The sequence below is a fragment of the Curtobacterium sp. Csp2 genome (genome assembly GCF_013347165.1).
Genome location: NZ_CP054593.1, coordinates 3242589 through 3298847 on the forward strand (window position 1 = coordinate 3242589; position 56259 = coordinate 3298847).

General features: G+C 73.4%; 53 protein-coding genes and 3 pseudogenes (1 of these 56 cut by a window edge). 33 read left to right on the forward strand and 23 right to left on the reverse strand.

Going from position 1 to position 56259, the window contains the following annotated elements; all coding sequences use genetic code 11:
- Positions 1-86: 86 nt before the first annotated feature.
- Positions 87-347, reverse strand: coding sequence for a GNAT family N-acetyltransferase (locus HUN59_RS19800; protein ID WP_368076229.1), 261 nt, complete (start codon positions 345-347; stop codon positions 87-89).
- Between HUN59_RS19800 and HUN59_RS19805 the strand changes: the two genes are divergently transcribed.
- Positions 312-530 carry a GNAT family N-acetyltransferase gene (locus tag HUN59_RS19805; protein WP_254629912.1) on the forward strand — a complete coding sequence of 73 codons (219 nt, stop codon included), beginning with the start codon at positions 312-314 and terminating at the stop codon, positions 528-530. The two genes, HUN59_RS19800 and HUN59_RS19805, sit on opposite strands and share 36 nt — an antisense overlap.
- A 49-nt stretch (positions 531-579) precedes the next feature.
- Here the strand turns inward: HUN59_RS19805 and HUN59_RS15765 are convergent, their stop codons facing one another.
- The gene (locus tag HUN59_RS15765) at positions 580-1539 is read right to left on the reverse strand and encodes an EamA family transporter (RefSeq protein WP_174778887.1); all 960 of its coding nucleotides are present in this window, start codon (positions 1537-1539) and stop codon (positions 580-582) included.
- A gap of 36 nt (positions 1540-1575) precedes the next feature.
- Here HUN59_RS15765 and HUN59_RS15770 point away from each other — a divergent pair, with 36 nt between their 5' ends.
- From HUN59_RS15770 to HUN59_RS15780, 3 genes and pseudogenes are all read left to right on the forward strand, one after another.
- A complete protein-coding gene (locus tag HUN59_RS15770) occupies positions 1576-2700 on the forward strand; it encodes a CPBP family intramembrane glutamic endopeptidase (RefSeq protein ID WP_174778886.1) in 1125 nt (374 codons plus the stop codon).
- Between the two features lie 9 nt (positions 2701-2709).
- Positions 2710-3480: pseudogene (locus tag HUN59_RS15775) on the forward strand (RecQ family ATP-dependent DNA helicase); the annotation flags it as partial.
- A gap of 8 nt (positions 3481-3488) precedes the next feature.
- Positions 3489-4226, forward strand: coding sequence for an EamA family transporter (locus HUN59_RS15780; RefSeq protein WP_174778889.1), 738 nt, complete (start codon positions 3489-3491; stop codon positions 4224-4226).
- A 49-nt stretch (positions 4227-4275) separates the two neighbouring features.
- Here HUN59_RS15780 and HUN59_RS15785 read toward each other — a convergent pair whose 3' ends face one another.
- The gene (locus HUN59_RS15785; RefSeq protein ID WP_174778890.1) at positions 4276-4740 is read right to left on the reverse strand and encodes a GNAT family acetyltransferase; all 465 of its coding nucleotides are present in this window, start codon (positions 4738-4740) and stop codon (positions 4276-4278) included.
- A gap of 85 nt (positions 4741-4825) precedes the next feature.
- Between HUN59_RS15785 and HUN59_RS15790 the strand changes: the two genes are divergently transcribed.
- Positions 4826-5632: a class E sortase gene (locus HUN59_RS15790; protein ID WP_241490069.1), complete on the forward strand. Its 807-nt coding sequence runs from the start codon at positions 4826-4828 to the stop codon at positions 5630-5632.
- Entirely contained in the window at positions 5629-5805 is a 177-nt protein-coding gene (locus tag HUN59_RS15795; protein WP_167509945.1) for a hypothetical protein, read from the forward strand. The genes HUN59_RS15790 and HUN59_RS15795 overlap by 4 nt, the downstream gene beginning before the upstream one ends.
- Before the next feature lie 99 nt (positions 5806-5904).
- Here the strand turns inward: HUN59_RS15795 and HUN59_RS15800 are convergent, their stop codons facing one another.
- The 4 genes from HUN59_RS15800 to HUN59_RS15815 form a co-directional block, all read right to left on the reverse strand.
- The gene (locus HUN59_RS15800) at positions 5905-8925 is read right to left on the reverse strand and encodes an AAA family ATPase (RefSeq protein ID WP_174778891.1); all 3021 of its coding nucleotides are present in this window, start codon (positions 8923-8925) and stop codon (positions 5905-5907) included.
- Positions 8925-10088 carry a metallophosphoesterase family protein gene (locus tag HUN59_RS15805; protein ID WP_174778892.1) on the reverse strand — a complete coding sequence of 388 codons (1164 nt, stop codon included), beginning with the start codon at positions 10086-10088 and terminating at the stop codon, positions 8925-8927. The genes HUN59_RS15800 and HUN59_RS15805 overlap by 1 nt, the downstream gene beginning before the upstream one ends.
- 64 nt (positions 10089-10152) lie before the next feature.
- Positions 10153-11244 (reverse strand): S24/S26 family peptidase, encoded by a 1092-nt coding sequence (locus tag HUN59_RS15810; protein WP_174778893.1) that lies wholly within the window; start codon positions 11242-11244, stop codon positions 10153-10155.
- A gap of 18 nt (positions 11245-11262) precedes the next feature.
- The gene (locus HUN59_RS15815) at positions 11263-11865 is read right to left on the reverse strand and encodes a TasA family protein (RefSeq protein WP_174778894.1); all 603 of its coding nucleotides are present in this window, start codon (positions 11863-11865) and stop codon (positions 11263-11265) included.
- 188 nt (positions 11866-12053) lie between these two features.
- On the opposite strand from HUN59_RS15815, the gene HUN59_RS15820 reads away from it, so the two are divergent.
- A complete protein-coding gene (locus HUN59_RS15820) occupies positions 12054-12527 on the forward strand; it encodes a MarR family winged helix-turn-helix transcriptional regulator (protein WP_174778895.1) in 474 nt (157 codons plus the stop codon).
- Between the two features lie 50 nt (positions 12528-12577).
- Positions 12578-13087 (forward strand): mycothiol transferase, encoded by a 510-nt coding sequence (locus HUN59_RS15825; protein ID WP_058740607.1) that lies wholly within the window; start codon positions 12578-12580, stop codon positions 13085-13087.
- 344 nt (positions 13088-13431) lie between these two features.
- On the opposite strand, the gene HUN59_RS15830 is transcribed toward HUN59_RS15825, so the two are convergent.
- Positions 13432-15444 (reverse strand): DEAD/DEAH box helicase, encoded by a 2013-nt coding sequence (locus HUN59_RS15830; protein WP_174778896.1) that lies wholly within the window; start codon positions 15442-15444, stop codon positions 13432-13434.
- A 211-nt stretch (positions 15445-15655) separates the two neighbouring features.
- The gene (locus HUN59_RS15835) at positions 15656-16510 is read right to left on the reverse strand and encodes a PPK2 family polyphosphate kinase (protein ID WP_174778897.1); all 855 of its coding nucleotides are present in this window, start codon (positions 16508-16510) and stop codon (positions 15656-15658) included.
- Between the two features lie 96 nt (positions 16511-16606).
- On the opposite strand from HUN59_RS15835, the gene HUN59_RS15840 reads away from it, so the two are divergent.
- Together HUN59_RS15840 and HUN59_RS15845 are read left to right on the forward strand one after the other, a co-directional pair.
- Positions 16607-17635, forward strand: a complete 1029-nt coding sequence (locus tag HUN59_RS15840; RefSeq protein ID WP_174778898.1) for an alpha/beta hydrolase — start codon at positions 16607-16609, stop codon at positions 17633-17635.
- Positions 17636-17714: 79 nt separating this feature from the next.
- On the forward strand, positions 17715-17951 hold the full coding sequence (locus HUN59_RS15845) for a hypothetical protein (RefSeq protein ID WP_058740611.1): 237 nt from the start codon (positions 17715-17717) through the stop codon (positions 17949-17951).
- A gap of 66 nt (positions 17952-18017) precedes the next feature.
- Here the strand turns inward: HUN59_RS15845 and HUN59_RS15850 are convergent, their stop codons facing one another.
- The 3 genes from HUN59_RS15850 to yczR form a co-directional block, all read right to left on the reverse strand.
- Positions 18018-21404 (reverse strand): efflux RND transporter permease subunit, encoded by a 3387-nt coding sequence (locus HUN59_RS15850; protein WP_174778899.1) that lies wholly within the window; start codon positions 21402-21404, stop codon positions 18018-18020.
- Positions 21405-21468: 64 nt separating this feature from the next.
- Complete coding sequence (locus HUN59_RS15855; RefSeq protein WP_174778900.1) at positions 21469-22170, reverse strand: DUF6518 family protein; 702 nt, start codon at positions 22168-22170, stop codon at positions 21469-21471.
- An 89-nt stretch (positions 22171-22259) separates the two neighbouring features.
- On the reverse strand, positions 22260-23711 hold the full coding sequence (gene yczR / locus HUN59_RS15860) for a MocR-like transcription factor YczR (RefSeq protein WP_174778901.1): 1452 nt from the start codon (positions 23709-23711) through the stop codon (positions 22260-22262).
- Positions 23712-23772: 61 nt separating this feature from the next.
- Here yczR and yczE point away from each other — a divergent pair, with 61 nt between their 5' ends.
- Both yczE and HUN59_RS15870 read left to right on the forward strand, forming a co-directional pair.
- A complete protein-coding gene (gene yczE, locus HUN59_RS15865; protein WP_217483570.1) occupies positions 23773-24501 on the forward strand; it encodes a membrane protein YczE in 729 nt (242 codons plus the stop codon).
- The gene (locus tag HUN59_RS15870) at positions 24444-25313 is read left to right on the forward strand and encodes a sugar phosphate isomerase/epimerase family protein (protein ID WP_174778902.1); all 870 of its coding nucleotides are present in this window, start codon (positions 24444-24446) and stop codon (positions 25311-25313) included. Before yczE ends, HUN59_RS15870 begins: the two co-directional genes overlap by 58 nt.
- A gap of 71 nt (positions 25314-25384) precedes the next feature.
- Here the strand turns inward: HUN59_RS15870 and HUN59_RS15875 are convergent, their stop codons facing one another.
- Genes HUN59_RS15875 through HUN59_RS15890 form a run of 4 tightly spaced genes read right to left on the reverse strand, consistent with a single transcriptional unit; the run spans position 25385 to position 29803 of the window.
- Entirely contained in the window at positions 25385-26416 is a 1032-nt protein-coding gene (locus HUN59_RS15875; protein ID WP_174778903.1) for a Gfo/Idh/MocA family protein, read from the reverse strand.
- Positions 26413-27429, reverse strand: coding sequence for a Gfo/Idh/MocA family protein (locus HUN59_RS15880; RefSeq protein WP_174778904.1), 1017 nt, complete (start codon positions 27427-27429; stop codon positions 26413-26415). Before HUN59_RS15880 ends, HUN59_RS15875 begins: the two co-directional genes overlap by 4 nt.
- Positions 27426-28586, reverse strand: coding sequence for an ROK family protein (locus tag HUN59_RS15885; protein WP_174778905.1), 1161 nt, complete (start codon positions 28584-28586; stop codon positions 27426-27428). The genes HUN59_RS15880 and HUN59_RS15885 overlap by 4 nt, the downstream gene beginning before the upstream one ends.
- On the reverse strand, positions 28583-29803 hold the full coding sequence (locus HUN59_RS15890; RefSeq protein ID WP_114850204.1) for an ROK family transcriptional regulator: 1221 nt from the start codon (positions 29801-29803) through the stop codon (positions 28583-28585). The genes HUN59_RS15885 and HUN59_RS15890 overlap by 4 nt, the downstream gene beginning before the upstream one ends.
- A 139-nt stretch (positions 29804-29942) precedes the next feature.
- Here HUN59_RS15890 and HUN59_RS15895 point away from each other — a divergent pair, with 139 nt between their 5' ends.
- From HUN59_RS15895 to HUN59_RS15935, 9 genes are all read left to right on the forward strand, one after another.
- Entirely contained in the window at positions 29943-30899 is a 957-nt protein-coding gene (locus tag HUN59_RS15895; protein ID WP_083520143.1) for a carbohydrate ABC transporter permease, read from the forward strand.
- A 9-nt stretch (positions 30900-30908) separates the two neighbouring features.
- Positions 30909-31811 (forward strand): carbohydrate ABC transporter permease, encoded by a 903-nt coding sequence (locus HUN59_RS15900; RefSeq protein ID WP_058743231.1) that lies wholly within the window; start codon positions 30909-30911, stop codon positions 31809-31811.
- A gap of 89 nt (positions 31812-31900) precedes the next feature.
- Positions 31901-33208, forward strand: a complete 1308-nt coding sequence (locus tag HUN59_RS15905) for an ABC transporter substrate-binding protein (RefSeq protein WP_058743232.1) — start codon at positions 31901-31903, stop codon at positions 33206-33208.
- 155 nt (positions 33209-33363) lie between these two features.
- Positions 33364-34224, forward strand: a complete 861-nt coding sequence (locus tag HUN59_RS15910; RefSeq protein WP_174778906.1) for a DUF4097 family beta strand repeat-containing protein — start codon at positions 33364-33366, stop codon at positions 34222-34224.
- Positions 34221-34802 carry a PadR family transcriptional regulator gene (locus HUN59_RS15915; protein WP_058743234.1) on the forward strand — a complete coding sequence of 194 codons (582 nt, stop codon included), beginning with the start codon at positions 34221-34223 and terminating at the stop codon, positions 34800-34802. The genes HUN59_RS15910 and HUN59_RS15915 overlap by 4 nt, the downstream gene beginning before the upstream one ends.
- A gap of 131 nt (positions 34803-34933) precedes the next feature.
- Positions 34934-35689, forward strand: coding sequence for a hypothetical protein (locus HUN59_RS15920; RefSeq protein ID WP_174778907.1), 756 nt, complete (start codon positions 34934-34936; stop codon positions 35687-35689).
- 90 nt (positions 35690-35779) lie between these two features.
- Positions 35780-36046 (forward strand): DUF3072 domain-containing protein, encoded by a 267-nt coding sequence (locus HUN59_RS15925; RefSeq protein ID WP_114850423.1) that lies wholly within the window; start codon positions 35780-35782, stop codon positions 36044-36046.
- A 147-nt stretch (positions 36047-36193) separates the two neighbouring features.
- A complete protein-coding gene (locus HUN59_RS15930) occupies positions 36194-36634 on the forward strand; it encodes a DoxX family protein (protein ID WP_174778908.1) in 441 nt (146 codons plus the stop codon).
- Between the two features lie 157 nt (positions 36635-36791).
- Positions 36792-37004 carry a DUF3073 domain-containing protein gene (locus HUN59_RS15935; protein WP_058741523.1) on the forward strand — a complete coding sequence of 71 codons (213 nt, stop codon included), beginning with the start codon at positions 36792-36794 and terminating at the stop codon, positions 37002-37004.
- 577 nt (positions 37005-37581) lie between these two features.
- Here HUN59_RS15935 and purM read toward each other — a convergent pair.
- Entirely contained in the window at positions 37582-38682 is a 1101-nt protein-coding gene (purM, locus tag HUN59_RS15940) for a phosphoribosylformylglycinamidine cyclo-ligase (RefSeq protein WP_083519888.1), read from the reverse strand.
- A gap of 71 nt (positions 38683-38753) precedes the next feature.
- Here purM and purF point away from each other — a divergent pair, with 71 nt between their 5' ends.
- On the forward strand, positions 38754-40211 hold the full coding sequence (purF, locus tag HUN59_RS15945; protein ID WP_174778909.1) for an amidophosphoribosyltransferase: 1458 nt from the start codon (positions 38754-38756) through the stop codon (positions 40209-40211).
- Positions 40212-40332: 121 nt separating this feature from the next.
- Here the strand turns inward: purF and HUN59_RS15950 are convergent, their stop codons facing one another.
- Positions 40333-40761 (reverse strand): hypothetical protein, encoded by a 429-nt coding sequence (locus HUN59_RS15950; protein ID WP_058741526.1) that lies wholly within the window; start codon positions 40759-40761, stop codon positions 40333-40335.
- A 161-nt stretch (positions 40762-40922) separates the two neighbouring features.
- Here HUN59_RS15950 and HUN59_RS15955 point away from each other — a divergent pair, with 161 nt between their 5' ends.
- Positions 40923-43448, forward strand: coding sequence for a helix-turn-helix transcriptional regulator (locus tag HUN59_RS15955; protein ID WP_217483571.1), 2526 nt, complete (start codon positions 40923-40925; stop codon positions 43446-43448).
- 338 nt (positions 43449-43786) lie between these two features.
- On the opposite strand, the gene HUN59_RS15960 is transcribed toward HUN59_RS15955, so the two are convergent.
- Positions 43787-44149, reverse strand: coding sequence for a sterol carrier family protein (locus HUN59_RS15960; RefSeq protein WP_058741542.1), 363 nt, complete (start codon positions 44147-44149; stop codon positions 43787-43789).
- Positions 44150-44206: 57 nt separating this feature from the next.
- Here HUN59_RS15960 and purD point away from each other — a divergent pair, with 57 nt between their 5' ends.
- Together purD and HUN59_RS15970 are read left to right on the forward strand one after the other, a co-directional pair.
- Entirely contained in the window at positions 44207-45475 is a 1269-nt protein-coding gene (gene purD / locus HUN59_RS15965; RefSeq protein ID WP_174778911.1) for a phosphoribosylamine--glycine ligase, read from the forward strand.
- Positions 45472-46065 (forward strand): annotated as a pseudogene (locus HUN59_RS15970) (phosphoribosylaminoimidazolesuccinocarboxamide synthase); the annotation flags it as partial. The gene purD and the pseudogene HUN59_RS15970, both read left to right, overlap by 4 nt.
- Positions 46066-46262: 197 nt before the next feature.
- On the opposite strand, the pseudogene HUN59_RS15975 reads toward HUN59_RS15970, so the two are convergent.
- Together HUN59_RS15975 and HUN59_RS15980 are read right to left on the reverse strand one after the other, a co-directional pair.
- Positions 46263-46469, reverse strand: a pseudogene (locus HUN59_RS15975) (phosphoribosylaminoimidazolesuccinocarboxamide synthase); the annotation flags it as partial.
- A 254-nt stretch (positions 46470-46723) separates the two neighbouring features.
- A complete protein-coding gene (locus HUN59_RS15980; RefSeq protein WP_174778912.1) occupies positions 46724-47920 on the reverse strand; it encodes a PP2C family protein-serine/threonine phosphatase in 1197 nt (398 codons plus the stop codon).
- A gap of 197 nt (positions 47921-48117) precedes the next feature.
- Here HUN59_RS15980 and HUN59_RS15985 point away from each other — a divergent pair, with 197 nt between their 5' ends.
- Genes HUN59_RS15985 through HUN59_RS16005 form a run of 5 tightly spaced genes read left to right on the forward strand, consistent with a single transcriptional unit; the run spans position 48118 to position 52116 of the window.
- A complete protein-coding gene (locus HUN59_RS15985) occupies positions 48118-49059 on the forward strand; it encodes an ABC transporter ATP-binding protein (protein ID WP_174778913.1) in 942 nt (313 codons plus the stop codon).
- A complete protein-coding gene (locus HUN59_RS15990; protein ID WP_174778914.1) occupies positions 49056-49889 on the forward strand; it encodes an ABC transporter permease in 834 nt (277 codons plus the stop codon). Before HUN59_RS15985 ends, HUN59_RS15990 begins: the two co-directional genes overlap by 4 nt.
- 29 nt (positions 49890-49918) lie before the next feature.
- On the forward strand, positions 49919-51166 hold the full coding sequence (locus HUN59_RS15995; protein WP_174778915.1) for a sensor histidine kinase: 1248 nt from the start codon (positions 49919-49921) through the stop codon (positions 51164-51166).
- Positions 51163-51786 carry a response regulator transcription factor gene (locus HUN59_RS16000; RefSeq protein ID WP_058741533.1) on the forward strand — a complete coding sequence of 208 codons (624 nt, stop codon included), beginning with the start codon at positions 51163-51165 and terminating at the stop codon, positions 51784-51786. Before HUN59_RS15995 ends, HUN59_RS16000 begins: the two co-directional genes overlap by 4 nt.
- A 9-nt stretch (positions 51787-51795) precedes the next feature.
- Positions 51796-52116 (forward strand): hypothetical protein, encoded by a 321-nt coding sequence (locus HUN59_RS16005; RefSeq protein WP_058741534.1) that lies wholly within the window; start codon positions 51796-51798, stop codon positions 52114-52116.
- 30 nt (positions 52117-52146) lie between these two features.
- On the opposite strand, the gene HUN59_RS16010 is transcribed toward HUN59_RS16005, so the two are convergent.
- On the reverse strand, positions 52147-52686 hold the full coding sequence (locus HUN59_RS16010; RefSeq protein WP_174778916.1) for a hypothetical protein: 540 nt from the start codon (positions 52684-52686) through the stop codon (positions 52147-52149).
- A gap of 111 nt (positions 52687-52797) precedes the next feature.
- Between HUN59_RS16010 and HUN59_RS16015 the strand changes: the two genes are divergently transcribed.
- The 3 genes from HUN59_RS16015 (at position 52798) to HUN59_RS16025 (ending at position 55238) form a co-directional block, all read left to right on the forward strand.
- Positions 52798-53589: an SDR family oxidoreductase gene (locus HUN59_RS16015; protein ID WP_174778917.1), complete on the forward strand. Its 792-nt coding sequence runs from the start codon at positions 52798-52800 to the stop codon at positions 53587-53589.
- 53 nt (positions 53590-53642) lie between these two features.
- Complete coding sequence (locus HUN59_RS16020; RefSeq protein ID WP_217483572.1) at positions 53643-54515, forward strand: VOC family protein; 873 nt, start codon at positions 53643-53645, stop codon at positions 54513-54515.
- Positions 54516-54671: 156 nt separating this feature from the next.
- Complete coding sequence (locus HUN59_RS16025; RefSeq protein WP_174778918.1) at positions 54672-55238, forward strand: GNAT family N-acetyltransferase; 567 nt, start codon at positions 54672-54674, stop codon at positions 55236-55238.
- A gap of 81 nt (positions 55239-55319) precedes the next feature.
- On the opposite strand, the gene HUN59_RS16030 is transcribed toward HUN59_RS16025, so the two are convergent.
- Positions 55320-56259: the 3' portion of a catalase gene (locus HUN59_RS16030; protein ID WP_174778919.1), read on the reverse strand. Its footprint extends 587 nt past the window's final position; the window shows 940 of its 1527 coding nt (coding positions 588-1527); its start codon lies off the right edge, out of view — the gene reads right to left on this strand; the stop codon is at positions 55320-55322.

The window sequence follows — 56259 nt, forward strand, 5'->3', positions numbered from 1 at the left end:
CGCGTTCGCGGCGGCCGTCGGGCTCGCGCTCGCGTGAGGCGGGCGCCGTCGCGCTCGGGCTCGCGCTCGCGCTCGCGTGCGGCGGGTCAGTCGTCCGCGACGAGGCGCTTGCCGAGCGACACCGCGTGGTCCTCGGCGTACCCGAGCGAGGCGTAGAACCCGAGCACCCGCTCGTTGCCGGCCCGCACCTGGACGTTGACCTTCGGGCATCCGCGCGCGAGCAGCAGCCGTTCGAACTCGGCCATGAAGGCGCGGCCGAGCCCGGTGCCCTGGTGATCGGGATGGACGGCGAGGTAGTTCACCCAGCCGCGGTGGCCGTCGTAGCCGGCCATGCCGGCGCCGACCAGGGCACCGGGCTCGGCCGCGCCTTCATGGCCGAGTTCGAACGGCTGCTGCTCGCGCGCGGATGCCCGAAGGTCAACGTCCAGGTGCGGGCCGGCAACGAGCGGGTGCTCGGGTTCTACGCCTCGCTCGGGTACGCCGAGGACCACGCGGTGTCGCTCGGCAAGCGCCTCGTCGCGGACGACTGACCCGCCGCACGCGAGCGCGAGCGCGAGCCCGAGCGCGACGGCGCCCGCCTCACGCGAGCGCGAGCCCGACGGCCGCCGCGAACGCGAGCCCGATCCCGCTCCACTGCACGGGCGTGAGGCGCTCCCGCAGCACCACACCCGCGAGCGCCACTGTGCCGATCGGGTAGAGCGCGTTGAGCACGCTCACCACGGGTAGCGTCGACGGGTCGTCCCCGGCGCGGAGCGCCGCCTGGATGCACACGTTCGCCAACGCGTCGAGCACCCCGCAGGCGACGACCGTCGCCACGACGCGACGCGACCACGCACCCGCGCGTGCCGACCTGCCCACGCGCACCGTGCCTCCAGTCCGTGCAGCAGCACCCACCGGACGCGACGCACCGACAGCGAGCGCCGCACCCGCCGGACCCGACGCACCGGACCGCACCGCGACCACCACCGCAGCCGCCCCGAGCAGCACCGTCTGCACCCCGCGCGCCACGAGCAGCGGCGCGACCCCCGACCCGTCCGGCGCCGCGTCGTAGGCGAGCACGATCCCACCGAACCCGCACCCCGCGACGGCTGCCGTGACCAGCCCGGCCGGGGTGACCCGCGCGCCGGAGGTGTCCCGCACCGCCGCGACGAGCACGACCGCGACGACCGCCACCACGAGCGCGACCCACGCCGTCGGCGACAGCGACGTGCCCCGGACCAGCGCGACGACCACGGGCACGACGGCCGCGAAGACGGCGGTCAGCGGCGACAGGACGCTCATCGGGCCGATCGCGAGCGCGCGGTAGAGCAGCAGCACCCCGACCCCGCCGGAGAGCCCCGCGACGAGCCCCCACCCGACGGCCGGACCGGACGGATCCGCGCCGACGAACGGGATGCCGAACGTGAGCGGCACCAGCCCGACCGCCGCGGCGGCCGCGGCGACCGTGACGGCGCGCAGCCGCCGGGCCGCGACGCCGCCCAGGAAGTCGGCGGCGCCGTAGACGACAGCACCGGTCAGGCCGAGCAGCACGGTGAGCACGGCTCCCATCCTGCCCGGCCCGGTAGCCTGCGCAGCGTGAGCGTTCCGTACCACCGCCTGCCCCGCGTCGACGCCCGTTGGCGGTGGTGGCGCCCGCTCGTCGCGCTGGCGGTCCTGGCCGGGTGGTACGTCGCGACGCAGGTGGTCCTGGCGGTCGCCTACTTCGTCCCGATCGGGGCGTCACAGGGTCCCGAGGGGCTGATGCGCTTCCAGCAGGACCTGGCCAGCGGTGCGCTCGACCCGACCGATCCGCTGATCCTGTCGCTGTCGCTGGTGTCCCTCGTCGTGCTGCTCCCCGGCATCCTGCTCGCGGTCAAGCTCGCGAAGCTCGGGCCGGCGAACGTCCTGTCGTCGACGCGCTTCCGGGTGCGCTGGCGCTGGACCGCGTGGTGCCTCCTGCCGACGCTCGTCATCGCGGTGATCATGTTCTCGGTCCAGACCATCGGCATGTTCACGTTCGACGGCGGGTTCGGCTGGGACCACGCTGCGATCGGGCAGTCGACCGTCTCGGTCAGCACGCTCACGCTGACGATCGTCCTGGTCGTGCTGCTCGTCCCGTTCCAGGGCGCGGCCGAGGAGTACGTCTTCCGCGGCTTCCTCATGCAGACGATCGGCTCGTGGATCCCGGTCCGCGTCGTCGGCACGGTGGTGGCGGTCGGCGTCTCGACCGTCGTGTTCGCGCTGCTGCACATCCCGAACGGCTACAACGTCTGGGGCATCCTCGACGTCGGCTCGTTCGGCCTCGTCGCCGCGATCATCGTGCTGCGCACCGGCGGCATGGAGGCGACGGTGCTCCAGCACGCCTTCAACAACATCATGATCTTCGTGCTGCAGGCGCCCGGCTGGTCGCGGATCGACCTGACGTCGCAGGACGCGCAGGGCACCGTGGGCGGATGGCTCGTGACGCTCGGCACCTCGCTCCTGTACTGGGGGATGGTCGAGGTGCTCGCGCGGTGGCGGAAGCTGGACCGGCGGTTCGCCGGTCACGAGGCGCCCCGGTTCCGGGGGACGCCGCCGGCCTTCGCAGGTGGGTCGCGCTGGTTCCGGCCAGGAGGCACGGGGTGGGCGGGCGCACCGGCCCGCGTCGACGACGCGGCCGGGCCCGGCGACCGCACGGGTGGCGCTGTGGACAGTGCGGTGGGTGTCGCCCGTCGGCCGTAGGCTCCTGGCATGAGTTCCACGCCCGCGTTGGACGTCCTGCACCGGGTCTGGGGGTACGACGCCTTCCGGGGCGAGCAGGCCGCCATCATCGACCAGGTGGTGGGCGGCGGCGACGCGCTCGTCCTGATGCCGACCGGCGGCGGCAAGTCGCTCTGCTACCAGGTGCCCGCGCTCGTGCGCGACGGGATCGGGGTCGTCGTCTCGCCGCTCATCGCCCTCATGCAGGACCAGGTCGACGCCCTCGCGGCGAACGGCGTGCAGGCGGCGTTCCTCAACTCGACGCAGGGACCCGACGAGCGCGCCCGGGTCGAGCGCGCGGCGGTGTCCGGGCAGGTCGACATGCTCTACCTCGCGCCCGAGCGGCTGCGGCTCGAGTCCACCCGCTCCCTGCTCGACCGCGCGCGGATCGCACTGTTCGCGATCGACGAGGCGCACTGCGTCGCCCAGTGGGGGCACGACTTCCGGCCGGACTACCTCGAGCTGAGCGTCCTGCACGAGCGCTGGCCGACGGTGCCGCGGATCGCCCTGACCGCCACCGCCACCCCGCAGACCCACCGCGAGATCTCCGCCCGCCTCGGCCTCGACGACGCCGCGCACTTCGTGGCCGACTTCGACCGACCGAACATCCAGTACCGGATCGAGCCGAAGACCGGGGCGCTCCAGCAGCTCCTGACCTTCATCCGCACCGAGCACAGCGGCGACGCGGGCATCGTGTACTGCCTGTCCCGGAACTCGGTCGAGCGCACCGCCGCGGCCCTCGCCGAGCAGGGCATCCCGGCGGGGTCGGGGTGCTGCTGCTCTACCGCGCGCTCGCGATCGGCCCGATGAGCGTCCTGTCGCCGCTGACCGCCGTCTTCGCGGCCGTCGTGCCCGTGGTCGTCGCGCTGGTCCGGGGCACGTCGCTGTCGCCGACGGCGTGGGTCGCGCTCGTGGTGGCGGTCGTCGCGGTCGTGCTCGTCGCGGCGGTGCGGGACACCTCCGGCGCGCGGGTCACCCCGGCCGGGCTGGTCACGGCAGCCGTCGCGGGGTGCGGGTTCGGTGGGATCGTGCTCGCCTACGACGCGGCGCCGGACGGGTCGGGGGTCGCGCCGCTGCTCGTGGCGCGCGGGGTGCAGACGGTGCTGCTCGGGGCGGCTGCGGTGGTGGTCGCGGTGCGGTCCGGTGCGTCGGGTCCGGCGGGTGCGGCGCTCGCTGTCGGTGCGTCGCGTCCGGTGGGTGCTGCTGCACGGACTGGAGGCACGGTGCGCGTGGGCAGGTCGGCACGCGCGGGTGCGTGGTCGCGTCGCGTCGTGGCGACGGTCGTCGCCTGCGGGGTGCTCGACGCGTTGGCGAACGTGTGCATCCAGGCGGCGCTCCGCGCCGGGGACGACCCGTCGACGCTACCCGTGGTGAGCGTGCTCAACGCGCTCTACCCGATCGGCACAGTGGCGCTCGCGGGTGTGGTGCTGCGGGAGCGCCTCACGCCCGTGCAGTGGAGCGGGATCGGGCTCGCGTTCGCGGCGGCCGTCGGGCTCGCGCTCGCGTGAGGCGGGCGCCGTCGCGCTCGGGCTCGCGCTCGCGCTCGCGTGCGGCGGGTCAGTCGTCCGCGACGAGGCGCTTGCCGAGCGACACCGCGTGGTCCTCGGCGTACCCGAGCGAGGCGTAGAACCCGAGCACCCGCTCGTTGCCGGCCCGCACCTGGACGTTGACCTTCGGGCATCCGCGCGCGAGCAGCAGCCGTTCGAACTCGGCCATGAAGGCGCGGCCGAGCCCGGTGCCCTGGTGATCGGGATGGACGGCGAGGTAGTTCACCCAGCCGCGGTGGCCGTCGTAGCCGGCCATGCCGGCGCCGACCAGGGCGGCCGGGGCGGCGGTCGCGCTGGCGTCCGTCGCGGTGGCGTCCGTGGACTCGGCGACCAGGAAGAGCTCGGGCTGCTCGGCGGTCTTGCGGGCGATGTCGCGGTACGGGTCGTTCCACGGGCGGAGGAGTCCGCACGCTTCCCACAGGGCGACGACGGCGGCGGTGTCGTCCTCAGCGAAGGTTCGGAAGCGGTACGACATGTCCACAGGCTAGCGCGGCCCCCACCGGACGGACGCTCACGTCTGCTATACCTGTTCGACCACCGCACCTCGGACCAGGAGCCCCGTGACCGCACACGACACCATGCCGTCGGGGCTGTCTCCGTCCGGTGACGAGATCCCGGAGCGCCCCCGCCGGCGCCGTCCGAAGCAGACGGTCGGTGGCGCGCTCGTGTCCCTGCTCGCCGAGCTGCTCATCATCGCGGGCGCCGGCACCGGGCTCTACGTGCTCTGGACCGCGTGGTGGACCGACGTGGTCGCGGTGAACGAGCAGACCGCCCTCGTGCAGGACCTCGAGCAGACCGCGGTGCCCAAGACCGCGGGGACCGAGCACCGCGAGGCCGCTCCCGTCCTGGCCGAGCCCCCGGGACTGTCGTCGGTGTTCGGCACGATGCAGATCCCCCGGTTCGGCGCCGACTACAACCGCCCGATCGGTGAGGGCACGGACCGTGAGAAGGTCCTCAACACGATCGGCCTCGGCCACTACCAGGACACCGCGATGCCGGGCGCCGAGGGCAACTTCGCGGTCGCCGGGCACCGCGTCACCTACGGCAAGCCGCTCAACCAGATCGCGGACCTGAAGAACGGCGACTCGATCGTCGTGCGCGTGACCGACAAGGCGAAGGACTTCGACGTCTGGTACGTCTACAAGGTCACCGACTCGCAGATCGTCACGCCCGACAAGATCGAGACGATCGCCCCCGTGCCGAACCAGCCCGGCGTGCAGCCCACCGCCGAGGACCGCTGGCTCACGCTCACCGCGTGCCACCCGATGTGGTCGGCCAAGGAGCGGTACGTCACGCACGCCAAGCTCGACTACTGGATGCCCGCTTCGGAGGGCACCCCGAAGGAACTCTCGGAGACGCCGAATTGATCTTCCCGTTCGTCTGGCGCATCCTGCCGGGCCCCGTCGTCCTGAAGGTGCTCGAGCTGCTCGTGCTCATCGCCGCGGTCGTGTGGGTGCTCTTCACCTTCGTCTACCCGTGGATCGCGTCGGACATCCTGCCGCCGCCCGACGGCACGGTGGACGTGTCGCCGTCGCCCTGACGCTCCGCTGACGGTCCGCTGACGGTCCGCTGACGACCGCTCGCCGTCCGGGACGGACCGCGCCGGGCCAGGTCGGGCTGGGATGGGCCGAGCCGGGCGTCAGACGGTGACGGTGACGCGGGAACCGCCGCCGGGGGTCCGCCGGACCGCGATGCGCTCGGGGATGCGCTGCTTGAGCTCCTCGACGTGGCTCACGATGCCGACCTGCCGCCCGCCGGCCGTGAGCCGGGCGAGCTGCCCGATCACGTCGTCGAGCGTCTCCGGGTCGAGCGTCCCGAAGCCCTCGTCGACGAAGAGCGTCCCGAGCGCGACGCCGCCGGCCTCGGCCTGCACGACGTCGGCGAGCCCGAGCGCCAGGCAGAGCGACACCGTGAAGGTCTCGCCGCCGGACAGGCTGCCGGGAGCCCGGAGCGTGTCGGTCGTGTGGTCGTGCACGGCGAGGGCGAGTCCGGTCTTGCGCGCGCGTGAACCGGTCTCGCGCTCCTCGGAGGTCTCGAGGGTGAACCGGCCGCCGAGCATGCTCCGCAGGCGGTCGTTCGCCGCGGCCACGACGTCCTCGAACCGCCGCATGAGCACGTACGTGCCGAGTGTGATGCCGCTCGGGTTGACCGAGGTGGACCCGGCGGCGACGTCGGCCAGCCGCACGACCGCGCGGCTCCGGGCGGACGTGGACTCCCGTGCGCAGACGGCGCGTGCGACGTCCTCGCCGCACCGGGCTGCGGCCGCGAGCCGGTCGGCCGCCGAGACCGCGACCCGGGTGGCCGCGTCAGCGCGCTCGACCGCGGTGTCACGCGCGGCGACCGCTGCCGTCAGGTCGAGGGGTTCGTCGGCGGTCCGGGCGGCCTCGAGGACGGCCGGCTCGGCGAGGCCAGCGTCGACGACGGCCCGCTCCCGGTCCGCCGTGGCCACGACGGCACGGAGGCGCTCGCCGTCGGCCGCGGGGACGATTGCCGTGCGGGCCCGCTCGACGGTGTCGAAGCCCTGCTCGGCGCAGACTGCGGTGACCTCCGACTGCCGCTCGGCGACGGACGCGGCAGCCGTGGCGACGCGCGCGTCCGCGGCGAGCACGGCGTCGAGCTCCGCGACACGGTCGTCCAGGGCACGCACCGCGTCGGCGAGCGAGGACCCGGTGCCTGAGGCCGTTTCGGTGGCCTCCGTGTCGGTGCTCGCGCTCGTGCCGGCGTCGAGCGCCACGGTGGCGCGACGGACGGCCGCGTCGACGGCGGCGGTGTCCTGGGCGAGCCGCTCCGACTCGGCCGCGGTGGAGGACACCAGGACGGCGTGCTCGGACGCGACCGTGGTGCGCTCCTGCTCGAGCGCACGGGTCTGCTCGTCGTGGGCGGTACGCCGGCGCTCGAGGTCGAGCACCTGGACGGCAGCGTCGTGCGCTGCCCGGACCCGCTCGGCTGCGGCGGTCGCACGGGTCTCGAGGGTGTCGGCGTCGAGGTCGCCGAGCACCGTCCGGAGCCGCTCGTGTTCCTGCTGCGCGAGCGCGAGGTCGGTCGCCGCGGCGGCGAGGGCGGCCTCGGCAGCGCGGGCGGCGGACGCGGCGGACTCGACCGCGTCCGCGGAGGGGTGGTCGTCCTGCGGCACCGCGACGCTCGGGTGCTCGACCGCACCGCACACCGGGCAGGCGTCGCCCGGCTGCAGGGCGGCGCCGAGTTCCCCGGCCAGGCCGGCGATCCGTCGAGCGCGCAGGTCGGTCTCCGTGGCGAGGGCGGCCGACGCTGCGGCTCCGGCGTCCGCGACCGCTCGCTCGGCCTGCTCCTGGGCTCGGGCTGCGGTGACGCGGGTGGACAGGTCGGCCCGGAGCTGGGCGACCCGTTCGACCTCGACCCGGGCGGGCTCGGCGTCGGCGGCGAGGGCGGTGGCGGTCCGTGCGGACTCGACGATCGTCGCGCGCTCGGCCGGGCGGCGCTCGAGCGCGTCGACGAGCGCCGCCGACCGGGCCGCGAGGTCCTCGGTCCGGACGGCCGCGTCCGCAGCGGTCCGACGGCGGACAGGGAACGTGCGCTCGACCGCGACGAGGTGTCGGACGTCCGACAGACAGTCGGCGAGGGCGGTCCGGATGCCGACCACGTCGATGTCCGCGTCGAGTCCGGCACCCTGCCGTCGGGCCGTCGCCGCATCCGTCGCCTGAGCGGCACGCGCACGCGCCGCGTCGAGGGCGTCGGCGCTCGTCGCGACGCGAGCGGCGCGTTCGCCGAGTGCCAGACGGTCGCGCGCGGCGGTGACCTCGTCCGCCGCCGCGTCGAGCGCCCGACGACGATCGAGCAGTGCGGCACGACGTTCGCGGGCGGTGACGCGCTCGCGGATCGACCGCTCGTGCTCGCGGGCCCGCTCGGCGTCGGACACCGCGGCCCGGCGGTGCTCGTCGGTCTCGGCGGCGACGCTGCGGAGACCGGCGACCACATCGTCGACGGCGCGCTCGTCCGGGTCGTCGACCCCGGCGGCCTGCGCGAACCGGGACAGTGCGTCGCGGACGCGGGACTCGGCGCCCTCGACCTCGGCGAGGACCGCGCGACGACGGGCCGCGAGCTCGTCGGCCGTGCGGTCGTAGACCTGCGTGCCGAACAGGGACTGCAGGAGCTTCCGGCGTTCCTCGCCCGGAGAGCGCAGGAACCGCGCGAACTCGCCCTGGGGCAGCACGACGGTCTGCAGGAACTGGGCGCGGTCGAGTCCGACGATCCGCGTGACCTCGAGCCCGATCTCCGGGATCCGCGACGACACCGGCTCGCCAGCGGGGTCGGCGGGGTGCGCCAGACGGAAGAGCTGCGCGGACGCCTGCTGCCGGACCGTGCCGGTGCCGCGCTGCTTCGGTCGGTCGTACTGCGGAGTGCGCCGGACCCGGAACAGCCCGGCACCCGTCTCGAAGACCAGCTCGACGAAGGGCTCGGTCGCGGGGTCGGCGTGCTGGCTGTGCAGGCGGTCGGACGTCGAGGACTCCCCCGCGAGCCCGCCGTACAGGGCGAACACGACGGCATCGATGATCGTCGACTTGCCGGACCCCGTCGGCCCCTCGAGCAGGAACACCCCCGAGGCGGCGAGGGCGGCGAAGTCGATGACGACGGTGTCCGGGTACGGCCCGATCGCGCGGAGCTCGAGGCGGTGCAGGTACATCAGCGCGTCCCGTCGGCGTCGAGGGTGTGCAGCGCGGCCTCGTACGCCTCGGTCAGGACAGCCAGATCGTCGTCGTCCGGCGCCGCACCCGTCGCGAAGGTCACGAAGTCCGCCGCGACCTCGACCGGGTCGGACGTGGCGCTCACCGCGCGGGCGGCGGCGCGCTCAGGGCGTTCCGCGGGCTCGTGCGTGACGGCCAGGGCGAACGGGAAGTGGTCGCGGACGCGGGCGTACATCCGCTCGGGGTGCACGGTGTCGGTGACCGCGACCCGGACCCACGCGTCGGCGTCGGCGTGGTGCGCACCGGACTCGATCGCGTCGATCGTGGCGCGGACGTCCACCAGGCGGCGCGGCACCGGGGCCGGCAGGAGCTCGACCGCGACGCCGCCGTCCGCCGCGAGGTCGACGAGGGTCACGCTCTTGCGCTGGTGCCGCTCGCCGAACGAGAACGCGAGCGGGGAGCCCGCGTACCGGATCCGGTCGCCGTCGCCCACCCGCTGCGGCCCGTGCAGGTGGCCGAGCGCGACGTAGTCGATGCCGTCGAACACCGCGGCCGACACCTGGTCGACCCCGCCGACGCGGATGTCCTGCTCGCTGTCGCTCGGCGCGGCACCGCTGACGAAGGCGTGCGCGACGACGACGCTGCGGTGCCCGGGACGCGCGCCGAGGTCGGCGCGGATGCGGTCCACCGCGGCCCCGACGACGGCCTGGTGCGACCGGGCGAGGGACTCGTCGGGGAGCGTCGCGAGGGCGTACCGCGTCAGGTCGGGGTGCAGGTAGGGGATGCCGTAGACCGCGACCGGGCCGTGGTCGTCGGCGAGGAGCACCGGGTCGGCCAGCCGCGCGGGCTCGGCGACGATGCGGACGCGGTCGTGCATGACCCCGGCGCCGAAGCCGAGCCGTGCCGCGGAGTCGTGGTTGCCCGGCGTCAGGACGACGGTCGCCGTCTGCGCCAGGCGCTCGAGGGTGCGGGAGAGCAGTCGGACGGCGTCGACGGGCGGGATCGCGCGGTCGTAGACGTCACCGGCGATGACGACGAGGTCGACGGCGCGGTCCCGCACGGTGTCGACGAGGAAGTCGGCGAACGCCGCCTGGTGCTCGAGCAGGTCGGCTCCGAGCAGCGTGCGGCCGAGGTGCCAGTCGCCGGTGTGGAGGATCCGCATGCCGTCACGGTAGCGGCGGCCGGGGACATCGCCGGGCACCCCGCGGGGTGCTGTGGAGAGCCGGTCAGCTGCACGAGAACGAGTCGACCTCGACGAGGGGTGGCAGTCCGACTCGGATGACCGAGAGCACCTGGACGTTGCTCCGCTGCGTCCAGCCGTTCTCCGTACGTACGGTGACTTCGTACCGTGCGCCGAGCTTGAGCAGTCCGGCGCCTTGGATGACCGCCGAAGTGCTGGACGGGGTCACAGGGACGACGAGTTGGTCGCCGACGTAGACCCCGACGGTCTCCCCGGGCGGCGGAGCGACGCCGCCCCAAGTCCATCCGATCGTCGCCGAGCCGCCGCCGGTGCAACTCGTGATGGTCGCCGTGCGGACGCTCGCGGCGGTGAACGACGAGGTCGGGGTCCTGGTCGTCGTGCTCCACGACACGGCCTCTGCCCGCAGCGGGTGGAACGTCCCCGTCCCGATGATGACCCCGAGGACGACGATGAGTCCGACGACGGATCGGGGCCGCCGCGGACCCCGCGCGGACCGCCGCCCGTGGACGCGGGGAACATCGGACGGAAGATGCGGGGCGGAGGTGCCACGGGCCTCCCGTCCGGTCCGACGCAACCCCGCGTCCACCGTGCACAGCGCGAGCAGGCCCGCCAGTGCGGCGGCCGCCGCGGCGACCGCGCCCCACCGGCCCTCGTGCGCCCACAGGACGGGCGTGCCGATGAACGGGACGCGCAGGTAGCCGACCCCGTGCACCGCCGAGCGGTCGAGCGGTGTCGAGTCGGCGGCGGGGTTGGCGTCGCCCTTCGTCACGATCGTGCCGTCGGCGCCCGTCTCGACGTACCGGTGCAGCCGCAGGTGCCCGGCCTGGTCCGGGTCGTCGGCGAGCAGGACCCGGCCGGGGACGACCTCGGGCGCGGGGACCGGCCGGGAGACGACCACGTCCCCCGGCACCAGCCGCGGTGCCATCGACGCGGTCACGACCGTGGTGGGCTGCCAGCCGACCACGGCCGGGACGGCGGCCCAGAGCGCCAGGCCGAGCACGGTCGCGACGATCCCGCGTGCGAGGGTGCCGACCACGACGCGCCCCCAGTCGAGCGCGTCGAGCACGGTGTCCGGACGGGCGTGGCGGTGCTGACCGCCGACGCCGGTGGTGTCCATCACGGTGCCCGTCGCGGATCAGGTGTTCTGGGCCTCCCAGGTGAAGCCGAGCGAGGCCGAACCGCCCTGGGCGGTGTTCGGGGTGTCCGGCGACACCGTGTAGGTGAACTTGAAGACCCGGGTCTCGGGCGCGGTCCCGGTGGGCGTCCACGACCCCTTGCCGGTGGCGAAGGTCGTGGTGTTCGTACCGAGCGTCGAGAGGGTCGTCGCGGGGATCACGGAGGCGCCGGTCGCCAGGGCGGTGAAGCCGTCGCACGACCCGAAGCCGCCTCCGGTCCCCTGGTCGACGGTCATCGTGATGTTCGCCGCCAGGTCCTTCTGCGACGTCAGGGACGACGTGTAGAGCTTCACCGCGGACGGCAGGGATCCGCTGGACGTGACGGCGATGCACTTGGAGCCGGTCGACCCGGGCTTGAGGTTCGTGACCGTGAAGAGCGCGGTGTTGCTGTCGTCGTCGGACAGGGCGACGCTGCCGGCCGTCCAGTTGCTCGTCGGGTTGGACGTGACGTCGGAGAAGGCGGAGTACGAGGCCGTCGAGACGACGACCCCCGAGGCGACGAGTGCGGCCGGGACGGCGATCCAGGCTGCGAGCCGGGCAGCACGAGGAGACACACGGGACATGGTTGTCCTCCGAGAGGGGTTCTGATCGGTTTCGGTTCCGGACCCGCGGTGGTTGGTCGCGCTGCGGAACCTGGTGGTTGGGCAACACCGTACGTGCTCCCTGAGCGTTCCACAAGACTCTTCGCGCATCACTTGCTCAATCATTCACATACTTGTTGAATGAGGTACATCCTCCCGAGACGAGTCCCATGACGAACACCCTCACCGCCCCCGCCACCGCGGACCGCACCGCGTCGACCGACGACCTGGACCGCGTGCTCCGCGCCTTCCGCACGCTGCAGACCCAGCACGCGCGGGTCCTGGCGCACCAGAGCGCGCTGCGCGGGCTGCACGCGACCGACCTGCGGTTCCTGGTGTTCGTCGCCGGTGCAGATGCGGGCGTCACGCCGAAGCACGCGGGCGAGCACCTCGAGCTCACCACGGGGGCGATGACCTCGTTGATCGACCGGCTCGAGCGGCGCGGGCACATCGAACGGCGGCCCAACCCGGGCGACCGGCGGAGCATCCTCGTGCACCTGACCCCCTCCGGGGCGGCGATCGCCGGCGAGGTCGCGGCGGTCTACCGGGAGGCCTTCCGCTCGGGCGTCGACCCCGCGGACCTCGCCCGTGTGGCGGTCGCGCTCGAGGCCGTCGGAAGCGCCCTCGACCCCCGCGACCGCTGACGGCGGGCGAGCCCGTCCGGGCCGCGGGGCGGCCGCGTAGCGTCGGCGGCATGACACCGTCCGAACTCCTCACCGAAGCGTTCTCCCGCGTCCCCGAGACCGTCGCCCGGGCCCTCGACGGCCTGTCCGAGGACCAGCTCGCGACACGGCCCGCAGCCGGCGCGAACACACTCGCCTGGCTCGCGTGGCACACCGCACGCGGACAGGACGCGCAGATCGCGGACCTGGCCGGCAGCGAGCAGGTCTGGACCGCGGACGGCTGGGTCGAGCGCTTCGGCCTGCCCTTCCCCGCCGAGGCCCTCGGCTACGGCATGTCCCGGGACGACGTCGGCCGCGTCCGGGCCTCGGCCGAGCTGCTGAACGGGTACCTGCGTGCCGTGCACGAGCGCACGGTCGCCTACCTGGCGACGCTCGGCCCGGAGGACCTCGACCCCGTGGTGGACGACGCGTGGGACCCGCCCGTCACGCGCGGCGCACGGCTGGTCAGCATCCTCGACGACTGCGTCCAGCACGCGGGGCAGGCCGGGTACGTGCGCGGCCTGCTGTTCTTCTCGCGCTGACCCGCCGCGCCCCGCACCGCACCCCGCAAAACGCAACGTCGGCGGTTCCTCGCAGCGGTATGACGCTGCGCAGATCCGCTGACGTTGCGTTTCGCGGAAGGTGCGGGAAGACGGACGGGAGGCACGGTGCCACCTGGCACCGTGCCTCCCGTCCGGTCTCCGGTCGCGTCGCGATCCCGCCAGCGCGAGACGTCGCCTGGACTGCGAGACGCCGCCGTCCGCGCGAGACGCCGCCGAATGTGGCGGCGTCTCGTGTCGAAGGCGGCGTCTCGTGTCGAAGGCGGCGTCTCGTGGAGACGCCCCCGTCTCGCGCGCAGCGAGACGGGGGCGTCCCGGCGTCGCGATCAGCGAGCGGCGAGCTCCGCGACGATCCCGTCGCCCGGGCCGGCCTCGACGAGGTCCGCCTCGATCTCCGCGTTCTCGAGGATGCCCTCGATCTTGCGGCGGCGGCCACGCGGGACGAGCGTCACGACGGTGCCCTCCTTGCCGGCACGACCCGTGCGGCCCGAGCGGTGCAGGTACGCCTTGTAGTCGTCCGGTGCGTCGGCCTGCACGACGAGCGAGACGTCGTCGACGTGGATGCCGCGCGCGGCGACGTCGGTCGCGACCAGCACGTTCACCCGGCCGCTCGTCAGGAGCTGCAGGTTGCGGGTCCGACGGGACTGGTTGAGGTCGCCGTGCAGCGAGGTCGCGCGGATGCCGGCGTCCTCGAACTGGTCGGCGAGCCGCTCGGCATAGGCGCGGGTGCGGGCGAAGACGATGGTCTTGCCGTCGCCCGCGACGAGCTCCTCGAGGACCTGGTCCTTCTGGCGCTGCTCGACCACGAGCACGCGGTGGTCGATCGTCGAGGACGCCTGGTCCTCGCCGGCGACCTCGTGGACGCTCGGCTCGTGCAGGAACTCCGACACGAGCGACGCGACCTGCGCGTCCAGCGTCGCGCTGAAGAGGAGCTTCTGCGCGCGGTCGCCGTGGGGAGTGACCTCGGCCGTGGCCGAGAGGATCTCGCGCACCGGCTCGAGGAACCCGAGGTCGCACATGTGGTCGGCCTCGTCGAGCACGGAGACGACGACCTCGCTGAGGTCGAGCTTCCCCTTGTTCATGAGGTCCTGGACGCGACCGGGCGTGCCGACGATGATGTCGACGCCGCGCTCGAGGGCGCCCTCCTGGCGGCCGTAGGGCACACCGCCGTAGATCTGCGTCGTGAAGAGGCCGACCGAACGGGCGATCGGCTGCACGGTGCGGTCGATCTGCAGGGCGAGCTCGCGGGTCGGGGCGAGGATGAGCGCGCGCGGGGCACGGCCCATCCGGCGCTTCGTGCCGCCGCCGTGCTCCATGAGCTTCTCGACCAGGGGCGCACCGAACGCGATGGTCTTGCCGGAGCCGGTGCGGCCACGGCCGAGCACGTCCTTGCCGGCGAGGACGTCGGGGATGGTCGCCGCCTGGATCGGGAACGGGCTGGTGGCGCCCATCTCCGCGAGGGTGCGGGAGATGTTCCCGCCGATGCCGAGGTCGGCGAAGGTCACGCCCTCGACGTCGGCCGCGATCGTCGCCTCGGCCTGGAGCTTCTCGAGCTTGACGTCGTCCGCGGGGACGTACCCGGTGCGGGGCTCGTCGCGGGCGTCGCGGCGCTGGGGGCGCTCGTCGCGGGCGTCGCGGCGCTGGGGGCGCTCGTCGCGGTCGGAGCGGCGGGGGGCGCGGTCGTCACGGTCGTTGCGACGCTGCGGGCGCTCGTCCCGGTCGAAGCGACGCGGGGCACGGTCGTCCCGGTCGTCGCGACGGGGAGCGCGGTCGTCGCGGTCGAAGCGACGCGGGGCACGGTCGTCACGGTCGAACGAGCGCCGCTGCGGGCGCTCGTCACGGTCGAAGCGACGCGGGGCGCGGTCGTCCCGGTCGAACGAGCGCCGCTGCGGGCGCTCGTCACGGTCGAAGCGGCGCGGGGCGCGGTCGTCCCGGTCGAAGCGACGCGGGACCCGGTCGTCCCGGTCATCACGACGGGGAGCGCGGGCGTCACGGTCGAAGCGACGAGGAGCACGGTCATCCCGGTCGAAGCGACGAGGAGCACGGTCGTCACGGTCGTACCCGCGCGCACCGCGGTCGTTGCGGTCGAAGCCACGCGCGCCACGGTCGTCGCGACGCTGGCCGCCGTCGCGAGGCTCCCAGTTCGGACGCGCCGGACGCTCGCCCTGCGCCGAACGGCCGCGGCGCTCCTCGGCGTCCCAACGCTGCTTCTGTCGGGGCTGCGACGGGTCGGCGGCACGGAAGCCGCGGTGCTTGCTGCTGCGCGCGGCGGGGGTGCCGTTCGGGTGGCGGACTCGGTCGTCGGCACGCTGACGCGCGCCCTTGTCGTACGGGGCCATGGCTACTTTCCGGGGTGCGGACGTCCGCGTGCCCGGCAGCGACATCGGCGCGGAGCTTCGAGCGGAGAGGGGGTTCTTCCCGTCGCGGTTCGACGTGAATCCAGCCCTCGAGCAACACACACCCAAGCAGAATCCGTGATCACAGTGTCACGGTGTCGAAGGCCGACCGCGAGAGTCTACGCGAGATCCGCCGCCACGGCCAGCCCCCGGGTCAGGAGTCCGCGAGCCGACGCCGCTGCTCCGCCACGTCGAAGTCCGCCGGCGGCCAGGTGAGCTGCATGTCCTCGAGCGCGCGGAGCAGGAGCTGCTGCACCGCGAACCGGGCGTACCACTTGCGGTTCGCGGGGACGACGTACCACGGTGCCCGCGCCGTCGACGTGCGCTCGAGGGCGATCTGGTACGCCTGCTGGTAGTCGTCCCAGAGCAGGCGCTCGTCGATGTCGCCCGGGTTGAACTTCCAGTGCTTGTCCGGGCGGTCCAGCCGGTCACCGAGGCGCTCGCGCTGCTCGTCCTTCGAGATGTGCAGCATCACCTTGACGATCGTGGTGCCCTGCGCGACCAGGTCGTCCTCGAAGTCGACGATCGCGCCGTAGCGACGCTCGATCTCCTCCGGCGGGGCGAACGACCGCACGCGCTGGATCAGGACGTCCTCGTAGTGCGACCGGTCGAAGACGCCGAGCTGCCCGGCGCGCGGCAGCTCGCGTTCGATCCGCCACAGGAAGTCGTGCTCGCGCTCCTCGGCCGTCGGAGCCTTGAACCCGGCGTAGTGCACGCCGTTCGGGTCGACCGCACCGACGACGTGGGAGACGATGCCGCCCTTGCCCGCGGTGTCCATCGCTTGCAGGACGAGGAGCACGCGGCGCACGTCGCCGGCGGTGCTCGCCGCGTGCAGGCGCTCCTGCAGGGCGGCGAGGCGTGTGGCCCCCGCGGCGAGGGACTCGAGCCCGTCGATCTTGCGGCCGGCGAACCCCGGCGTCGAGTCCGGGTCGACGCGGTCCAGGCGGAAGCCCTCCTCGACGCGCAGCAGGGGCTCGGGGTCGGTGTTCCAGGCCTTGCGACGGCTCACGGGGTCCTCCAGCTCACGGGGTCGCCCCCATCCTGGCACCCGCTCGTGGTCCGCGTGGTGGTGGGGAAGACGCGGTGCCGGGTTAGCGTGGACGCGATGAGGTCCAGCCGTCGAACGATGCTCGCGCTCCTCGCCGCGGGCGTGGCGATCGGGGTGCTCGGAGCACTCGGCTCGTGCAGCGCGGACCCGGCCACGGACAGCAACGCGACCGTGACGACGGACCCCGTGATCTACCCGCTGTCGCTCCGCTACCCGGGCATCGACGTCGTGACGGACGTCCCCTACGGTGCGGACGCCCTGCAGCGGCTCGACGTGTGCCTACCGCCGGACAGTGCCCCGGACACGAAGACGACCCCCACAGCGGCGCCGACCCCGTCACCACGGCCGTCGGCGGCGACCGACGACGCAGCCGACCGCCGCGGTGGACGGCCCGCCGTGATGATGGTGCACGGCGGCAGCTGGTCCCACGGCGACAAGGCCACCGCGGCGTACCGGGCCGTGTGCGAGTACCTCGCCTCCGAGGGCTTCGTCACGGTGAACGTCGACTACCGCCTGGCGCCGACCGATCCATTCCCCGCGGGTCTCGACGACGTCCGACGGGCACTGGACTGGGTGTTCCGCCCGTCGACCCTCGCCACGTACGACATCGACGCCGCCCGCGTCGGGGTGTTCGGCGGCAGTGCCGGCGGGAACCTCGTCGCGCTGCTCGCCGTCACCGACCACGAGTCCGCCGCGTACGCCGCAGGTGATCGGATCCGCGCGGTCGTCGATCTGAGCGGCCCGACCGACCTGACCGAGCGGTCCACCCGCGCGGACGGCGTCTCGGCGTCGTTCCAGCGGAAGCAGCTCCTCTACCTCGGCTGCCGGACGTACACCGCATGCCCCGCTGCCGAGCGCGCGTCGCCGACGTTCCACGTCACCCGGGACACGGCACCGTTCTTCGTCGGACACTCCACCGACGAGTTCATCCCGCTCTGGGAGGCGCAGGAGTTCGTGGCGGCGCTCCGTGCCCACGACGTCCCGGTGACGTTCGTCGCGGTGGAGGGGTCGGCGCACTCGATCGCACAGCTCGACCGGGCGATGAGCGAGCGGGTCGTCGCGTTCCTGCACGCACGGCTCGGCTGACGGCGAGGCGCGTGCCCCGTGCGGGTGCCACCCGGAGGCGGGCGTGCGCGAGGGTCCCTCGCACCCCCAGACTCCTGGGGTGACCGACACGCCGACCCGCCCCGCGCGCGCCACCTCCGAGTGGCCGCGCCGCACCGCCGCACAGACCGGGACCGAGCTCCTGCTCGGCCTGTCCTTCACGGCCACGGTGGCGACGAGCGGCTACGCGGCGGCGACCGGCCACCTCGCCGTGGTCGCCCAGGGCACGGCCGTCGTGTTCCTCGTGACGCTCACGTGCGTGCTCGTCTCCTGGTTCCGGGGCAGCGAGACCCGCTGACCGAGTCCGCGACCGGGACCGGGAGCGCGACCGGGACCGGGAGCGCGACCGCGACCGCGACCGCGATCAGCGAGGGTCGCTGACCCCGTCCGGAGCCGGTTCCCCGGCACCTCCCGACCTCGCCGCCCGCCGGTCCGCCCGCCGCTCCCGCGCACCCTCGACGACGGAGTACAGCGCCGGCAGCACCACGAGGGTGAGCAGCGTCGAGGACACCAGGCCACCGATCACCACGAGCGCGAGCGGCTGCGAGATGAAGCCCGACTTGCCCGTGAGCCCCATCGCCATCGGCAGCAGCGCGAAGATCGTCGCGAGCGCGGTCATCAGGATCGGCCGGAGTCGCCGCGTCGCGCCCTCGACCAGGGCCTCGCGCACCCGGAGCCCGCGGCGCCGGTACTGGTTCACGAGGTCGATGAGCACGATCGCGTTCGTCACGACGATGCCGACGAGCATGAGCAGACCGATGATCGACGCGACGCCGAGCGGGATGCCCGTCGCGATCTGGAGCAGCACGGCGCCGGTCGCGGCGAACGGCACCGAGAACAGGAGCAGCACCGGCTGGAGCAGGCTCCGGAACGTCGCGACCATGATCACGTAGACGATGAGCACCGCGACGAGGATCGCGAGGAACAGCTGGCTGAACGCGGACGACTGGCTCGACGCGACGCCGCCGATCGAGGCCGACGCCCCCTTCGGCAGGTCGAGCTGGTCGACCGCCTTCGTGACGTTCTGCACGGCAGCACCGAGGTTCGATGCGTCCGGCGTCACCGTGATGGTGGCGGTGCGGACGGCGTTCGACGTCGTGATCGTCGTCGGGCCGTCGGACTGCTCGACCGTGGCGAGGTCGGACAGCGGCACCTCGCCGGTCGCCGTGGGGATCGACAGGTTCTTCAGCGCGTCGAGCGTGGCCGGCGGGTTCGCGTCGGCGATGTACACGTCGAGCGTCGCGTCGTCGATCTCGACGCTCCCGGTGTCCCGCGGTGACACGGCCGCGGCGACGAGCCCGCCGACCTGGGTCTCGGTCAGCCCGCGCTCGGCGGCCGCCTGCCGGTCGACCTTCACGGCCAGGTACGGCTCGGCCGCGGACAGGTTGCTCGTCGCCCCCGTCGTCCCGTCGACCGCCCGCATCTCCTCGAGGACCTGCTGCGCAGCGGTCTGCAGCTCGGTCTGGGTCGGGGCGGTGACGTCCACCTCGATGTCGCTCGACCCGCCGAACCCGCTGCTCGAGGTCAGCGACACCTCGCCGGCGCCGTCGATCCGGTCGATGCGCTTCCGCGCCTCGGACTGGATGGTCGTCTGGTCGCGCTGCGCGTCGGTCGTCACGTTGTACTGCACCGAGGCCGACGCCCCGCCGCCGAACGCCGCCTGGATCGACTGGCCGCTCGAGCCGATCGTCGTCTGGACGGTCTGCACGCCGGGGACGTCGCGGAGTGCCCGCTCGACCTTCTCGGCTTCGTCCGACTGCACGGCGAGGCTCGTCCCCGGCTTGAGGTCCTGCGTCACGGTGAACGTGTTCTGGCCGGAGTCGCCGAGGTAGTTCGTCTTCACGAACGGCACCGCCGCGGCCGTCCCGCCGAGCACGAGGACGGCGAGCACCAGCACGATCGCGGGCCGCCCGATCGCCCAGCGCAGCACCGGCTGGTAGCCACGCCGGAGCCGGTCGGGAGCGGCGGCGTCGTGCAGGTCCGCGCCGGACGACAGCGCCCCGGTCGACGACGCGGCCGACGCAGGAGACGCCGACGAGTCAGGAGACGCCGACGCACCGGCGTGCTTGTGCCCCTTCGGCGGGCGCAGGAACCAGTACGCGAGCACCGGCACGATCGTCAGCGACACGAGCAGCGACGCGACGAGCGCCATCGTCACGGTGAGCGCGAACGGCCGGAACAGCTCGCCCACGAGCTCGGCGACGAACGCCACGGGCAGGAACACCGCGACGGTGGTGAGCGTGGACGCGGTCACCGCCCCCGCCACCTCGCGCACGGCGTCGAGCACCGCGCGCCCCCGGTCGACGCCGGGTTGCAGGTGCCGCTTGATGTTCTCGATCACCACGATCGAGTCGTCCACCACGCGACCGATCGCGATGGTCAGTGCCGCGAGGGTGATGATGTTCAGCGTGTAGCCGGCCGCGCGCATGCCGATCGCCGCGAGCAGCACCGACGTCGGGATCGAGATCGCGGTGACGATCGTCGACCGCAGCGACAGCAGGAACACGAGGATCACGACGACGGCGAAGCCGAGGCCGAGCAGGCCCTCCTCGGCCAGCGAGTCGATGGACTGCTGGATGTACGGCGCCTGGTCGAACACGACGGTGAACTGCGGGCTCCCCGTCACCTTCGCCTCGATCCCGGGCAGCGCGGCCTTCACCGTCTCCGAGACGTCGACGGTGTTCGCCTCCTGCGTCTTCGTGATCGCGATGGTCAGCGCGGTCTTGCCGTCCACCCGGCTGATCGAGGTCCGCGGCGACTCCGCGATCTGCACGGTCGCCACGTCGCCGAGACGGGTCGGACTGGAGGCACTGCTCGCGCCCGCCCCGCCGGTCGCGGTGGTCCCGGTGCCGGTCTGGCCGGCGGCGGATCCCCCGGCGGTGCCGTCACCGGACGTCTGCGTCCCACCGGCCGCACCACCGGACGCGGCACCGCCCGAGGCGGCGGAGCCGCCGGCCGCGCCCGACGCGGAGCCACCGGCGGACGACGAGGACGACGTGGAAGAAGAGGAGGAGGACGACGCCGTGAGCGGCAGGTCCTCGATGTCGGCGAGCGAGGCGATGCGCTGCCCGGTCTGCACCGAGAGCGTCGCGCCGTCCTGCGTGATCGTGCCGCCCGGGATCAGCGTGCCGTTGTCGCTCAGCGCGTCCGAGATCGACTGGCTCGTCAGGCCCTTCGCCGCCAGCTCGGACTCGTTCGGCGTGATGACCACGCGGCGCCCCGGGTTGCCGAACACGCTCGCCTGCCGCACGCCGTCGAGCTTCTCGAGGTCGGGCACCGCGGTCGCGTTCAGCCGGTCGACCAGCTGCTCCTGGTTGCCGGAGGCCGTGACGGCGAGCTGCAGCACGGGCAGGTCGTCGAACGACCCGGTGACGATCTGCGTCTGCACGGTGTCCGGCAGCGACAGTGCGTTCACGGCGGTCTGGATCTTGTCCTCGGCGCTCGCCAGGTTCGAGCCGTAGTCGAACGACGCCGACACCACGCTCTGCCCGGTCGACGACGTCGAGGTCGTCGACTCCAGGTTCGGCACGACCTGGATCGCCTGCTCGATCTTCGTCGACACGTCGTTCGACACGACCTCCGGCGTGGCACCGGGGTAGGCGCTGACGATGGCGACCTGCGGGAACTCGACGCTCGGGATGAGCTCCTGCTTCAGGCTCGTGAGCGAGATGCCGCCGAACACGGCGACGACGATGGTGACGAGGGCGATGAGCGCGCGGTTCCGGATGCTGAAGACCGAGAGGAGGTGCACCCGGTGATCCTCCCAGTTCCACCTGCGAACCAGACCCCCCACGGCTGACCTGTGGGGAACTGCCTCACCCGCCGATGAGCAGCAGTGCCCCGAGCACCCCGACGGCACCGACGAATCCGGTCGCGAGCGCCGTGACGCGGCCGACCGGGCTCCCCGCCCGCACGACCGCCACGACCAGCACCACCACCCCGACGGCGAGCTGCACGGCCCAGGCGGGCGTCGTCTCGGGCGTCGCCACGCGCAGGAACGCCCGCACCGACTCCCCCACGAGCACCGCCGCCACGACCCCGAGTGCCCCGGCCGCCAGCACCGCGCCCCGGGTGCCGCGCCGGAGTCCGACCCGCAGCGCCACCGCGACCGCCCCGGCCAGCAGCCCCGCGGGGACCCCGAGCAGGACCCACGGGTTCGTGATCGACAGGACGTCGGGGTACCCGCGCAGCACCGTGGCCGCCCAGTAGCCGACGTGCATGAGCTCGAGGAGCACGACGCCGAGCAGCATCGCGAGCGGCAGGGCCACCCGGCCGGCCCGGACACCGGCGACCGCGCACAGCAGCACCGCGACGACGAACCACGGCCCGGCCGAGTTCGACACGGTCGCGAGCGCGGGGACCGCCTGCCCGAACGAGGTCAGCACCCCGGCCAGCAGGGCGCCGGTCAGAGCGATCGACACCCGCGCGACCGGCGGGACCGGACGGGCCGGAACGGCGTGGACGGGGGCAGGGTCAGGGGCGGAGACGAGGGCGTCGGTCGGGCGGGTCGGCTGCATGTCATCAGCCTCCGGCGCGGCCGCCGGCACCGCGTCCGCCGTCGGGGCGACGATGCGCCGGGCGGGTCAGCCCAGCGGATGACGTGCGCTCACACCACCGCGGCGAGCGACCCGCGGGTCCCGACCCCGTCGCCGCCGATCCGCGCCCAGGCCCGCTCGAGCACGTCGACCATGCGCTCCCGGTCCGCCGGCGCGGTCGTGAACGGCACCCGCAGGAACCGCTCGAACCCGCCGTCGGGACCGAACACCCCGCCCGAGGCGAGCACCACGCCCTCGGCCCGCGCGGCGAGCACGAGCGCGCTCGACACCGGCCGCCCGAGGCCCACCCACGTCGTCAACCCGCCCGCCGGCGACGGGACGTCCCACTCCGGGAGCCGCGTGCGCAACGCGCCCACGACGTCGTCGCGACCGGCGCGCAGGAAGGTGCGTCGCGCCTCCAGGACGGCCGCCGTCCGCGGGACGAGCTCCCGCGCGACCAACTGGTCGAGCACGGGCGTGCCGAGGTCGCCCGACGGGCGGGCGAGCAGCATCCGCTGCAGCAGGTCCGGCTCGGCGCGCACCCACCCGATGCGCAGCCCACCCCAGAACACCTTCGCCGCCGAGCCGATCATCACGACGGTGGAGGACGGCACGGCGGACGCGGCCAGCGGCGGCTCCGGCGAGCCGTCGATCCGGAGCTCGCCCATGGTCTCGTCCGCCACCACGACGGTGCCGGTCGCCGCCGCGACAGCGAGCAGGCGCTCCCGGGTCGCGGCGGGCATCGTCGCGCCGGTCGGGTTGTGCAGCTCGGGCATCACGTACGCGACCGCGGGCGCCGTCCGGCGGAGCGTCATCTCGAGCGCCGACGCGTCCCACCCGGTGTGCGCGTCGACCGGGACGCCGACGAGCCGGCCGCCGGCCTCGCGGAAGGCCTCGTGCGCGTGCGGGTAGGTCGGCGACTCGACCAGGACGGCGTCGCCGCGGCGCACGAGCACCCGGGCGAGCAGCGCGATCGCGTGCTGCGCGCCGATGGTCACGACGATCTGCGACGGGTCGGTCGGCAGCCCGCGCTCCGTGTAGCGCTCGGCGATCGCGGCCCGCAGCCCGGGGTCCCCGACCGTGTCGTACCCGATGCCGGCGAGCGCCGCGGGGACGTGCCGGACCGCGCGTTCGACGGCCTCGGCGACCTCGGGGGCGGCGTGCAGGGCGGCCTTCCGCAGGTCGAGCAGCCCGCCGTCGACGACCCCGCCGAGCCGCTCCGGGTCCGGGCGCCCGGCGAGCTCCCGCGGTAGGTGCACGACGCTGCCGGAGCCCCGCAGCGACACGAGGAACCCGTCGGACCGGAGTCGGGCGTAGGCGTTCGCGACCGTGGTCCGCGAGACGCCGAGTGCCTCGGCCAACCCGCGCTCGGCCGGAAGCCGGACGCCCAGGGGCACGCGTCCGTCGATGACGAGCACGCGCAGGGCGTCGGACAGCGCCTCGTACGCGGGGGCGTCGGTCCCGTCCCGCCAGTCGGTGAGCAGGAGGGCGGCCGATCGCGCGCTCAGGAGAACCGGGGTCACGGGTCCACCGTAGCCAGATTGGCTCTCGACCAACAGGCCAATCCAGCGCGAGCATCGACCCGTGCCCCGCTCCGTCAGCCTCTCGCTCCGCTCCGTCCAGCTCCTCGTCGGCCTGTTCCTCTACGGCGCCTCGACCGCACTGCAGGTCCGCGCCGTGGTCGGCGTCGGCTCGTGGACGGTGCTCACGCAGGGCCTGGAGAACGTGCTGCCCTGGTCGTTCGGCGTCATCACCGTGGTGTCGAGCGTCGTCATCCTGCTGCTGTGGATCCCGCTCCGCCAGAAGCCCGGCATCGGCACGCTGTGCAACGTCCTGGCGATCGGCCCGTCCGCCGACCTGGTGCTCTGGCTCGTGCCGGAGCCGGACGGACTCGTCCCCCGTGTGCTGCTGTTCGCGGCGGGCCTCGCGCTCCTCGCGGTCGCGACGGCCTGCTACATCGGCGCCGGGCTCGGGACCGGCGCCCGCGACGGGCTGATGGTCGGCGTGCACGAGCGCTTCGGCTGGCCGCTCTGGCTCGCCCGCACCGTCATCGAGGTCACCGTCGTCCTGGTCGGCTGGCTGCTCGGCGGTGACGTGGGGGTCGGCACGGTGGTCGCCGCGTTCGCGATCGGGCCGATGGTGCAGCCCCTCATGCCGCTCTTCCGCCGCCTGCCGTGGTCCCCCACCCGCACGGGCGACGCGGAGCCCGTCCACACCCCTGGTGGCGACGAGACCGGAGCGGCTAGGGTCGCGCCATGCGACTCGGAGTGTCCTCCTACAGCTACGCCCGCTCCCTCCAGCGCGGTGCGCTGACGATCTTCGACGTGGTCGACCGCGTCGCCGCGGCCGGGGGCGAGCACCTCGAGGTCGCGGCGGGTGGCTTCGGCGACGACCTGCCCCGGCAGCCCGAGCTGGTGGAGCAACTGCGCGGCCACGCCGCGGCGCGCGGCGTCGGGCTCGCGAACTACGTCATCGGCGCGGACTTCTCCGACCCGGCGACCGTCGACGCCGAGGTCGCGCGGGTCCACGAGCACCTCGACGTCGCGCACCGGCTCGGTGTCACCCGGTTCCGGCACGACGTCGTGCCGTGGGCCTGGCGGGACGCCGACCACGCCGAGTTCGAACGGGTGCTCGCGCAGGTCGTGCCGGTCTGCCGCGCGGTCGCCGAGCACGCCGCCACGCTCGGGATCACGACGATGGTCGAGAACCACGGCTTCGCCTTCAACGACAGCGAGCGGATCCTGCGGCTCGTCCACGAGGTCGACCACCCCGCCTTCCGCACCCTGCTCGACGTCGGCAACTTCGTCTGCCTGGACGACGACCCGCTCCGTGCGGTGCAGCGGACCCTGCCGGTCGCGGCCGTGGTGCACCTGAAGGACTTCCTGGTGCGCGAGACCCCGCCGGCCGCGGACGGCTGGCTCACGACCCTGGCGGGCCGTGCGGTGCTCGGCACGGTCGTCGGGCACGGCGACCTGCCCCTGGGCCGGATCGTCGAGCGGATCGTCGCGAGCGGGTTCGACGGCCCCCTCTCGATCGAGTTCGAGGGGCTCGAGGACGACGTCGACGCGGTCGAGCGCGGACTCGCGAACGCCCGCGGCCTGTGGGCTGCGGCCGGCGGCTCCTGAGACGGTGCCGTGACGGACGGGAGGCGCGGTGCCAGCCGGCACCGCGCCTCCCGTCCGCCGTCCTGGTGCGTTCAGACGGACCGCACCCGCACCGTCTCGCCGCTCGCGGCGGACTCCTGCGCCGCCAGCACGACCGCCAGCGTGCGGAGGCCGACCGCGGCGTCGGGCTGCGGCTGCTCGCCGCTCCGGACCGCGGTGACGAACGTCTCGAGCATCGCCTGGTCGAAGTCCGGCCCGTACGGCAGCACCACCGACCGACCGGTCGCGGCGTCGAGCCCCCGCACACTCGGGCGGAAGAAGTCGACGTCCACGGATCCCTCCGACCCGACCACGGTGAGCGCGAGCCCACCCCACGTCGGCGAGGTGTCCGGGCGGCTCCACGAGCAGTCGATCGCCGCGATCGTGCCGTCCGCGTAGGTGATCGTCACGAGCCCCGCGGTCTCGGCCTGCGCGCGGGCGGCGTGCAGCACCCGGTTCGTGACGGCCGTCACCGTCACCGCCGGCGTGCCGTCGAGGAGCTCGTCGAGCAGGTCCGCGATGTGCACCACGTGGTCGACGATCGCGCCGCCGCCGGACAGCTCGGGCTCGGTGAACCACGAGCGGGTGAGCGGGAGCATGCCGTTGTTCGCACCGCGGACCGAGAAGACCTCGCCGAGCCGACCGGCCCGCTTCGTCGCCGCGAGCCGGGCGAAGGTCCCGGCGAACCGCACCGGGAACGCCACCATGAGCAGCACGCCCGCGGCATCGGCGGCGGCCCGCATCGCCAGGCCGTCCTCCCACGTCGTCGCGAGCGGCTTCTCGCACAGCACGTGGGCACCCGCGGCGGCGGCCTGCTCGACGAGCGCGCGGTGCCGGGCGTTCTCGCTCGTCACCACGACGGCGTCGACGCCCTGGGCGAGGAGCTCCTCGACCGAGTCGACGTACGCGACCCCGAGGGCGTCGGCGAGCTCCCGACCGCGTAGGTCGGTCAGCTCCGTGCCCGTGGAGGTGCCGTCCGGGTCGGTGCCGACGACCTCGACGTCGGGCATCGCCTGCAGCGCCGTCAGGTACGACAGCGCGTGCGTGTGCGCGAAGGACAGGACGCCGATGCGCAGGGTGGTCATGCCGTCGCCCCCTCGTGCGTCCCGGCGGCCGGGGCGGGTACGAGGTCGACGGGCTGCCCGGTCTCGACCGACCGGAGCGCCGCGTTGACGATCCGGACCGCGGTCGCGCCGTCCTCGGCGGAGACGCGCGGGACGGGGCCGCCCCGGAACGCGCCGAGGTACTCGCGGATCTCGAGGAAGTAGGGGTCCTCGGTCGGGTCGAGCTCCGGCAGTTCGCCGCCGACGGCCGCCTCGTCGAGGAGCTCGGCCGTGTAGTTCCGCTCCGCGCGGGAGTCGTGCGACAGGGTGCCGAGCGTGCCGGTGGCCGAGAACTCGGTGACGAACGGCAGGTGTGCCGGCCCCCAGATGCCCGCGACGTGGCTGATCGCACCGGACGCGTGGGCGAGCAGCACGTGCGCCGCCTCGACCGGGTGGTCGATGGTGCCCTTCCGGACGTGCACCGCGCTGACCCGGACGACGTCGCCGGCGATCCACCGGGCGATGTCCAGGTCGTGGATCATCTGGTCCATGATGATGCCGCCGGACAGCTCCGGGTCGGCGAACCAGGCGGAGCGCGTCGGGAAGCCGCCGGAGCGGACGAAGCGCAGCACCGCGAGCTCGCCGAGCTGTCCGGCCTCGACCGCGGCCTTGAGGCGGACGTACTCGGGGAAGTACCGGACGACGTGAGCCGGGTAGAGCTGCCGGCCGGCCTCGTGGGCGCGTCGGACGAGGTCGTCGGCGTCCGCGTCGGTGCGGGCGAGCGGCTTCTCGCTGATGACGTCCTTGCCGGCGGCGAGCGCTGCCCGCACGACCTCGGCGTGCGCGTACGTGGGGACGACGACGTCCACCACGTCCACGCGGGCGAGGAGCTCGTCGAGCGAGCCCACCACCTCGCCGCCGTGCGCGGCCACGAGCTCCTCGGCGCCGACCTCGGAGTAGACGACGACGTCGCCGAGGCGGAGCAGGTTCGGCAGGTGTGCGTGGGCGATCACCCCCGCGCCGACGAGGCCGATCCGGAGTCGCTGTTCGGTCATGGGGTCCTCCTGGTTCCGTGTGGTGCTGGGTCCGCGGCGGGCGCGGGCGCGCTGGTCGCGGGCGCGCTGGACGTGGGCGCGCTGGTCGTGCCCGTCGCGCTGGTCGTGCTGGTCGTGCTGGTCGCGGCGGCGGTGCGGGCGAGGAGCGCGGCACCCGCCAGGCCGGCACCGGCCCCCGCGAGCGACTGCTCGATGCGGGGCGACGGCCGCCAGCCGAGTCGGGCGTCGACGGCCGTGCGGAGCGGGGCGAGCAGACGCTCCCCGGACTCGCCGAGCCCGCCGCCGACGACGACGACCGCGGGGTCGAGCACGGCGGACAGGATCGCGACCCCGGCGGCGAGCGCGTCGACCGCGTCCGCCCACACCGCGGCCGCGACCGGGTCGGTGTCGACCGCCGCGACGATCTCGTCGGTGGCCCCGTCGATGGTGCCGCCGGCCGCACGGTAGCGCCGGCGGATGTTCCGGGCCGAGGCGTACGCCTCGACGCACCCGCGCTGCCCGCACGTGCAGGGCTCCCCGCCGGGCCGGATGCAGACGTGCCCGACCTCGCCGGCACCCCCGGCGGCGCCGACCACCAGGCGGCCGTCGACGACCAGGCTCGCGGAGATGCCCGTGCCGATCGGGATGAAGACCATCTCGCCGACGTCCCGACCGGCGGCGGTGCGGGCGGCGATCTCGGCCGTGGCCGCGGCACGCGCGTCGTGCGCCACCGCGACGGGGACGCCGTAGCGCTCGCGCAGCAGGTCGGCGATCGGCAGGTCGTGCCAGTCGAGGTTGACCGCCACGACGACCGTGCCGGCCGCGGAGTCGACGACCCCGGGGGTGCACAGGCCGATGGCGGCGAGCGGGTGTCCGGCGCCCGTGGCGGCGGCCGCGAGCCGGTCGACCACGGCGACGACCGCGGCGAGCGCCGGTCCGCCGGCGGCCGGGTCCCCGACCGCAGTGCCCCCGGTGGACGGCCCACCGACGGTCGGCGTGCCGGCCGTCGGCGTGCCGGAGACCGTCCCGTCCGCGGGTCCCACGGTCCCGAAGGTCGGGACGACGGCCCGGTCGAGCACGACGTCGCCGATGCGCAGCATGCCCTTGACCGTCGTGCCGCCGACGTCGACCGCCACGACCGCGCCGGACTGCTCGAGGTCGCGGACCGCGGTGCTCATGCGGTCCGCTCCGCCGCGGTCCGGACCATCTCGTCGATACGGGTGGGGGCGAGGACCTCGTCCACGGCGAGCACCGTCGCACCGCGGATCCCGGCGTCGCGGGGCTCGCGGCTCGCACGGACGTCGAGCGCGTCGGCGACCATCGGCAGGCACGAGCGGTAGAGCTCGCCGCGGATGGTGGCGACGAGCACCGAGGACGCCGACATCGCGCCCGCGAGCACGACCTCGCTCGGGTTGCAGAAGTTCACGATCCCGGACAGGACCCGGCCGATGTGCTCCCCGGCGCGGCGCAGCTCGTCGAGGACCACAGGGTCGCCCTGCGCGGCGAGGGCGAGGACGTCGCCCGTGCTGCCGACCTCGCGCCCCGTGGCCCGGAGCCGTGCGACGACGGCGCCACCCGACGCCACCGACTCCAGGCAGTCCGGCACGCCGCACGTGCAGCCGATCGCGGCCTCGCCGTCGACGGGGGTGTGGCTGATCTCGCCCGCGGCACCGCTCACGCCGCGGTGCAGCCGACCGTCGAGCAGGACGCCGGCGCCGATGCGCGTGCCGAGCTTCACCGCGACGAGCGTGCCCGACCGGTCCGGCTCGGGGTGCTCGGCGAGGGCGATGAGGTTCGCGTCGTTCTCGACGAGGACGGGGACGTCGGTGTACTCCGCGAAGAGCTCGGGCAGCACCGCCCCGTGCCAGGACGGCTCGAACGACGGGGTCGCGATGCTGCCGCCCGGGTAGGACACCGGCGCGGGGATGCTGATCGCGGCGCCGCGGAACCGGTCCATGTCCAGGCCGCTGTCCCGCGCGAGCTCGACGAACCGCTGCCAGAGCGCCGCGACGGACGCCCGGGGCCCGGCGGCGACCGGGACGGTGCCGGCGCCGTGCTCGAGGGCGTCGGTGTCCGCCAGGACGGTCCCGGCCAGGTCGGTGAGGACGATGCGCACGTGGTGCGCGCCGAGGTCGGCCGCGGCGACGAACCCGGCGTCCGCGACGAGTTCGAGCCGTCGGGCCCGGCGTCCGCCGCGGGACCCCTCGGCACCGCTCTCGCGGACGAGCCCGAGGGACGTCAGCGCGTCGACCCGGGCGGACGCCGTGGACGGCGCGAGTCCGGTGCTCCGGGCGATGCTCGAGCGCGAGGTCGTGTCGGAGACGCGGATGAGTCGGAGGACGTCCCCGACGGACCCCGGGCTCCGCGCCATGTCCTGGAAGTGCTGCTCGTGCATGTCGTCACTGTAGCGGCTGATCGATCGATGATCGAACGAAGTCGGTGCAAAATCGACTATTTACTTTTGGTGATCGAACGGTAATCTGCTCGAAACAGCCGTTTCTTAGCGTTCAACGACGAGCCAAGAGGAGGTCCGCATGACGAGTGCGGTTCAGAACCCGACCAGGGTGACCGTTCCCGGTCGACGGTCGTCCACCGCGGACGCCAGCCGGATGGAACGACGGGAAGGCCGGGCGGGCTACGTGCTGATCGCCCCCACGACGGTGCTGCTGGCGCTGTTCTACCTGTACCCACTGGCGCAGACGGTCTTCTACTCGTTCACGAACTGGAACCCCGCGTCGGGCGAGACGAACGGCTTCGTCGGGCTGTCGAACTTCACCGGTCTGTTCCGCGACGGCGAGTTCCTGCGCGCCGCCGGCAACACCGCGCTCTACGTGGTCGTCGTCGTCCCCGTCACGATGGCGCTCGGCCTGTTCTTCGCGGCACTGCTCGCCCAGCCGTTCCGCGGCCGTGGCGTCTACCGCGCCCTGCTCTTCGTGCCGTACATCGCCCCGATCGTCGGCAGCGCCCTGATCTTCAGCTTCATCCTGTCGCCGCTCGGCGGCCTGGTGAACGGCGTCGTGACGGCCCTCGGCGCTCCCCCGATCGGCTTCCTGACCTCGGAGCCCTGGGCGCTCGTCTCGGTGATCGTGTTCTCGATCTGGCAGGGCGTCGGCTACACGATGATCATCTACTCGGCCGCGCTCACGAACATCCCGGCGTCCTACATGGAGGCCGCGACGCTCGACGGCGCCGGACCGATCCGCCGCTTCTTCCGGATCTCGCTCCCCCTGGTCGCGCCGACCACGGGCTTCCTCGCCATCACCGGCGTGATCGGCGCCCTGCAGGTGTTCACGCAGGTCTACGTCCTGACCCAGGGCGGCCCGATCAACTCGAGCGAGACGATCCTCTACTACATCTACAACCAGGGCTTCGTGTTCTTCCACGGCGGCTCGGCCAGCGCCGCCGCCGTGATCCTGCTCATCGTCGGCATCCTCGTCGCGGTCGTCCAGCTGCGGGTCATCAACCGCCGCGACCCCATCGAGCTGAACTAGGACCGCACCGTGACCCAGATCGCATCCCGCGCCCTCCCGTCGGACGCGCACCGCGCCTCCCGTCCGCACCGCAGCCGGCCCTTCGGCGTGCTGTTCCGCAAGCACTCGCCGGCCGTCCTGCGCCACGTCATCCTGATCGTCGCCGTCGTCCTGTTCTTCGGCCCGTTCCTCTGGATGCTGCTCACGAGCTTCAAGTCCTCGGAGGAGGCGCTGGCCTTCCCGCCGACGTTCCTGCCGAAGCAGTGGGAGCTGTCGAACTACACCGACATCTTCACCGTCGCGCCGTTCGGCCTGTACTTCTTCAACTCGACCGTCGTGGCGATCGCGACGACCGCCGGGCAGATCGTGACGAGCCTGGCGGCCGGGTTCGCGTTCTCACGGCTGAAGTTCAAGGGCAAGAACATCGTGTTCGTCGTCCTGCTCGCCGCGCTCCTCGTGCCGTTCGAGGTCGTGTTCACGCCGCTGATCACCCTGCTGTCCTCGCTGCACTGGCTGAACAGCTACCAGGGGCTCATCGTCCCGAACATCCCGTCGATCCTCGGCACGTTCCTGTTCCGGCAGTTCTTCACCTCGTTCCCGAGCGAGATCGAGGACGCCAGCCGGGTGGACGGCGCCGGCGTCTGGCGGCGGATGTGGTCCGTCGTGACCCCGATGGCGACGCCGATGATCGGCTCCTTCGCCGTGCTGTCCTTCGTCTACAACTGGAACAACTTCTTCTTCCAGTTCCTCGTGGCGTCCCGCACCGAGTTCTTCACGGTGTCCGTCGGCCTCACGCAGCTGCAGTCCGCGAACGCGAGCCAGAGCTTCAACCTGCTCATGGCCGGTTCGACGCTGGCGATCCTGCCGGTGTTCATCGTCTTCATCATCTTCCAGAAGCAGATCGTGTCGGCGATGGCCGGCGGGCTCCGCTGATCCCGACCACCCTTCCCCGCTCCACCCCCTCAGCACCACTCCCTGCACCACTCCTCGCACCACCCAGAAGTCCGAGAAAGGACGATCTCATGCGCAAGCGACTGCTCGGTGTCACGGCCCTCGCCGTCGGCGCCGCTCTGGCCCTGTCCGGGTGTTCCGGTGGGTCCGTCACCGGCAACTCCGGCGGCAGCGGCGGCAAGACGACGATCACCGTGTGGCACAACTACACGGGGCCGCAGGCCACCGAGGTGAAGAAGCTCATCGACGAGTACAACGCCTCGCAGGACAAGATCGAGGTCCAGCCCCAGTACGCCGCCTCGTCCGACCAGTTCGACGCGAAGCTCATCAACGCGTTGAAGAACGACACCGGCCCCGACATGGTCCTCGGCGACAGCACGCCGCAGCAGACCGGTGAGGTCATCCAGACCGGCAAGGTCCTGCCGCTCGAGGACTACCTGTCCAGCGGCGACATCACGAAGGACAGCTTCACCGAGGGCATGCTCTCGACGGGCGAGTTCGACGGCAAGCAGTACACGCTGCCGACCGACATCGGCGACTACGCCGTCGTCTACAACAAGGAGATGTTCAAGGAGGCCGGGATCACCGACACCCCGACCACCTGGGCCGAGCTCGCCGACGACGCGAAGAAGCTCACGAAGGGCACGACCCAGTACGGCGCGTACCTGCCGATCGGCACCGGCGAGTGGCCGGTCTTCACCTGGCAGTCGATGCTGTGGGGTGCCGGCGGTGACTTCCTCAACGAGGACAACACCAAGGTCGAGTTCAACAGCGACGCGGGCGTGAAGGCCCTCACCGCCTGGACCGACATGCTCAAGGACGGCACCGCGTACCCGCAGTCGCTCCTCACCACCTCGACGAACGGCGCCGTCCCGGCCCTGACGTCGAAGAAGGCGGCGATGGCGATCACCGGCGCGTACGACCTGTCCACGATCGACAGCACGCTCGGCAAGGACAACGTCGGCGTCTTCGCCCTCCCGGGCATCGAGAAGCCGGCGATGAACCTCGGCACGAACAACTCGTACCTGATCAAGACGACCAAGGCGAAGCAGGACGCGTCCTGGAAGTTCATGCAGTGGTGGCTCAGCCCCGAGACCGAGGCGAAGTGGGACATCGCGACCGGCCTGCTCCCCGCGAACAAGGCCACGTCGGACAACGAGACCTGGAAGAAGTACCTCGACGACAACCCGCGCCTCAAGGCCTTCGCCGACGAGCTCGAGTACGCCAAGGCCCGTCCGTCCATCACGGCCTACGGCGAGGTGAGCGCGGCGCTGTCCACGCAGCTGCAGTCCGCGATGCTGCTGAAGACCAGCCCGAAGGACGCGCTCGACGCCGCGGCCGAGAAAGCACAGGCGGCGCTCGACTCCGCGTCGAAGTAACCGCCCCGCCGGACCACGACGGCCCCGCGCCCACCAGGGTGCGGGGCCGTCGTGCGTCCCGACACTCGAAAGAGCAAGGGACCGGTGACAATCGCAGGCTCGCGATGTATCGTGACTTCCACCAACGCGATACATCGCGAGTTTCAGGAGGCAACATGGCCCAGGAGAAGTGGCTCGTCGAGGAGCCGAAGGTGATCGACACCGGGATCGTCCGCGCACTGCGCGTCGGGCTCGCCGGTGGACAGGTCGACGTCGTCGCACACGACGAGCCGACCGCCCGCATCGAGGTGCACAGCGTCTCGGGCAAGCCCCTCAAGATCGAGCTCGACGGCGACACCCTGACCGTCGACCACCCGCAGATCGGCTGGGACGACCCGCTCGGCTTCCTCAAGTCCTTCCGCGGCCGTGCCGCCGCCGACGTCAGCGTGCTCGTCCCCCGCGACGCGCGCGTCACGATCGGCGTCGTCTCCGCCGGCGCCCTGCTGTCCGGCACGAACCGCGGCGCCTCGGTCAACACGGTGTCCGGCGACGTCGTCGTCGACGGCCTCACGGGCGACCTCGCCGTGCACGCGGTGTCCGGCACCACCACCGTCCGCGAGCTCGACGGCGCCCTGACGGTCCGCACGGTCTCGGGCGACGTCGTCGCGACCGGCGCCATCCCGCGCTTCACCGCCGACGGGGTCAACGCCGACGTGGTCCTCGACCTGCAGGGCACGCCCGACACCGCCCGCGTCAACACGGTCTCCGGGTCGGTGAGCGTCCGGCTCGAGGACGGCGTCCCCTACCGCTGCACCGTGAGCACCGCGTCCGGCAAGCTCCAGTTCGACGACTCCGAGATCCGCGGTGTGCGCGGCTCCTACGTCAAGCAGGGCGGCGAGCTCTCCGGACAGTGGCTCGACCTCAAGGTGAACTCGGTGTCCGGCGACATCGCGGTGCTCCACGCCCCGGCCGCGCCCGCCGCCCAGGCACCCACCGCCACCACGACCGTGACCGACGAGAGCGAGGCGCCCGCATGAGCCCGGTCTTCGCCCACGGCCACCTGCGGCTGTACCTGCTCGTCCTGCTGGCCGACCACCCGATGCACGGGTACGAGGTCATCCAGGCCCTCGGCGACCGCTTCGGCGGCACCTACGTCCCGAGTGCCGGCACGGTGTACCCGCGCCTGGCGAAGCTCGAGGCCGAGGGGCTCGTCACCAAGACCGTCGACGGCCGCAAGACCGTCTACGCGATCACCGAGGCCGGTCGCGCCGAGCTCGACGCCCGCGCCGACGAGATCGCCGCGGTCGAGAACGGCGTCGCCGACTCCGTGAAGTCCCTCGCCGACGGCGTCCGCGCCTCGGTGGGCGAGGCCATGCGGTCCCTCCGCGCCGACCTCGCCGCGAGCGCACAGGCGCCCCGCGGACAGACCGCGGACGAGCCCCAGGACGTGCCGTCCGAGGGGGCGCGTGCACTCCGCGAGGTCGAGATGGTCCTGTCGTCGTTCCGGCAGCAGGTCCGCGCCGACCTGCGTCGCCAGGCGACGCGCGGCTCCCTGTCGGACGACACCGTGACGCGCCTGCGCGACGGCCTCGAGGCCCTGCGCCGCTCGCTCTGACCGCGCGTGACGACGGACCGGGCCGGTCGGGCGGGCGCACCACGCGCCTCCCGTCCGGCCCGTCCGCAACCACCCGCCGGACCCGGACCTGCGGACACCGGCGGCGGTCGGTCGTAGCATCGGTCCTCGACATGACGATCTCCGACCTGCGCACCTTCGCGACGTTCGACGGCCACGGCGGCAAGGTGTCGAAGCGCGTCGAGGTGCTCGACCACGAACCCTCCCCCGCCGGCCCGTACGCCGGGCTCGTCGCGGTGCGCGGCGAGCACCCCCTCGGCGCGGTCGACGAGCGCCCGGCCGACGACGGCGCCGACCTCGCCCGCGGGGTCGCGAGCATCGGCTGGGTCGACCCCGCCACGCTCCGCGACTGGTACCGCCCGGACCGCGTCGTCGTGTCACGGCTCGAGGCGCGCCGCTCCGGGCTCGAGCCCGGCCTGTACGCCGATTCGCGCGGACGCGGTCGCGTCCGGATCGACGGCCTGGAGGCACTGCTCGCCCCCGACGGTCGGCCCGCCTTCCGCGCACTGGCCGGCCCGGCGGACGCGCCGGTCGTCGACGTCCGGCTCCCCACGGACCAGGCGGTCCGCCTGGTCGCGGTCCGCGAGGTCGACGAGGGGCTCGAGGTCGTCACGACGCCGGTCTCGCCGTTCCTGTCACCAGGGCAGCACCGGGCGTACGACGACGACGTGGTCGGACTCCCGCCGCGCCCGTCCTCGGGGACCGTCGAGGTCCGGGCCGCCGTGCTGCTGGACGGGTCCCTCCACCAGGTGGTGCGCATCGACGAGCGCGCCGCGACGATCTGGCTGCGGCAGGGCGATGCCGAGGTCCCGGTCGCGTCGAGCGCCGTGGGCGCCGACCTGGTGCGGTACACGGTCGTCCCCGCCTGAGCGCGCTGCCGGGTCCCGCCTGTCCCGCTCGCGCTGTCGGGGGACGACGTGCTGCGTTGGCCAGGCGGTCCCGCGCGTACCGTCGGCGCCATGACCGACGCAGCAGACCAGACCCCCGACGACGCCCACACCGGCGAGACGCTGGGCGGCGAGCGACCCGACCCCTCGACGACCGCGAGCAAGGACCCCGAGGACTGGGTGACCGGCGACGAGCCGATGACCGGTCCACAGCGCAGCTACCTGGACACCCTCGCGCGCGAGGCCGGCGAGGAACTGCCCGCCGACCTCACCAAGGCCGAGGCGTCCGAGCACATCGACCGCCTGCAGCAGCAGACCGGGCGCGGCGCCGACTCCTGACGCTCGCGACCCAGCTCCCGACCCCACTCCCGACCTGAGAGCGTGTCCGCGGTTCGGCGGACCGTTGTCTGGGGGACCCCTGGCGAAGTCCGGGAAGTCCCCCGGACGAGGGAGATCGATGACACGTCACTGGATACCGTCGTCGCCATGCGAACGACATCGACCTCCATCGGCCTGACCGTGCTCCGCATCGTCCTCGGCGTGGTGTTCATCGCCCACGGTGCCCAGAAGTTCGCCCAGGGCATCCCGAACGTGACCCAGGGTTTCGCCGGCATGGGCGTCCCGCTCGCCGAGGTCGCGGCCCCCGTGGTCGCCGGCCTCGAGCTGGTCGGCGGCGTGCTCCTCGTCGCCGGCGTCGCCACCCGGGTCGTGGGGTTCCTGCTCGCGGTCGACATGGTCGTGGCCGGCCTGCTCGCCCACGCCACGGCCGGCTTCTTCGCGCAGGACGGCGGGTTCGAGTACGTGCTCGTCCTGGCCGTCGCCTCCCTCGCCGTCGCACTGACCGGCCCCGGTCGGTTCTCCGTCGACGCCCTCGTCCTGCGTTCCTCGCGCCGGAAGCGGGGCGTCGCGGAGCCCCTGCCGGCCTGACGCCGGAGCCGCGGTCCGGGGGACGCCGTGCGGGGTGTCGGGATCGGGGTACATGGTAGAGTGATCGGCAGATTTCAAACCACGAACCGTCTGGTTCCCCGGGTGGCATCCCCCACCCGCCAGGACCGGACCAGAGCCGAACACGAGGGGGTCACGCATGGGGCGCGGCCGTCAGAAGGCAAAGCACACCAAGGTCGCCCGGGAGCTGAAGTACTTCAGCCCGGAGACGAACTACGGTGCACTCGAACGCGAGCTCTCCGCCGGGCAACACTCGGACGAGAACTCCTACGTCGACCGCTGGGCAGACCAGTACGGCGACGAGGAGGACGACGAGCTCGAGACCCAGCAGGACCAGAACAAGTCCGCCTGACCTCACCGTCGACGCCGCGCACCCTCCGGGGTCGCGCGGCGTTTCCGCGTGCGCGGGTGCCGGCTCCGGGCCCACCCCGTCCCGCGCGCCGGGGCCCTCGCGAACGTGCCAGATCTGTCACGCTCGACGCACCGACGCGACACGTCTTGCCCGCCCGGCGACACGCGCCCGGCGTTTCGTGCACACTCGACGCGCTCCGAAGCCCAGGGATCTCAGCGCTCCGGCCCGGCGTCCCGGTCGAAGGCGCTCGGCGAGCGAGCCAGATCTGGCACGCTCGGGCCGTCCCGTCGACGCCTCCTGCACGCTCGGCGTCACTCACGCGGCGTGTCCTGCACGCTCGGCGTCACTCACGCGGCGTGTCCTGCACGCTCGGCGTCACTCACGCGGCGTGTCCTGCACGCTCGGCGTCACTCACGCGGCGTGTCCTGCACGCTCGGCGTCACGCACGCGGCGTGTCCTGCACGCTCGGCGTCACGCACGCGGCGTGTCCTGCGGGCTCACACGCCTCCGGCGCCCGGACGCCGGCCCGGGCTTCCCTGCACCAGGTCGCACTCCCCGCTCGGCGCCGCGCGCGCCCTCAGCCCGCGTAGCTCCCGACGAGCCGGACGGCGCCGCCGTCGACGCCCTTCGCGCCCTGCTCGAAGCCGTCCAGGTCGCGCGCCGAGGTCGAGATCGCCCCGACGGTCCACGCCGGCAGCCCAGCGGCACCGAGCGCCGCGACGACCGAATCGGCAGCCGACGCCGCGACGACCGCGAACATCCCGATGCCGAGGTTCCACGTGCCCTCGGTGTCCTCGACCGGGGTGCCGGCCATGTCCGCGAGCACCCGGAACACCGACGGGGGCGTCCAGGTGGCCCGGTCGACCTCGACCCAGGTGCCGACCGGCAGCACGCGCGCCAGGTTCGCGGCGATGCCACCGCCGGTCACGTGCGACAAGGAGTGCACGGCGCCGGGCTGGGCCTCGAGCAGGTCGAGCAGCGGTGCGGTGTACAGGCGGGTGGGCTCGAGCAGCGCTTCGCCGACGGACACCCCGGCGCCGAACTCCGGCAGCTGGTCGGTGTAGCCGACACCCTTCGTCGACAGGATGTGCCGGACGAGCGAGTAGCCGTTCGAGTGCAGGCCGGAGGACTCGATCGCGACGACGACGTCCCCGTCCTCGACCAGGTGTGCGCCGAGCTGGCGGTCGGCCTCGACGACGCCCGTCGCGGCACCGGCGACGTCGTAGTCGTCCGGGCCGAGCAGCCCCGGGTGCTCCGCGGTCTCGCCACCGACCAGCGCGGTGCCGGTCGCCGAGCAGCCGCGGGCGATGCCGGCGACGATGTCCGCGATGCGGTTCGGGACGACCCGGCCGCAGGCGATGTAGTCCGTCATGAACAGCGGCTTCGCCCCGACCACCACGATGTCGTCGACGACCATGCCGACGAGGTCCTGGCCGATGGTGTCGTGCTTGTCGATCGCCTGCGCGATGGCGACCTTCGTGCCGACCCCGTCGGTCGAGGTCGCGAGCAGCGGGCGTTCGAAGTCCTTCAGGAACGAGACGTCGTACAGACCCGCGAACCCGCCCACTCCGCCCAGCACCGAGGCGTTGTGCGTCGCCGAGACGGCGGACTTCATGAGCTCGACGGCCAGGTCACCGGCGGCGGTGTCGACGCCGGCGGCTGCGTACGGGTTCGGCATGCGTTGTCCTCCGCGGGGCATGGCAGACTTGTTCGGTACCACCCGATCCTACGGTCTGGAGCACTCCGCGAATGTGCGGCATCGTCGGCCTCGTTGCGCAGGGGCCCGTCAACCAATCCATCTACGACGCCCTGCTGCTCCTGCAGCACCGGGGCCAGGACTCGACGGGCATCGCCACGGTCGAGGGTCACGTGCACCACATGCACAAGACGCGCGGCCACGTCCGCGAGGGCTTCCGCACCCGTGACATGCGGGCGCTGCTCGGCACGATGGGCCTCGGCCACGTGCGCTACGCCACGAAGGGCGCCGCGAGCAACGAGGAAGAAGCCCAGCCCTTCTACGTGAACGCCCCGTACGGCATCGTCCTGGTGCACAACGGCAACCTCACGAACACGCGGGAACTCACCCGCGAGCTGTTCGACATCGACCGCCGGCACCTCAACACGAGCTCCGACACCGAGCTCCTGGTGAACGTCCTGGCGCACGAGCTGCAGGGCCAGGTCCGCGGCAGCGAACTCGACCCCGGCCAGGTGTTCGACGCCGTCGAGCGCGTGCACGAGCGCGTCGAGGGCTCCTACGCCACGATCGCGACCATCGCCGGGCACGGCCTGCTCGCGTTCCGCGACCCGTACGGCATCCGGCCGCTCATCCTGGGCCACAAGTTCGACGAGGCCGGCCAGCCGGAGTGGGTCGTCGCGAGCGAGTCGCTCGTGCTCGAGTCCGGCGGCTACGAGATCGTCCGCGACATCGCCCCGGGCGAAGCGGTCTTCATCGAGATGAACGGCCAGATGCACGCGCGCCAGTGCGCGAAGGACCCCCGCCTGGTGCCGTGCTCGTTCGAGTACGTCTACCTGGCCCGTCCCGACTCGGTGATGAACGGCATCTCGGTCTACGACGCCCGACTGCGGCTCGGCAACCGGCTCGCGGACACCATCGCGCAGTACGCGCCGACCGGCGACATCGACGTCGTGATGCCGATCCCGGACTCGTCGCGTCCGGCCGCGATGCAGGTCGCGCAGAAGCTCGGCATCGACTACCGCGAGGGCTTCTTCAAGAACCGCTACGTCGGCCGCACGTTCATCATGCCCGGGCAGGCGGAGCGCAAGCGCTCGGTCCGGCAGAAGCTCAACGCGATGTCGTCGGAGTTCAAGGGCAAGAACATCCTGATCGTCGACGACTCGATCGTGCGCGGCACGACGAGCCGCGAGATCGTCGAGATGGCGCGGGCCGCCGGTGCGAACGAGGTCACCTTCACGAGCGCCGCTCCCCCGGTCCGGTTCCCGCACGTCTACGGCATCAACATGCCGACCCGTGCGGAGCTCATCGCACACGACCGGAAGATCCCGGAGATCAACCGCGTGCTCGGCAGCGACCACCTCATCTACCAGGAGGTCGCCGACATGCGTGACGCGATCATCGAGGGCTCGGAGGTCACCGACCTCGAGATGAGCTGCTTCACCGGCGAGTACGTGACCGGCTCGGTCACGCCCGAGTACCTCGCCTGGGTCGAGGCGAACCAGCTCAGCTAGGTCCGGTCGCGACGCGACCAGGAGACGGACGGGAGGCACGGTGCCAGCTGGCACCGTGCCTCCCGTCCGTCATCCGGTCACCACCGTCGGTGGCGCCGTCCGCCTGTCCGTCTCCTGTCCCTCAGGGACGGTCGCCGTCCGGGTGCTCGATCTCGCCGTCGACCGTGTCCGGGACGGGCTCGACCTCGACGCGCTCCGCCGTGAGGCGGGCGGCCCGCTTCGCGAGGACGCGGTCGAGCACGACGGCGACGACCGCGCCGACGGCGGCACCGATGGTGACCCCCCAGAGCGAGAAGTAGCCGACCAGGGTGCCGAAGCTGGCGTCCTGCTGGTCGCCGCGGTCGATGTCCATGGTGACCGACACGACGACGAGGGTCGCGAGGAAGCCGAGGACCGCACCGCCCAGGATGAACACGCCGAACTTCGGTGCCCGGCGGATGGTGACCTCGTCCGGGGTGGAGACGGCGTTCGGGGCCGGCGCCGCGGGCTCGGGCGTGCGGTCGGCGGGACCGTCGTCGGGTCGGGGTTCGGGTCGGGCGGAGTCGCTCACCCCTCCATTGTCCCCCACTGTGGGAGGTGGTCCGGTCTGTCCTGTCCCCCGCGGCCGGGGCAAGATGGTCCAGACGAGGAGCGGGAGGTGGTGGGGTGCGAGACCGACCCGTCGACGACCGTCGTCGCCCACGGACCCCGGCGAGGGTGCCGTGGCCGATCGTGCCGCGGCGCGAGGAGGACCGCGCGGTCGCCGTCGTCGCCGAGCACCGCTGGAGCGTCGCGATCGTCGGCGCCCCCGGCCTCGGCAAGACCTCGACGGCGGCGCGCGTGACGGACCGGGTCGCCCGACGCGACGCGACCGGCCGGACCCTCGTCGTCCCGATCACGGCCGTCGCCGCCGGACGCTCGATGCCGTTCGGCGCCGTCGCGGACCGCTTCGGGGAGCTCCCGGCCGCCCTGGCCGAGCTCGTCGACGACGCGGTCGCCGCTCAGCGCCTGCGCGAGACGACCGACCTCGCCGACCGGGACGTGCTGCTCCGCGTCGACGACGCCGACCACCTCGACGCGATCTCCGCCCGGTACGTCGCGTGGCTCGTCCGCGACCAGGGCGCGCGGCTCGTGCTGACCTGCCGGGACTTCACCGCGCTGCCCGACCCGCTGCGCGCACTGTGGCAGGACGACCTGCTCGAACGGATCGACCTGGCACCGCTCGACCTGCGCGAGACCGGCGAGGTCGTGGCCGCGGCGCTGGGCGCCCAGCTCGAGACGGCGTCCACCGAGCGCGTGCACCGGGCGACCGCGGGCAACCCGCTGTACCTGCGCGAGGTCGTCCGTGCCGCGCTGACGTCCGGCGCGCTCGAGCAGACCACGTCCGGCTGGTACTGGCGCGGGCGGGTGACGGCGTCGAACAGCCTGGCCGACATGTACCGCTCGGAGCTCGGTGCCCTGCCGGAGGACCTGCGGGACGTCGTCGACATCGTGGCGCTCGCCGACCCGATCCCCCTCGAGCGACTCCTCCGGCTGGTGTCGGGCGGGGACGTCGACCGGGTGGTCGCCCTCGGCCTCGTGACGATCGACACGGCGGACGACTGCGCCCGGGTCGTCCGTCCGTCGCACCCCCTCGTCGGCGAGGTCGTCCGGGCCCTCGTGCCGGTCGCCCGGCGTGCGGCCCTGTTCGCGCGCGCCAACGCCTTCCGGACCGACAGCCCCGAGGGCGCCCCGCCCGCCGCTCGACTCCGTGCCGCGCTCTGGGCGCTCGACTGCGGCGTGCTGCCGCCCGTCGGGCAGCTGCTCGACGCGACCCAGGTCGCCGTCCGGCTGCAGGAGCACGAGAGCGCGATCGCCCTGGCGTCCGCCGCACTCCGCACCGCCCTGACCGCGCGCGAGCGGGTGACCGCGCACTGCCTGCGGTCGATCGCGCACTCCTACAGCAGCGGGCGCGAGGCCGGCCGCGTCGACGCCGAGGCCGCCTGGTCCCTCGCGCGCTCCCGTCCGGCCGAGGTCGGCGACGCGATGGTCGTCGAGGCCTGCGAGACGCTCGCGAACATCCGGCAGTTCCACGACGACGACGTGGACGCCGCGGTGGCCCTGGCCGAGGCGGCGGCCGGCCTCGTCGGTCCGGAGACGGCCGAACGCCTGCGGATCCTGCGCCTGGCGCACCTCGGGTGGGGCGGCCGGTTCGAAGAGGTCCGCGCCGAGGTCGAGCGCTCCGGGGTCCTGCAGCAGCCCACGGTGTCCGTCGCGTTCCTCGCGCTCGCCCCGTGCGCCGTGATGGCCCTCGCCACCGCCGGACGGCTCGACGACGCCGCCGGGCTGGCACGACGGGCGCTGGCGACCGCGGTCGAGCACGTCGAGGAGGCCCCGTGGGCCGTCGGCGAGGTGATCTCCGTGACGCACCAGCTCCAGGTCTGGCGCGGGGACGTCGCCACGATGCTCACCGAGATCCCGGTCCGCCGGGCGAGCCCGTTCCTGAAGTACGACTTCACCCTGGAGCTGATCGGCGTCGGCAACCAGGCGATCGGCCAGCGGCGCTGGGACGACGCGATCGCGGCGCTCTCGGCCGCGTGCGAGCGGTACGACGTGGCCGACCACGGCGGGTTCGCGGCCTACCCGTGGGCCCGGCTCGCGATGGCGAACGCCTACGCCGGGCACGCCGAGCAGGCCGCTGCCGCACTCGACCGGGCACGGAGCACCCCGCTGCGGGCGATGCGGATCACCGGCGAGCAGGTGGCGATGTCGATCGCGTGGACCGAGGCCGTGCTCGGCAACCCGGCCGGGCTCCGGCACGCGGACGAGATCACCGCGCGGGCGACGGCGAGCGGCGCGTGGCTGCACGTGATGTACGCCGAGACGCTGCACTTCGCCGACGACGTCATGCGCGGGCACGACGCCACGGTCTCCCGGGAGCGGATGCGGACCGCCGCGGCCCGGGTGGACGGACCGCTCGCGAACGCGGTCGTCGAGTACGCCGACGCCCTGCGCGCCGAGGACCGGTCGCGGATCGCGGAGGCGGCGGCGGTCCTCGCGACGCACGGCATGGCGGTCACGGCCGGCCGACTGAAACCCCCGCTGACCCACCGGGAGTACGAGGTCGCGGAACTCGCGGCACGCGGGCTGAGCAACCGGCGGATCGCGGAGTCGCTCGGCCTGTCCGTCCGGACGATCGACGCCCACCTGTCGCGGGTGTTCGCGAAGTGGGACCTGCACGCGCGGTCGGAGCTCGCGGAGATGATCGGGCCGCGCTGACGGTCGGCGCTGACGGTTCTCGTGTCGCCCCGTCACGAAATCGTCGACAACGAAACCCAGGGTTCGTTGTGGATTGCAGCACGACTCGCCGCGATGGTTGACAACGCAACCCGCAAGTCGCGTACCTTGGAGTCCGTCGCCGGGTTCGGACCCGTTCGGGTCGGGTCCGAATCCCGGCGACTTCCACGCTACGGGGATGGCCCCGCGGGGCACATCGGTAGGACCTACCTAATCCTGTGAGCCTCGTCGAACAACTCGCCGGTCGAGCCAGCTGCTCCCGGTCGTGTCGTTTCCGGCGGTGTCGATCCGGGCGGTGTCGATCCGGGCGGTGTCGTCGTTCAGGCGCTGGTGCGGACCGGCAGGAACGACGTGATGTCGGCGCGCGAGCCCGAGGCGCTCACCCGCGCGGTGGCGACGGCCTCGCTCCACCGCAGGGACCCGGTCGCCAGTGCGATCCAGGTCGCAGCGTCCGTCTCCACCACGTTCGGCGGGGTCCCTCGGGTGTGCCGTGGACCGGGCACCGCCTGGACGGCCGCGAAGGGCGGGACGCGGACCTCGACGCTGTTGCCCGGCACGTCGTCGGCGAGTCGCTGCAGGGTCCAGCGGACCGCGGTCGCGACGTCCGTCCGGACCGTGGAGCCCCCGAGCACCGCGGTGAGCGCAGCACGGCCGACGGCGTCCTCGATCCTCTTCGGCGGCATGTCCACAGGCTAGCCGTCGCATCGCGGGCGGCGTGTCGCGCTCGGTAGGGTGATCGGGTGCGAATCCTCGTCCTCGGTTCCGGTGCCCGCGAGCACGCGATCATCACGGCCCTCCTCGCTGAACGCGCAGGGCACGTCATCACGGTGGCCCCCGGCAACGCCGGCATCGCGGCCGACGTCGAGACGGTGTCGCTCGACCCCACGAACGGCGCGCTCGTCGCCGAGTACGCGATCGAGAACGGCGTCGAGCTCGTCGTCGTCGGACCGGAGGCACCGCTGATCGCCGGTGTCGCCGACCCGCTCCGGACCCGGGGCATCCCGGTGTTCGGCCCGAGCAAGGCCGCCGCGCAGCTCGAGGGCTCCAAGGCGTTCGCGAAGCGGATCATGGCCGAGGCCGGGGTGCCGACCGGACGCCCGGTGTCCGCCGGCAGCGTCGAGCAGGCCGTGGCCGCGTTCGACGAGCTCGGCGCACCGTACGTCGTCAAGGCCGACGGGCTGGCTGCCGGCAAGGGCGTCCTGGTGACCGAGGACCGTCAGGCGGCGATCGACCACGCCACGTACTGGCTGCAGCACGGCCCGGTGGTGGTCGAGGAGTTCCTCGACGGCGAAGAGGTCTCGCTGTTCTTCCTGAGCGACGGGCACGACGTCCGCCCGCTCAGCCCCGCGCAGGACTACAAGCGCCTGGGCGACGGCGACGCCGGTCCGAACACCGGCGGCATGGGCGCATACTCCCCGCTGCCCTGGCTCGACGAGCGCTGGGCCTCGGAGCAGGCCTTCGTCGACGAGGTCACCGACCTGGTGGCGCTGCCCACGGTCCGCCGGCTCGAGCACGAGGGCACGCCGTTCGTCGGGCTGCTCTACTGCGGGCTGATCGTCACCGAGCAGGGCGTCCGGGTCATCGAGTTCAACGCACGGTTCGGCGACCCGGAGACCCAGGTCGTGCTCCCCCGCCTCGCCACGCCGCTGAGCGGACTGATGGCCGCCGCAGCGACCGGACAGCTGGCGTCGGCGCCGCGTCCGGAGTTCCGGCCGGAGGTCGCCGTGACGGTCGTCCTCGCGAGCGAGGGCTACCCGGAGAACCCCCGCACCGGCCGCGTGGTCACGGGCATCGACGCCGCGAACGCCCGGGACGGCGTCTCCGTCGCCCACGCCGCGACCGCCGTGCTCGACGACGAGCTCGTCGCCACCGGCGGCCGGGTGCTCAGCGTCGTCGCGGTCGGCACCGACTTCGCCCAGGCGCGGGAGCGCGCCTACGCCGGCCTCGGCGACATCGCGCTCGAGGGCGCGCAGTACCGCACCGACATCGCCGCGAAGGTCGCCCGGTGACCGCCGCGCCCGTCCTGCCCGGCTGGCGGCACGTCTCGTCCGGCAAGGTCCGCGAGCTCTACGTCCCCGAGGGCACGGCCGACGTCGCCGACGCCACCGAGCTGCTGCTCGTCGCGTCCGACCGCGTCAGCGCGTACGACTTCGCGCTCGAGCCGCCGATCCCGGGCAAGGGCGAACTGCTGACGCGGCTGTCCCGACACTGGTTCGACCGGCTCGCCGACGTCCCGAACCACCTGATCCCGGACGGCTCCGGCGGGACGCCCGTCCCCGAGTCCGTCGCCGAGCGGTCGATGCACGTGCTCCCGCTCGACATGTTCCCGGTCGAGTGCGTCGTGCGCGGGTACCTCGTCGGCAGCGGCTGGGCCGAGTACCGGGAGTCGGGCAGCGTCTGCGGCGTGCCGCTCCCCGACGGCCTGTCCGAGGGCGACCGCCTACCCGAGCCGATCTACACGCCGGCGTTCAAGGCACCGCAGGGCGAGCACGACGAGAACATCTCGTACGAGCAGACCGTCGAGCTCGTCGGAGCCGAGGACGCGGCGACCCTGCGCGACCTGTCGCTGCGCGTCTACGGTGCCGCGGCGGCGATCGCGCTCGAGCACGACCCGGGCGACGACCTGACCGTGGTGGTGCTGGCGCGCGACTGAGGCACGGTGCGGGTGCCGCGGCGGCCGCGCGGCCCGAGTCTCGCGCTGGGCGACACGACTCGGGGTCGTGTGCCCGAGACTCGTCGCTCACGCCGAGTCTCGGGCCAGCCAGCCAGCCGCCCGGACAGCCGGACGCCCGCGCGTCAGGCGCCGAGGCGCTCGATGAGCTCCCGGTAGCGCGCGGCCGTCCGCTCGACGATCGCGTCGGGCAGCACCGGTGGCGTGCCCTGGCGGTCCCAGTGCGCGCTGAGCCAGTCGCGGACGATCTGCTTGTCGAACGAGTCCGTGCGGTTGCCCGAGCGGGCGTCCCAGTAGCGGCTCGAGTCGCTCGTGAGGACCTCGTCCGCGACTGGCTCAGCGCGCACTGGGACCGCCAGGGCACGCCACCGGTGCTGCCCGACGCGATCGTCGAGCGGACGGCCGCGCGCTACCGGGAGCTCATCGAGCGCCTCGGCGCCTGACGCGCGGGCGTCCGGCTGTCCGGGCGGCTGGCTGGCTGGCCCGAGACTCGGCGTGAGCGACGAGTCTCGGGCACACGACCCCGAGTCGTGTCGCCCAGCGCGAGACTCGGGCCGCGCGGCCGCCGCGGCACCCGCACCGTGCCTCAGTCGCGCGCCAGCACCACCACGGTCAGGTCGTCGCCCGGGTCGTGCTCGAGCGCCCGTGCCCGGACGCGCGCGAGGAACGCCTCGACGTCCGGCTCCTCGCGCCAGAGCGCACCGAGCCGGGACAGCGAAGCGAGCGTCGAGTCCCAGAGCTCGAGCGCGCCGTCGCTCACGATGATCAGGACGTCACCGGGCGAGAGGTCGACCGACCCCGGCGTCCGGCCGAGTCCCGCCGGGTGCAGCCCGATCGGCAGGTCGCTCGACAGCAGGGTCCGCTCGGCGCCGTCGGCGCGCATCTGCAGCACGAGGCCGTGTCCGGCGTCCACGAAGTCCAACCGCCCGGTCGCCGGGGTGAGCCGCCCGTGGAACATCGTCGAGAACGACGACGCCCGGCCGAGCTCGGGAGCGACCTGGTCGTCGAGCGCGGCGACGACGTCCCGGGGGTGGGCGTCCGGACGGGCGAGCAGCGCGCCGCGGATCGTCGCCGCGAGGAGGCCGGCCGACATCCCCTTGCCCATCACGTCGGCGACGGTGAGGTGCAGGTCCGTCCCCGTCAGGTGCCAGTCGTGCAGGTCGCCCGAGACGACGCCGTGCGGGACGCTCATCCCGCCGATCCGGTAGCCCGGGACGGTCACGGGCGTCGGCTGCAGCCCGGCCAGCACGTCGCGGAGCCGGTCCTCGTCGGCGCCCGCGGCGAGTTCGCGCTCCGCCCACACCCCGAGTTCCTCGAGCAGCGCGAGGTCGTCGGGGTCGAGCGTGCGGGGCGTCGGGTCGATCAGGCAGAGCGTGCCGACCTTGACGGCGTCGTCACCGACGCGCAGCGGGACCCCGGCGTAGAACCGCACGTTCGGGTCGTCGACCACCATCGGCATGTCCGAGTAGCGGGCGTCGGTCCGGGCGTCCGGCACCACGACGGGCCCGGACTCCGCCAGGGTCCGACCGCAGAAGGTGTCCTGCAGCGGGATCGTCGGGCCGAACACGGTGTCGCTCGCCTGCGACTTGATCGTGACGACGTCCGTGCCCGCGAGATTGAGGAAGGACCCGGTGACCCCGAACGCGTCCCGGGCGATACGGGTGATGCGCTCGAAGCGCTCCTCGGGCCCGCCGTCGACGACGTCGAGCGCGGCGATGAGGGCGGCGCGACGGAGGGCTGCTGGTGATGATCCGACGGAGGTTGGTGAGGTCCCCTGGTGCATGCCTCCCACGGTATCCCTCCGGGCCGCCCTCGCCGCGTCCCCAGAACGGAGGACCCCTCAGACCCGCGGCCCGAGGGCCGGACCGTGGAAGACGGCCGGACCCGGAAGACCGAAGCCGCCGACCCCTGACAGATGTCACGCCGAAGTCGTGACGACCGGCACCCGGGCGCCGCCCCGCCGGGCGGGATCGTGGAGCCATGAACGAGACACCGGTCATCCAGCTCCGCGGGCTCCGCAAGCGCTTCGGCGCCGTCACCGCGGTCGACGGCGTCGACCTGACGATCCGTCCGGGCGAGGTCGTCGCCCTCCTCGGTCCGAACGGCGCCGGCAAGACCACCACGGTCGACCTGCTGCTCGGCCTGGCGACCCCCACCGAGGGCGACGCACGTCTGTTCGGCACCGACCCCCGGTCCGCGATCGTCGACGGCCGTGTCGGCGCGATGCTGCAGGGCGGGGCGCTCCTGCCCGAGGTGACGGTCCGCGAGGCGGTCGCCCTGGTCGCCGCGGCGCACCGCCGCCCGATGCCCGTCGCCGAGGCCCTGCGCCGGGCACGCTGCGAGGACATCGCGACCCGTCGGGTCTCGAAGCTGTCCGGCGGGCAGCTCCAGCGCGCACGCTTCGCGGTCGCCGTCGTGTCCGACCCGGACCTGCTGGTGCTCGACGAGCCGACCGCGGCGATGGACGTCGAGGCCCGGCACGTGTTCTGGTCGTCGATGCGGGAGTTCACGGACGCCGGCCGCACGGTCGTCTTCGCGACGCACTACCTGGACGAGGCGGACACCTTCGCGGACCGCATCGTCATCCTCCGCGACGGCCGGGTCGTCGCCGACGGCACCCCCGCGGCCGTCAAGGCCACCGCGGCGACGCGCACCGTCCGCTTCGCGGGCGTCGCCGAGGACCGGCACGTCGCGTTGCGCGGTCTGCCGGGCGTCGTCGGCCTGGAGGCGCGGCACGACGCCGTCACGCTGCGCACCGACCGCAGTGACGACACGCTCCGTGCCCTGCTCGCCGCGTTCCCGGAGGCGCACGACCTGCAGGTGGTCGCCTCGACCATGGACGACGCCTTCCTCGCCATCACCACCGACCGCTCCGCCGCCACCACCACGAGCACCACCGAGACCGAAGGGGTCCTCGCATGACCGCCACCACCGCCGCCCCGGCCGCAGCCACCGCCACGTCCACCGCCCCGTCGACGGCCGGCTCGGCCCGCACCACCGCCGGTCGGCTCCCGATCCGGTACGTCCTGCTCGAGACGCGCCGGCAGCTCCGCAACGTCAAGGCGATGGTCTTCACGTTCGCGATCCCGGTCGTCATGCTCCTGGTCTTCGGTGCCGCGTACGGCGGCCAGGTCGACCCCGTGACGCACCTGCCGTTCCTGGTCGTCACCACGCTGCAGATGACGGCGTACGGCGCGATGATGGCCGCGCTCAGCCAGGCGTTCTCGCTCGTGACCGAACGCTCGATCGGCTGGAACCGCCAGCTCCGCGTGACGCCGCTGTCCGGGTGGGCGTTCCTCGTCTCGAAGCTCGTCGCGGCGATGGCCTTCTCGGCCGTCTCGGTCGTGATCACCTTCGCGATCGCGATCCTCGGGATGCACGCGTCGCTCGGCGCCGGGCACTGGGCCGCCGCCGGGCTCGGCATCTGGGCCGGGGTCGTGCCGTTCGCGCTCATCGCGATCCTGGTCGGGCAGTTCGCGAAGCCCGCGTACGCCCAGCCGCTGTTCATGGTCGTCTTCATGGGCCTGTCGATCCTCGGCGGACTGTGGGTCCCGCTGTCGGTGATGCCCGCCTGGATGGGGTCGATCGCGCACCTGCTGCCGTCGTACTGGCTCAACCGGATCGGCCAGATGGGTGCCGGGGCGACCGGTTCCGCGGGGATGACCGAGCCGGCCCTGGTGCTCGTCGGGTGGACGGTCGTCCTCGCCGCGGTCATCGTGTGGCGCTACCGCCGCGACGCGGCGCGCCGGTGACCGGTCCCGACGGTCGTACGCTGACCGACGTGACGGACCTGTCGGAGGTGTCGGGGGTGGACAGCACCAGCCCGACCGAGGCGCGGGGCGCGGACGACGCGCCCCGCGCCTCCCGGCCGTCCGCCCGTGCCTTCCCGTGGGCCGCCGCTCCGGGCGCCGACGACGCCGAGGTCCGCGTCGCCCGCCGCCGCTGGTACGGCGGCGCCGCCTTCGGCCTGCTCTGGCAGGCCCTGCTGCTCGTCGCGGTGTGGACCGACGGCCGCACGGTCGACGAGCACGTCTCCGCGACCCTCGCGCTCGCGGTGCTGTACGTGGGGTACCTGTTCGCCCCGGAGGCCATGTGGCGGCACGGACTCCGCCGGCGCGTGGTCGTCCTGGCCGTGCTCGCCGCCTACGCGGGACTCCTGCTCGTGCCCGTCGGCCCGGCCGCGGTGTGGTCCTGGCTGCTCGTCGTCGCCCTGTCCGGGTTCGTGGCGGTGCGGCTCTGGGTCGCCCTCGCCGTCCTCGGGGTCGTCGTCGCCGCCGAGCTCGTCGTCGCCGCGGTCGTCGGGTGGGACACGGCGTCGAGCACGGGCGTCCTGTTCGCCCCGATCGTGGCGGTGTCGATCGGCGCCTCGATGGTGTTCTTCGGTCGCCAGCGCGAGGCCGAGGACCAGCTCGGGGTCGCGCAGGACGAACTCACCCGGCTCGCGGTCGTCGAGGAGCGCGCACGGTTCTCCCGCGACCTGCACGACGTGCTCGGGCACTCGCTGACGGTCGTCACGATGAAGTCCGAGCTCGCGGCGCGGTTGATCGACGTCGACCCGGCCCGCGCGAAGACCGAGATGCAGGACGTCGAGCGGCTGTCGCGCGAGGCGCTGCAGGGACTCCGGCAGGCGGTCAGCGGGTACCGCCAGGCCGACCTGGACGCCGAGCTCGTCTCCGCGCGCTCGGCGCTGGACGCAGCCGGGGTCGTCGCGGAGCTGCCCACGACCGGCGACGCGGCGGCCGGGGACGTCCGGAGCCTGTTCGCGTGGGTGCTCCGCGAGGGCGTGACGAACGTCGTGCGCCACGCGGCGGCCAGCCGGGCCCGGGTGACGCTGACCCGGACCACCCTGACGATCGAGGACGACGGCACCGGAGCGGTCGACACCCCGGCGCCCGCCGGACCGCTCGACGTCGGCGGCAACGGCCTGCGCGGACTGCACGAGCGGGCGGACGCGGTGGGGGCCACGGTGACGACGGGCACGAGCGACCTGGGCGGCTTCCTGCTGCGGGTCGAGAGGAGACCACGGTGACCGACCCCATCCGCGTCCTGCTCGCCGACGACCAGGCGCTCGTCCGCGGGGCCCTGGCGTCGCTGCTGTCGCTCGAGCGGGACATCGACGTCGTGGCGCAGGTCGCCCGTGGGGACGAGGTGCTCGAGGCCGCCCGGACCTCGCGGGCCGCCGTGGCCCTGCTCGACGTCGAGATGCCCGGCGCCGACGGCCTGACCGCCGCCGCGACCCTGGCCCGCGAGCTCCCGGCGTGCCGGTCCCTCATCGTGACGACGTTCGGCCGCCCGGGATACCTGCGGCGAGCGCTCGAGGCGGGCGCCGCGGGCTTCGTCGTGAAGGACACCCCCGCCGAGCAGCTGGCCGACGCCGTCCGCCGGGTCGCCGGGGGTTTCCGCGTGGTGGACCCGGTGCTCGCCGCCGAGTCCCTGGCCGCCGGCCCGTCGCCGCTCACCCCGCGGGAGACCGACGTGCTCGTCGCGTTCCGCACGGCGTCGACCGTCGCGGGGATCGCCGCGGTGCTGCACCTGTCCGAGGGGACGGTACGGAACCACCTGTCCGCGGCGATCGGCAAGACGGCGGCCCGGAACGCGACCGAGGCGCTGCGGGTCGCCGCCGACAACGGCTGGCTGATCGGCACGTAACCTGGACCGGTGCTCCGACGCCCCCTGCTCGCCCTCGCCGTGGTCGCCCTCGGCGCGCTGTCCCTGACCGGGTGCGGTGCGCACGACTCGACCGGGCAGATCGCCGTGACCGTCTCGGGGAACGCGGCCGAGCACCCCTACGAGGTGCGGGTCTACGCGGCGACCGGCAAGCTCTCCGAGCACCAGCGGGTGTTCCCGGGCGGCACCGCCGACTTCGCGGGGGTCCCGCTCGGCAGGGTGACGGTCCGGGCGACGGACCTGTGCTCGGCGAAGGCCACCGTCACCGACGACCACGTCGCGACGGTGACGCTCGCCACCACGGGCTGCTGACGACCCGGCACCGGGGCGCCGACGACCCGGTCAGTGCGTGAGCAGCACCTTGACGAGCCCGATCGCGAACGCCACGGCCGCGAGCACGATCCCGCCCCAGAGTCCGAGGAACGACGGGCGCCGCCCGCTGAACCGCTGCAGGAACACCCCGACCAGGCCGATGCGCACGACCAGGATGACGATCGCGGCCGTCTGCGCCCACGGCGCCGGCAGCCACCCGGCCCACGCCACCGCGTAGAGCACGGCCGGGATCAGCCCGGAGGTCGCGATCGGGTTCGCGTCGCGCAGGATCGCCCCGACGGTCTCGCGGTGCTCCTCGTCGTCGCCGGTGTCCCCGATCGCGTGCGCGACGACGTGGGACAGCACGTGCGCCAGGTACGTCAGCACCGCCGTCGCGAGGACCGTCAGCACGGCTGCCCCGTGCTCGATCTGCTCCGGGGAGACCGCGATCGCGACGGCCAGGACGGTGATGTTGCCGTAGATGTACGACGACATCCGGTCGCGCAGGCGCTCCAGGGGGAACGTGGACGGGTCGGGACGCTGGCGACGGGGTCGGGATCGGCGGGGCACGGACCCATCCTGGCCCCCCGGCGGTGCCGCGGGCGCTCGCGGTCGGACGACAGCGGTGCCAGGCTGGGCGGGTCGGCGCACCGCGGCGTCGACGGACAGGAGGCACGACACATGTCCCAGCGCCCACTCACCCCGCGCCCCCTCGCCCTGGTGACCGGGGTCGGCCGCCGCGCCGGAATCGGCGCGGCGATCGCCACCCGGCTCGCCGCCGACGGCTGGGACCTCGCCCTCTCCTGGTGGAGTCCGTACGACGCCCGCGTGCACGGCGGGGCCGACCCCGACGGGGTGGACGCGGTCGTCGCGGAAGCCGAGCGCGCGGGGGCACGCGTGACGCGCCTCCCGGTCGACCTGGCCGACCCGGAGCAGGCGGCCGCACTCGTCGGCCGCGTCGAGGCGGAGGCGGGCGCCCCCGTGACGGCCGTCGTCATGTCGCACTGCGAGTGCACGGAGTCCGACTACGCGACCACCACGCTCGAGTCCTTCGACCGGCACCTGGCGGTGAACGTCCGGGCGCCGTTCCTGATCGTGCAGGCGTACGCAAGGCGGCTCCGCGAGGGCGTCCCCGCCCCCGAGGACCGCCGCCGGGTCGTGGCCCTGACGAGTGACCACGTCGGGTTCAACCTGCCGTACGGCACGAGCAAGGGCGCACTCGACCGGCTGATGGTCGGCGCCGCCCAGGAGCTCGGCGACGTGCACGTCAGCGCGAACGCGGTGAACCCCGGACCGAACGACACCGGGTGGTTCACCGACGAGGTCCGCGAGGCCGTGGTCGCCCAGACCCCGCTCGGACGCCCGTCGACGCCCGCGGACACCGCGGCGCTGATCGGGTTCCTGCTCGGTCCGGACGGCGGCTGGGTGAACGGGCAGCTGCTCAAGACGGACGGCGGGTTCAGCGCCCGGTAGCCACCTCGACCGATTTGGTTGACGCGTCAACCAAATCGGCGCACACTGGGTGCATGCACACGCAGGACCTCCTCGCCGCGGACACCGGGATGGGCGCCGTCACGCTCCGGGTCGCCGACCTCGACACGATGGTCGCGTACTACCGCGACGGCGTCGGACTCACCGTCCTGACGCAGGACGGCGGCGTCGCGGTGCTCGGCCGCGGCACGACCCCGATCGTGGTGCTCGAGCACGCGCCGGCGATGCGGCACGCCGCCCCGCACGAGGCCGGGCTGTTCCACACCGCGATCCTGTTCGACACGCAGGCCGACCTGGCGGCAGCGCTCTACTCGGTCGCGACGAAGTACCCGCGGACGTTCACGGGCAGCGCCGACCACCTGGTGAGCAACGCGTTCTACTTCCAGGACCCCGAGGGCAACGGCGTCGAGCTGTACTGGGACCGCGACCGCACGGAGTGGTCGTGGACGCACGGCATGGTCGACATGGACACGATCTGGGTCGACCCGAACGCGTTCGTGCAGCAACACCTGACGCCCTCGGCGCTCGAGTCCGCAGCATCCCGCCCCGGACGCGTGGGGCACGTGCACCTGTCCGTCGGGGACGTGGCCACCGCGAAGGCGTTCTACGTCGACCGGCTGGGCTTCGCGACGACCGCGGCGATGGGCGACCAGGCGCTGTTCGTCAGCGCGGGCGGCTACCACCACCACATGGCGATGAACACGTGGAACTCCCGCGGCGCCGGACGCCGACAGCTCGGGCTCGGGCTGGGACTCGTCCGGATCGAGGTCCCCGGGGCCGACGACCTGGGCGCGCTCGTGTCCCGGATGCACGACACCGGGGTGCAGACCGCCGACGACGGCCGGACGGTCGCGTTCGAGGACCCGTGGGCGAACCGCATCGAGGTGACGGCGCCCGGTCGGGGCTGAGCGGCGCGCCGGGCCGGGCGGCGCACTTCACGCGCTCAGCGACACTTCACGCTTCCGTGTGCCCGTGAAGTGTCGCTGAGCACGTGAGTGCACCGGGTTCCGTTGCCGCGCGCGACCAGCCAGGCGGGCCGCAGCCGCACCCGGCAGGATGGGCCCGTGAGCGAAGACATCCGGTGGGAGGTGGTCGAGGAGAGCGCGCTGTCGCTCCCCGACCACGAGGCGATCGCGGCGATGCTCGGGCAGGCCTTCCCGAGCTGGTCGCACTGGTACGTGGGCGGCCGTGACTACGCCGGCATGCAGCCCGAACGCCGGGTGATCGCCCGGGACGCCGACGGTGTGGTGCTCGCCCACGTCGGGATCCGCCGCATGTTCATCACCGTGGGCGGGCAGGACGTCCTGGTCGGCGACACCGGCATCGTCGCCGTCGCGCCCCGACTCCAGGGCACCGGCATCGGCCGCGAGCTGCTCGACCGCACGCACGCGGTGCTCGAGGGACTCCGCGTCCCGTACGGCTTCCTCGGCGCCGGCGAGGACCGCATCCCCTTCTACGCACACATGGGCTGGCGCGAGATCGCGGGTGCGGTCGGGACGTTCTCGGCCTTCACGGCCGACGGGGCCGGCGTCACCGAGACGGAGCAGGGCGGCTGGATGGTCCGGCCCGTGACCGCGGCGCTCGAGGACTGGCCGACCGGAGAGATCCTGCTGAACGGGCAGCAGGTCTAGACCGGCCCGGTCCGGGACTGGTCAATCAACGGACTGGAGGCGCGGTGCCAGCTGGCACCGCGCCTCCAGTCCGTTCTGTCGTTACGCCTCGACCGCGACCTTCGCCGGGTCCTCGTTCGATCCCGGCGCGCTCGGCGCGACGGCGGCGCGCACGCGCGCCCCGAGGTCGGCGTCGACGCTCGTCCAGTAGGCGAACACCCGCTCGCGCAGGTCGTCGCGCGTCACCTTCGAGACGTGCCCGGCGATGTTGCCGACCAGGCGCTCACGGGCGGCGTCGTCGAGGACCTCGCGGTAGAGCGTGCCCGCCTGACCGAAGTCGTCGTCCTCGGGGTGGAGGGTCGCGGCGGAGCGCTGCAGCGCACCGTCGGACTCCCAGCCGGGGACGTCGTCGGTCGCGGACGGGTCGGCGTGCGCCCCGCCGAGCGAGTTCGGCGCGTAGACCGGCACCTCGGACTTCTGGAAGTCGAAGCGCATGGCGCCGTCCTTCGAGTACGAGTGCACCTCGTTCTTCGGGGCGTTCACCGGCAGCTGGGCGTGGTTCGTGCCGACGCGGTAGCGGTGCGCGTCCGCGTAGCTGAAGATGCGCGCGAGGAGCATCTTGTCCGGGCTCGCCGCGATGCCCGGGACGAAGTTCGACGGCGCGAAGGTCGCCTGCTCGATCTGCGCGAAGTAGTTCTCCGGGTTGCGGTTGAGCTCCATCGTGCCGACCTCGATGAGCGGGTAGTCCGCGTGCGGCCACACCTTCGTCAGGTCGAACGGGTTGAAGCGGTAGCTCTCGGCGTCCGCGTACGGCATGACCTGCACCTTGAGCGTCCACTTCGGGAAGTCACGGCGCTCGATGGCCTCGTGCAGGTCGCGGATGTGGAAGTCCGCGTCCTCGCCGGCGATGCGGTCGGCGTCCTCCTGCGTCAGGGTCTTGTGGCCCTGCTGCGTCTCGAAGTGGTACTTCACCCAGAAGCGCTCGCCCTCGGCGTTGATCCACTGGTAGGTGTGCGAGCCGAAGCCGTCCATGTTGCGCCAG

Coding starts and splice junctions, on each gene's coding strand:
- HUN59_RS15785 (WP_174778890.1), bottom strand. CDS start 4,740: ATGTCGTACCGCTTCCGAACCTTCGCTGAGGACGACACCGCCGCCGTC.
- HUN59_RS15800 (WP_174778891.1), bottom strand. CDS start 8,925: ATGTACCTGCACCGCCTCGAGCTCCGCGCGATCGGGCCGTACCCGGAC.
- HUN59_RS15805 (WP_174778892.1), bottom strand. CDS start 10,088: ATGCGGATCCTCCACACCGGCGACTGGCACCTCGGCCGCACGCTGCTC.
- HUN59_RS15810 (WP_174778893.1), bottom strand. CDS start 11,244: ATGGACACCACCGGCGTCGGCGGTCAGCACCGCCACGCCCGTCCGGAC.
- HUN59_RS15815 (WP_174778894.1), bottom strand. CDS start 11,865: ATGTCCCGTGTGTCTCCTCGTGCTGCCCGGCTCGCAGCCTGGATCGCC.
- HUN59_RS15820 (WP_174778895.1), top strand. CDS start 12,054: ATGACGAACACCCTCACCGCCCCCGCCACCGCGGACCGCACCGCGTCG.
- HUN59_RS15825 (WP_058740607.1), top strand. CDS start 12,578: ATGACACCGTCCGAACTCCTCACCGAAGCGTTCTCCCGCGTCCCCGAG.
- HUN59_RS15830 (WP_174778896.1), bottom strand. CDS start 15,444: ATGGCCCCGTACGACAAGGGCGCGCGTCAGCGTGCCGACGACCGAGTC.
- HUN59_RS15840 (WP_174778898.1), top strand. CDS start 16,607: ATGAGGTCCAGCCGTCGAACGATGCTCGCGCTCCTCGCCGCGGGCGTG.
- HUN59_RS15855 (WP_174778900.1), bottom strand. CDS start 22,170: ATGCAGCCGACCCGCCCGACCGACGCCCTCGTCTCCGCCCCTGACCCT.
- HUN59_RS15870 (WP_174778902.1), top strand. CDS start 24,444: ATGCGACTCGGAGTGTCCTCCTACAGCTACGCCCGCTCCCTCCAGCGC.
- HUN59_RS15875 (WP_174778903.1), bottom strand. CDS start 26,416: ATGACCACCCTGCGCATCGGCGTCCTGTCCTTCGCGCACACGCACGCG.
- HUN59_RS15880 (WP_174778904.1), bottom strand. CDS start 27,429: ATGACCGAACAGCGACTCCGGATCGGCCTCGTCGGCGCGGGGGTGATC.
- HUN59_RS15885 (WP_174778905.1), bottom strand. CDS start 28,586: ATGAGCACCGCGGTCCGCGACCTCGAGCAGTCCGGCGCGGTCGTGGCG.
- HUN59_RS15890 (WP_114850204.1), bottom strand. CDS start 29,803: ATGCACGAGCAGCACTTCCAGGACATGGCGCGGAGCCCGGGGTCCGTC.
- HUN59_RS15895 (WP_083520143.1), top strand. CDS start 29,943: ATGACGAGTGCGGTTCAGAACCCGACCAGGGTGACCGTTCCCGGTCGA.
- HUN59_RS15905 (WP_058743232.1), top strand. CDS start 31,901: ATGCGCAAGCGACTGCTCGGTGTCACGGCCCTCGCCGTCGGCGCCGCT.
- HUN59_RS15910 (WP_174778906.1), top strand. CDS start 33,364: ATGGCCCAGGAGAAGTGGCTCGTCGAGGAGCCGAAGGTGATCGACACC.
- HUN59_RS15915 (WP_058743234.1), top strand. CDS start 34,221: ATGAGCCCGGTCTTCGCCCACGGCCACCTGCGGCTGTACCTGCTCGTC.
- HUN59_RS15920 (WP_174778907.1), top strand. CDS start 34,934: ATGACGATCTCCGACCTGCGCACCTTCGCGACGTTCGACGGCCACGGC.
- HUN59_RS15925 (WP_114850423.1), top strand. CDS start 35,780: ATGACCGACGCAGCAGACCAGACCCCCGACGACGCCCACACCGGCGAG.
- HUN59_RS15930 (WP_174778908.1), top strand. CDS start 36,194: ATGCGAACGACATCGACCTCCATCGGCCTGACCGTGCTCCGCATCGTC.
- HUN59_RS15935 (WP_058741523.1), top strand. CDS start 36,792: ATGGGGCGCGGCCGTCAGAAGGCAAAGCACACCAAGGTCGCCCGGGAG.
- purM (WP_083519888.1), bottom strand. CDS start 38,682: ATGCCGAACCCGTACGCAGCCGCCGGCGTCGACACCGCCGCCGGTGAC.
- purF (WP_174778909.1), top strand. CDS start 38,754: ATGTGCGGCATCGTCGGCCTCGTTGCGCAGGGGCCCGTCAACCAATCC.
- HUN59_RS15960 (WP_058741542.1), bottom strand. CDS start 44,149: ATGCCGCCGAAGAGGATCGAGGACGCCGTCGGCCGTGCTGCGCTCACC.
- HUN59_RS15980 (WP_174778912.1), bottom strand. CDS start 47,920: ATGCACCAGGGGACCTCACCAACCTCCGTCGGATCATCACCAGCAGCC.
- HUN59_RS15985 (WP_174778913.1), top strand. CDS start 48,118: ATGAACGAGACACCGGTCATCCAGCTCCGCGGGCTCCGCAAGCGCTTC.
- HUN59_RS15990 (WP_174778914.1), top strand. CDS start 49,056: ATGACCGCCACCACCGCCGCCCCGGCCGCAGCCACCGCCACGTCCACC.
- HUN59_RS16015 (WP_174778917.1), top strand. CDS start 52,798: ATGTCCCAGCGCCCACTCACCCCGCGCCCCCTCGCCCTGGTGACCGGG.
- HUN59_RS16020 (WP_217483572.1), top strand. CDS start 53,643: ATGCACACGCAGGACCTCCTCGCCGCGGACACCGGGATGGGCGCCGTC.